The 50,793-nt window shown below is 70.3% G+C and carries 44 protein-coding genes; 14 read left to right on the forward strand and 30 right to left on the reverse strand.

The annotated features are described in order from the left end of the window. Window positions 1–131: 131 nt before the first annotated feature. The 3 genes from ACFYVR_RS02660 to ACFYVR_RS02670 all read right to left on the reverse strand — a co-directional run bounded on the left by ACFYVR_RS02660 (window position 132) and on the right by ACFYVR_RS02670 (window position 3,713). Window positions 132–1,310, reverse strand: a complete 1,179-nt coding sequence (locus ACFYVR_RS02660; protein WP_387469308.1) for an acetyl-CoA C-acyltransferase — start codon at window positions 1,308–1,310, stop codon at window positions 132–134. Window positions 1,311–1,396: 86 nt separating this feature from the next. After that, window positions 1,397–2,626 (reverse strand): acyl-CoA dehydrogenase family protein, encoded by a 1,230-nt coding sequence (locus ACFYVR_RS02665; protein ID WP_387469310.1) that lies wholly within the window; start codon window positions 2,624–2,626, stop codon window positions 1,397–1,399. A 25-nt stretch (window positions 2,627–2,651) separates the two neighbouring features. Next, window positions 2,652–3,713 carry a phosphotransferase family protein gene (locus tag ACFYVR_RS02670; RefSeq protein WP_387469312.1) on the reverse strand — a complete coding sequence of 354 codons (1,062 nt, stop codon included), beginning with the start codon at window positions 3,711–3,713 and terminating at the stop codon, window positions 2,652–2,654. A gap of 236 nt (window positions 3,714–3,949) precedes the next feature. On the opposite strand from ACFYVR_RS02670, the gene ACFYVR_RS02675 reads away from it, so the two are divergent. Next, window positions 3,950–5,275, forward strand: a complete 1,326-nt coding sequence (locus ACFYVR_RS02675) for an MFS transporter (RefSeq protein ID WP_387469314.1) — start codon at window positions 3,950–3,952, stop codon at window positions 5,273–5,275. Between the two features lie 16 nt (window positions 5,276–5,291). Here ACFYVR_RS02675 and ACFYVR_RS02680 read toward each other — a convergent pair whose 3' ends face one another. Further along, window positions 5,292–5,879, reverse strand: a complete 588-nt coding sequence (locus ACFYVR_RS02680) for a TetR/AcrR family transcriptional regulator (protein ID WP_387469316.1) — start codon at window positions 5,877–5,879, stop codon at window positions 5,292–5,294. After that, entirely contained in the window at window positions 5,876–6,817 is a 942-nt protein-coding gene (locus ACFYVR_RS02685) for a LysR substrate-binding domain-containing protein (protein ID WP_387469318.1), read from the reverse strand. The genes ACFYVR_RS02680 and ACFYVR_RS02685 overlap by 4 nt, the downstream gene beginning before the upstream one ends. A gap of 86 nt (window positions 6,818–6,903) precedes the next feature. On the opposite strand from ACFYVR_RS02685, the gene ACFYVR_RS02690 reads away from it, so the two are divergent. Next, window positions 6,904–7,578 carry a PhzF family phenazine biosynthesis protein gene (locus ACFYVR_RS02690; RefSeq protein WP_387469320.1) on the forward strand — a complete coding sequence of 225 codons (675 nt, stop codon included), beginning with the start codon at window positions 6,904–6,906 and terminating at the stop codon, window positions 7,576–7,578. A gap of 49 nt (window positions 7,579–7,627) precedes the next feature. Here ACFYVR_RS02690 and ACFYVR_RS02695 read toward each other — a convergent pair whose 3' ends face one another. Both ACFYVR_RS02695 and ACFYVR_RS02700 read right to left on the reverse strand, forming a co-directional pair. After that, a complete protein-coding gene (locus ACFYVR_RS02695) occupies window positions 7,628–8,194 on the reverse strand; it encodes a transglycosylase family protein (RefSeq protein WP_387469322.1) in 567 nt (188 codons plus the stop codon). A 386-nt stretch (window positions 8,195–8,580) separates the two neighbouring features. Beyond that, a complete protein-coding gene (locus ACFYVR_RS02700) occupies window positions 8,581–9,267 on the reverse strand; it encodes a hypothetical protein (protein ID WP_387469324.1) in 687 nt (228 codons plus the stop codon). Between the two features lie 17 nt (window positions 9,268–9,284). Here ACFYVR_RS02700 and ACFYVR_RS02705 point away from each other — a divergent pair, with 17 nt between their 5' ends. Further along, complete coding sequence (locus ACFYVR_RS02705; protein WP_387469326.1) at window positions 9,285–9,524, forward strand: hypothetical protein; 240 nt, start codon at window positions 9,285–9,287, stop codon at window positions 9,522–9,524. 5 nt (window positions 9,525–9,529) lie between these two features. Here the strand turns inward: ACFYVR_RS02705 and ACFYVR_RS02710 are convergent, their stop codons facing one another. Together ACFYVR_RS02710 and ACFYVR_RS02715 are read right to left on the reverse strand one after the other, a co-directional pair. Next, window positions 9,530–10,723 carry an aspartate aminotransferase family protein gene (locus ACFYVR_RS02710; RefSeq protein WP_387470302.1) on the reverse strand — a complete coding sequence of 398 codons (1,194 nt, stop codon included), beginning with the start codon at window positions 10,721–10,723 and terminating at the stop codon, window positions 9,530–9,532. A gap of 29 nt (window positions 10,724–10,752) precedes the next feature. Continuing rightward, window positions 10,753–11,445, reverse strand: a complete 693-nt coding sequence (locus ACFYVR_RS02715) for a Pr6Pr family membrane protein (protein WP_387469328.1) — start codon at window positions 11,443–11,445, stop codon at window positions 10,753–10,755. A 108-nt stretch (window positions 11,446–11,553) separates the two neighbouring features. Here ACFYVR_RS02715 and hrpA point away from each other — a divergent pair, with 108 nt between their 5' ends. Then, window positions 11,554–15,462, forward strand: coding sequence for an ATP-dependent RNA helicase HrpA (hrpA, locus tag ACFYVR_RS02720; RefSeq protein ID WP_387469330.1), 3,909 nt, complete (start codon window positions 11,554–11,556; stop codon window positions 15,460–15,462). A gap of 21 nt (window positions 15,463–15,483) precedes the next feature. Here hrpA and nrdR read toward each other — a convergent pair whose 3' ends face one another. Then, window positions 15,484–15,960 carry a transcriptional regulator NrdR gene (nrdR, locus tag ACFYVR_RS02725; RefSeq protein ID WP_387469332.1) on the reverse strand — a complete coding sequence of 159 codons (477 nt, stop codon included), beginning with the start codon at window positions 15,958–15,960 and terminating at the stop codon, window positions 15,484–15,486. Between the two features lie 134 nt (window positions 15,961–16,094). Beyond that, window positions 16,095–16,568 (reverse strand): LysM peptidoglycan-binding domain-containing protein, encoded by a 474-nt coding sequence (locus tag ACFYVR_RS02730; protein ID WP_387469334.1) that lies wholly within the window; start codon window positions 16,566–16,568, stop codon window positions 16,095–16,097. Between the two features lie 267 nt (window positions 16,569–16,835). On the opposite strand from ACFYVR_RS02730, the gene lexA reads away from it, so the two are divergent. After that, window positions 16,836–17,564, forward strand: coding sequence for a transcriptional repressor LexA (gene lexA / locus ACFYVR_RS02735; RefSeq protein WP_387469336.1), 729 nt, complete (start codon window positions 16,836–16,838; stop codon window positions 17,562–17,564). Window positions 17,565–17,641: 77 nt separating this feature from the next. Here the strand turns inward: lexA and ACFYVR_RS02740 are convergent, their stop codons facing one another. From ACFYVR_RS02740 to ACFYVR_RS02760, 5 genes are all read right to left on the reverse strand, one after another. Then, window positions 17,642–18,784: an acyl-CoA dehydrogenase family protein gene (locus ACFYVR_RS02740; protein ID WP_387469338.1), complete on the reverse strand. Its 1,143-nt coding sequence runs from the start codon at window positions 18,782–18,784 to the stop codon at window positions 17,642–17,644. A 93-nt stretch (window positions 18,785–18,877) separates the two neighbouring features. After that, window positions 18,878–20,467 carry a flavin-containing monooxygenase gene (locus ACFYVR_RS02745; RefSeq protein WP_387469340.1) on the reverse strand — a complete coding sequence of 530 codons (1,590 nt, stop codon included), beginning with the start codon at window positions 20,465–20,467 and terminating at the stop codon, window positions 18,878–18,880. Window positions 20,468–20,470: 3 nt separating this feature from the next. Then, on the reverse strand, window positions 20,471–21,436 hold the full coding sequence (locus ACFYVR_RS02750; RefSeq protein WP_387469342.1) for an alpha/beta hydrolase: 966 nt from the start codon (window positions 21,434–21,436) through the stop codon (window positions 20,471–20,473). A gap of 87 nt (window positions 21,437–21,523) precedes the next feature. After that, window positions 21,524–22,933, reverse strand: coding sequence for an aldehyde dehydrogenase family protein (locus ACFYVR_RS02755; protein ID WP_387469344.1), 1,410 nt, complete (start codon window positions 22,931–22,933; stop codon window positions 21,524–21,526). A 41-nt stretch (window positions 22,934–22,974) separates the two neighbouring features. Further along, entirely contained in the window at window positions 22,975–24,102 is a 1,128-nt protein-coding gene (locus tag ACFYVR_RS02760) for an NDMA-dependent alcohol dehydrogenase (RefSeq protein WP_387469346.1), read from the reverse strand. 187 nt (window positions 24,103–24,289) lie between these two features. On the opposite strand from ACFYVR_RS02760, the gene ACFYVR_RS02765 reads away from it, so the two are divergent. After that, window positions 24,290–25,366: an AraC family transcriptional regulator ligand-binding domain-containing protein gene (locus tag ACFYVR_RS02765; RefSeq protein WP_387469348.1), complete on the forward strand. Its 1,077-nt coding sequence runs from the start codon at window positions 24,290–24,292 to the stop codon at window positions 25,364–25,366. A gap of 3 nt (window positions 25,367–25,369) precedes the next feature. On the opposite strand, the gene ACFYVR_RS02770 is transcribed toward ACFYVR_RS02765, so the two are convergent. After that, window positions 25,370–26,656: a uracil-xanthine permease family protein gene (locus ACFYVR_RS02770; protein WP_387469351.1), complete on the reverse strand. Its 1,287-nt coding sequence runs from the start codon at window positions 26,654–26,656 to the stop codon at window positions 25,370–25,372. Window positions 26,657–26,807: 151 nt separating this feature from the next. On the opposite strand from ACFYVR_RS02770, the gene ACFYVR_RS02775 reads away from it, so the two are divergent. After that, the gene (locus tag ACFYVR_RS02775) at window positions 26,808–27,446 is read left to right on the forward strand and encodes a pyridoxamine 5'-phosphate oxidase family protein (RefSeq protein WP_387469353.1); all 639 of its coding nucleotides are present in this window, start codon (window positions 26,808–26,810) and stop codon (window positions 27,444–27,446) included. A gap of 24 nt (window positions 27,447–27,470) precedes the next feature. Here the strand turns inward: ACFYVR_RS02775 and ACFYVR_RS02780 are convergent, their stop codons facing one another. The 3 genes from ACFYVR_RS02780 to ACFYVR_RS02790 all read right to left on the reverse strand — a co-directional run bounded on the left by ACFYVR_RS02780 (window position 27,471) and on the right by ACFYVR_RS02790 (window position 31,502). Then, entirely contained in the window at window positions 27,471–28,676 is a 1,206-nt protein-coding gene (locus ACFYVR_RS02780; protein WP_387469355.1) for a lipase family protein, read from the reverse strand. A gap of 96 nt (window positions 28,677–28,772) precedes the next feature. Beyond that, complete coding sequence (locus ACFYVR_RS02785) at window positions 28,773–29,783, reverse strand: PHP domain-containing protein (protein WP_387470304.1); 1,011 nt, start codon at window positions 29,781–29,783, stop codon at window positions 28,773–28,775. Between the two features lie 48 nt (window positions 29,784–29,831). Further along, entirely contained in the window at window positions 29,832–31,502 is a 1,671-nt protein-coding gene (locus ACFYVR_RS02790) for a phosphoenolpyruvate--protein phosphotransferase (protein ID WP_387469357.1), read from the reverse strand. Between the two features lie 143 nt (window positions 31,503–31,645). Between ACFYVR_RS02790 and ACFYVR_RS02795 the strand changes: the two genes are divergently transcribed. From ACFYVR_RS02795 to ACFYVR_RS02810, 4 genes are read left to right on the forward strand one after another with little or no spacing between them, the layout of a single operon-like run. Continuing rightward, a complete protein-coding gene (locus ACFYVR_RS02795) occupies window positions 31,646–32,407 on the forward strand; it encodes a DeoR/GlpR family DNA-binding transcription regulator (protein ID WP_387469359.1) in 762 nt (253 codons plus the stop codon). Continuing rightward, complete coding sequence (locus ACFYVR_RS02800) at window positions 32,404–33,408, forward strand: 1-phosphofructokinase family hexose kinase (protein ID WP_387469362.1); 1,005 nt, start codon at window positions 32,404–32,406, stop codon at window positions 33,406–33,408. The genes ACFYVR_RS02795 and ACFYVR_RS02800 overlap by 4 nt, the downstream gene beginning before the upstream one ends. 9 nt (window positions 33,409–33,417) lie before the next feature. Continuing rightward, the gene (locus tag ACFYVR_RS02805) at window positions 33,418–35,433 is read left to right on the forward strand and encodes a fructose-specific PTS transporter subunit EIIC (protein ID WP_387469364.1); all 2,016 of its coding nucleotides are present in this window, start codon (window positions 33,418–33,420) and stop codon (window positions 35,431–35,433) included. A 38-nt stretch (window positions 35,434–35,471) separates the two neighbouring features. Then, a complete protein-coding gene (locus ACFYVR_RS02810) occupies window positions 35,472–35,729 on the forward strand; it encodes an HPr family phosphocarrier protein (protein ID WP_387469367.1) in 258 nt (85 codons plus the stop codon). Between the two features lie 14 nt (window positions 35,730–35,743). Here the strand turns inward: ACFYVR_RS02810 and ACFYVR_RS02815 are convergent, their stop codons facing one another. The 7 genes from ACFYVR_RS02815 to ACFYVR_RS02845 all read right to left on the reverse strand — a co-directional run bounded on the left by ACFYVR_RS02815 (window position 35,744) and on the right by ACFYVR_RS02845 (window position 43,179). Next, entirely contained in the window at window positions 35,744–37,066 is a 1,323-nt protein-coding gene (locus tag ACFYVR_RS02815) for an alpha/beta hydrolase (RefSeq protein ID WP_387469369.1), read from the reverse strand. A gap of 75 nt (window positions 37,067–37,141) precedes the next feature. Continuing rightward, window positions 37,142–38,200, reverse strand: coding sequence for a hypothetical protein (locus ACFYVR_RS02820; RefSeq protein WP_387469372.1), 1,059 nt, complete (start codon window positions 38,198–38,200; stop codon window positions 37,142–37,144). Window positions 38,201–38,219: 19 nt separating this feature from the next. After that, a complete protein-coding gene (gene hflX / locus ACFYVR_RS02825) occupies window positions 38,220–39,686 on the reverse strand; it encodes a GTPase HflX (protein ID WP_387469374.1) in 1,467 nt (488 codons plus the stop codon). A gap of 43 nt (window positions 39,687–39,729) precedes the next feature. After that, window positions 39,730–40,602: a diaminopimelate epimerase gene (dapF, locus tag ACFYVR_RS02830; RefSeq protein WP_387470306.1), complete on the reverse strand. Its 873-nt coding sequence runs from the start codon at window positions 40,600–40,602 to the stop codon at window positions 39,730–39,732. Window positions 40,603–40,682: 80 nt separating this feature from the next. Continuing rightward, window positions 40,683–41,534 (reverse strand): TrmH family RNA methyltransferase, encoded by an 852-nt coding sequence (locus ACFYVR_RS02835; protein ID WP_387469376.1) that lies wholly within the window; start codon window positions 41,532–41,534, stop codon window positions 40,683–40,685. Further along, window positions 41,531–42,472 carry a tRNA (adenosine(37)-N6)-dimethylallyltransferase MiaA gene (gene miaA / locus ACFYVR_RS02840; RefSeq protein ID WP_387469378.1) on the reverse strand — a complete coding sequence of 314 codons (942 nt, stop codon included), beginning with the start codon at window positions 42,470–42,472 and terminating at the stop codon, window positions 41,531–41,533. The genes ACFYVR_RS02835 and miaA overlap by 4 nt, the downstream gene beginning before the upstream one ends. Continuing rightward, a complete protein-coding gene (locus tag ACFYVR_RS02845) occupies window positions 42,460–43,179 on the reverse strand; it encodes a hypothetical protein (RefSeq protein ID WP_387469380.1) in 720 nt (239 codons plus the stop codon). Before ACFYVR_RS02845 ends, miaA begins: the two co-directional genes overlap by 13 nt. Before the next feature lie 240 nt (window positions 43,180–43,419). Here ACFYVR_RS02845 and ACFYVR_RS02850 point away from each other — a divergent pair, with 240 nt between their 5' ends. Further along, window positions 43,420–44,793 (forward strand): DUF349 domain-containing protein, encoded by a 1,374-nt coding sequence (locus ACFYVR_RS02850; protein ID WP_387469382.1) that lies wholly within the window; start codon window positions 43,420–43,422, stop codon window positions 44,791–44,793. Between the two features lie 66 nt (window positions 44,794–44,859). Here ACFYVR_RS02850 and ACFYVR_RS02855 read toward each other — a convergent pair whose 3' ends face one another. The 3 genes from ACFYVR_RS02855 to ctaD are packed head-to-tail and all read right to left on the reverse strand — an operon-like array spanning window position 44,860 to window position 48,761. After that, a complete protein-coding gene (locus ACFYVR_RS02855) occupies window positions 44,860–45,438 on the reverse strand; it encodes a hypothetical protein (RefSeq protein ID WP_387469385.1) in 579 nt (192 codons plus the stop codon). Then, window positions 45,435–46,979 (reverse strand): tRNA (N6-isopentenyl adenosine(37)-C2)-methylthiotransferase MiaB, encoded by a 1,545-nt coding sequence (gene miaB / locus ACFYVR_RS02860; protein ID WP_387470308.1) that lies wholly within the window; start codon window positions 46,977–46,979, stop codon window positions 45,435–45,437. Before miaB ends, ACFYVR_RS02855 begins: the two co-directional genes overlap by 4 nt. Before the next feature lie 54 nt (window positions 46,980–47,033). Continuing rightward, window positions 47,034–48,761, reverse strand: coding sequence for a cytochrome c oxidase subunit I (gene ctaD, locus ACFYVR_RS02865; protein WP_387469387.1), 1,728 nt, complete (start codon window positions 48,759–48,761; stop codon window positions 47,034–47,036). A gap of 285 nt (window positions 48,762–49,046) precedes the next feature. Between ctaD and ACFYVR_RS02870 the strand changes: the two genes are divergently transcribed. Together ACFYVR_RS02870 and ACFYVR_RS02875 are read left to right on the forward strand one after the other, a co-directional pair. Further along, complete coding sequence (locus ACFYVR_RS02870) at window positions 49,047–49,775, forward strand: amino acid ABC transporter ATP-binding protein (RefSeq protein ID WP_387470310.1); 729 nt, start codon at window positions 49,047–49,049, stop codon at window positions 49,773–49,775. Between the two features lie 34 nt (window positions 49,776–49,809). After that, entirely contained in the window at window positions 49,810–50,643 is an 834-nt protein-coding gene (locus ACFYVR_RS02875; protein WP_387469390.1) for a glutamate ABC transporter substrate-binding protein, read from the forward strand. Window positions 50,644–50,793 lie beyond the last annotated feature (150 nt).

Raw genomic sequence — 50,793 nt, forward strand, 5'->3', positions numbered from 1 at the left:
GTGTCTCCGACCCCCCCGCGCGCCCCCGCCCCCCCCGCTCTGTTTTTAAAACTACTGCGGGGCGCGGGGGGGGGGGGGGGGGGGGGGGGGGCCGGCCCCCCCCCCCCCCCCCCCACCACTGGCGGAGCCACCTACACGGACAGGATCATGGCGATGCCCTGGCCACCGCCGCCGCACAGTGCGGCCGCGCCCGTGCCGCCGCCGGCTGCCTTCAGCGAATGCGCCAGGGACAGGGCGATTCTCGCGCCCGACATGCCGACCGGGTGTCCGACTGCGATCGCGCCGCCGTGGATGTTGACCTTGTCGGCGTCGACACCGAGCTGACGGATCGACGCCAGCGCGACACCCGCGAACGCCTCGTTGATCTCGAGCAGGTCGAGGTCGGTGACGGTGGTCTCCCCGTCCCGCTTCAGGGCCGCCTCGATCGCGTTGGCGGGCTGGTGCAGCAGCGAGGTGTCCGGTCCGGCGACCAGCGCGTGCGCACGGATCTCGGCGAGCCAGGAGAGGCCACGGGCCTCCGCGACGTCCTTGCGCATCACGACGACGGCGGCGGCGCCGTCGGAGAGCTGCGAGGACGCACCGGCGGTGATGGTGCCGTCCTTCGCGAACGCCGGACGCAGCTTGCCGAGCGATTCGACGGTGGTCTCGGCGCGGATGCCCTCGTCGGCGGCGACGGTGACGGTGCCCTTGCGGGAGCTGATCTCCACCGGTGCGATCTCCGCGGCGAAGGCGCCGGACTCCGTCGCCTCGGCGGCGAGCCGGTGCGAGCGGGCCGCGAACTCGTCCTGCTCGGCGCGGGTGATGTTCTCCGACGCCTGGTAGCGCTCGGTGGAAGCACCCATCGAGATGCCGTCGAACGCACAGGTCAGCGCGTCACGGTCGAGGGCGTCCTCGAATCCGGTGGAGCCGTACTTGAGGCCCTGCCGGGCACCGCGGACGAGGTACGGGGCGTTGGTCATCGACTCCATACCGCCGGCGACGACGACATCCGCGGCGCCGGTCGCGATCAGGCGGTCGGCCTGCATGATCGCCTCGAGCCCGGACAGGCACAGGTTGTTCACGGTGGTGGCGGGCACGGTCATCGGCAGACCGGCCGCGACCGCCGCCTGGCGGGCCGGGTTCGGGCCGACGCCGGCCTGGACCACGGTGCCCATGACGACCGCGTCGACGCCGTCGGTTCCGACACCGGCACGTTCGATGGCGGCGGCGATGGCACGCCCGCCGAGGTCCGCCGCCGTCAGCGACGCCAACGCGCCCGACAGCTTGCCGATCGGGGTCCTCGCCCCCGCCACGATGACACTGGTGCTCACGACTGGTTCTCCTTCGTCCGGGTTCGTCGACTCCCCGGATCCTCCCATCCCCGCTCGCGGCACCAGCGTCCAGGACCAGCTGGGCTCTACCCCCGCACCTCGCGCAGGACCGGGGCGGCGGCGAACTCGGCGCGGGCGAGGGACCTGCGGTGCACCTGGTCGGGGCCGTCGGCGATCTGCAGGAACCTCGCCTGCGAGTACAGCATCGCCAGCGGCGTGTCCTCGGACAGGCCGGCGCCGCCGAAGATCTGGATGGCGTCGTCGACGATCTTCTTGACGGTCAGCGGGACGAGGACCTTCGCGGCGGCGATGTCGTGCCGGGCCGCCTTCGCACCCTCGACGTCCATCCGCCACGCGGCACGCAGCACCGTCAGCCGGGCGGCGTCGACGGCGATGCGGGCGTCCGCGACGGTTGCCTGCACGACACCCTCGTCGGCGAGCGGCCTGCCGAACGCGACGCGGGTGCGGGCGCGCTCCGTCATCAGCGCGATGGCCCGTTCGGCCATCCCGATCAGCCGCATGCAGTGGTGGATGCGGCCCGGCCCGAGCCGGGCCTGCGCGACCGCGAAACCACGACCCCGCGGGCCCAGCAGGTTCACCTTCGGCACCCGCACGCGGTCGTAGACGATCTCGCCGTGACCGCCCTCGTGCCGGTCGTCGAAGCCGAGCACCCGCGTGGAGCGCACGACCGTCAGGCCGGGGGTGTCCATGGGTACCAGCACGATCGAGTGCCGCGACCCGACGGGGGCGTCCGGGTCGGTGACACCCATGACCATCGCGACGCGGTTGTCGTCCCGCAACGCCGCGGTCGACCACCACTTGCGTCCGGTGAGCACCCACTCGTCACCGTCGTCGGCGATCTCCAACCGGATGTTGCTCGCATCCGAGCTCGCGACGTCGGGTTCGGTCATCGAGAAACACGACCGGATCTCGCCCTCCAGCAGGGGTTCGAGCCACCGCTGCTTCTGCTCCTCGGTGCCGTACAGGTGCAGCAACTCCATGTTGCCGGTGTCCGGCGGGTTGCAGTTCACCGCTTCGGGGGCGATGGTCGGGCTCCATCCCGTCAGCTCCGCGAGCGGGGCGTACTCGAGGTTCGTCAACCCCGCACCCTCGCGGGCGGGCAGGAAGAGGTTCCACAGTCCCTGCCGCTTCGCGGACGCCTTGAGATCGGCCATGATCGGTGGGGCGCCCCACCAGTCGGGTTTGCCCGTCAACTGCTCGGCCGCGACCTGCTCCGCGGGCAGCACCCGCTCCTGCATGAACGCGGTCAGGCGGGCCTGCAGCTCCACGACCTTCGGGCTGTACTCGAAATCCATTGTGGCAACTCCTGTTCGGGACGTATCAGCGACGCAGTTCGGGGACCGACGACGCGGCGGCGAGGTCGAGTGCGCGGGTGAGCAGAGGCCCGGCCATGTCGGCGACGCCGTCGAATCCGTCACCGACGGTGTCGCCGTTGGCATGGCGACGGGCGATGCCCTCGAGGATCACGGCGAGTTTGAGGTCGGCGAAGACGACGTACCAGTCGACGTCGGGCAGGTCGATACCGCGGGCGCTCGCGTAGCGGTCGAGCAGCTCGGCCCGGGACGGGAAGCCGTCGAGGGTGGCCAGACCCCGCGTGATCGGGTTCGGCTCCTCGCCGGGGACGTCCCAGAACCCGAGCATGATCCCGACGTCGGCGAGGGTGTCGCCGAGGGTGGCCATCTCCCAGTCCAGCACCGAGATGATGCGACCGCGATCGGACGGGGAGACCAGGACGTTGTCGAGCTTGACGTCACCGTGCACGATCCCGGGAAACCGGGTGTCCGGCAATGCGCGTCGCAGCTTGTCGAGCAGCACCGCCACCTCCGGCCGGTCCACGGTCCGCGAGGCCTCCCACTGCTGACCCCACCGGCGCAGCTGACGCTCCAGATAGCCGTCGGACCGCCCGAATCCCGCCAGTCCCACCGCGTCCGGGTCGATGCCGTGCAGTGCCGCCAGAGTGTCGGCGAAGTCGAACCCCAGACGGCGCCGCTCGTCGGATGTCAGTTCCCCCGCCTGCTCCACGGTGCCGACCGGCACCCCGTCGACCAGCTCCATCAGGTAGAAGCAGGCGCCGAGCACCGCGGTGTCCTCACACAGGTGCACCGCCCGCGGCACCGGCACCGCCGTCGACCCGAGCGCGTCGATCACCGTGTACTCCCGCACCATGTCGTGCGCGCTGGGGAGCACGTGCCCGTACGGGGGACGCCGCAGCACCCACGCCCGTTCCCCGTCGGAGAGCCGGTACGTCGGATTGGACCGCCCACCGCCGATCAACGACGCGGTCAACTCCCCCGCGACGCCACCGGGGAGCGCGCTCCGCAGATAGCCGGCGAGCGCGCCGAGGTCCAGGTCAGTGGCGGTACCCGCCGCGGTCGCGGTCATCGCGCGCGCTCCTTCCAATCGGGAGTGCCGAACGATCGTTCGGCACAACTGATGGTTACCAATCGCCCCCACGCCTGTCAACCACAGCTATCGGACACGGATATTTTGCAGGTCAATACCCCGGTATCGCATCCCTCCGGCGAGTGACGCTTGACAGACCAGCCGATCGTTCGTTCACTATTCACCGAAGATAAAAGGTGATCCACGTCTCATATCGATCGAAAGGATCGAGACCCATGACGGACCAGGTGAACGTCGTCACCACCACCACCACGACCGCGTCGGCATCCGGGTACGACCGAGCCCGCGCCCGGCGTGCCGCCGTCGCCGGCGGCGTCGGAACGCTGATCGAGTACTACGACTTCTCGCTCTACGGCTACCTCGCCGTGGTGATGGCACCACTGTTCTTCCCGGCCAGCACACCGGGCGTCGCGCTGTTGTCCGCCCTCGCGGTGTTCGGCACGGCCTACCTGATGCGCCCTCTCGGCGGAATCGTCTTCGGCCACATCGGCGATCGCTACAGCCGCAAGACCGCCCTGCTCGCCACCCTCGGCTGCATGGGCGTCGGCAGCGTCGCGATGGGCCTGCTCCCCACCCACACGCAGGCAGGAATCTGGGCGACGGTTCTGCTGGTCCTCGTGCGTCTGGTCCAGGGATTCTCCGCCGGCGGCGAGGTCGGCGGGTCCGCGACCTTCATCTCCGAGTCCGCACCCGCCCGCCTGAAGGCCACCTACGGTGCCTTCACCCCGCTCGGGTCGACCATGGGCTTCGCGCTCGCCGCCGCCGTCGCAGGCACGATGTCCGCGCTGACCACCGACGAGCAGATGACGAGCTGGGGCTGGCGGGTCCCGTTCCTGCTGGCGCTGCCTCTGACGCTGCTGTGTCTGTGGGCGCGGACCAGGATCGACGACCCCAGCGAGGGCGGCGCCGAGCGGACGTCCGGCGAGTCGAGTCCCGTCGCCGCGGTGTTCCGGCGCAGCCCCCTGGCGATGACCCAGGCGGTGGGAATCTCACTGGCCTGCAACGGAACTGCCTACATCGGTCTGACGTACATGAGCATCCACCTGATGAAGAGCCTCGGCTACGAACGCACCCCCGTGTACTGGATCGCCACCGGTGTCATCGGACTCGTCGCGCTCGCGATGCCCCTCGGCGGACTGATCGCGGACCGGATCGGACGCATTCGCTTCACCCTGATCAGCTTCGCCGGATTCGCAGTCGTGACCTATCCCGCGATGGCGGTGATGGACGTGAACCTGTGGGTCGCGGCCGTCGCCTACCTGCTCATCATGGTGAACACCATCGGCGCCCAGGTCGGGTCGTACACCCTGCTGCCCCTGCTCTTCGACCGGGAGGTGCGGTTCACCGGTGTCGCCATGGGCTGGAACCTCGGCGTCGTCATCGCCGGCGGCACCGCACCGTTCATCGCGGTGTGGCTGGTCGAGCGTACCGGCAACGTCCAGTCGCCCGCCCTGTTCGTCATCGCCGTCGCGATCGTCGGCCTGCTGTCCGTGGCCGGGGTCGCGCGGCGGTCCAGGGTCGCCTCGGGCGCGCAGCACTGACCGGACGCGGCGACGCTCAGGCCACGGGCTCGAGCATCGCCAGCGCGAGCTCCGCGTAGCGGTCGGCGAGCTGGTCGGGTGTCAGCTCGCCGTCCGGGCGCCACCACGTGCACACCGCCTGCCCCATGTGGATGATGGCGCGGGCCGCGTCCTGCGGGAACGCCGTGCCGAAGACACCTTCCTCCGCGCCGCGGGCGACCACGTCCCGGAACACCGATTCCTGCTCGTCACGCAACGCGACGACCAGGCGCCTGCCCTCGTAGTCGAGACTGCGCATCTCGGTCGCGCCGACCAGCGCGGCCGCCTGCTCGGTGGCGTGGAACAGCACCCAGGCCCGCACCACTGCCCGCACCTGGTCGGCCGGCAACCCCCCGGACCGCAGCAGCGCGCCCCGTGTCCGCGCGATCGCGGCATGCAGGGTCGTGGTCATGATGTCCTGCAGGATCTCCTGCTTGGACTTGAAATGGTGGTAGATGGAGGCGACGGTGATGTCGGCGCCCGCAGCGATGTCCCGCATCGACGTCCCGTGATAGCCGCGCTCACGCATGTTGCGCAGTGCGGAGTCGAGGATCACCTGCCGTCCGCCGATCACCTTGTCGCTCACCGCGTCACCGTACCGTCGCTCCGCGCGGCGGCAGGCGCAACCGAGGCGATCAGTTCCGCGAGCCGCCGGTATCCCTCGGCTCGACCACTGGACGCCCGGAACACCAGCCCGATCGCGCGCCCCGGCGCCGGGGCGGCGAACCGCGCGGTGGCCAGATCCCCTCGCGAGGTCTCCACCCCGACCGCCGACTCCGGCACCAGCGTCACCCCGAGACCACCGGCCACACACTGCACGACGGTGGTCAGCGACGTCGCGCGGGTGTCGCCGCCGATCGGGTGCGCGTCCGCGGACCGGCACAGGTCCAGGGTCTGATCACGCAGGCAGTGTCCCTCGTCGAGCAGCAGCAGTGGCAGATCGTCGAGAACGTCGAGTCCGAGGTCCGTGCGTCCGGCGAGTGCGTGGTCGCGAGGCACGACCATCACGAAATCCTCTCTGTACAGAGGCAGTTCGATCATTCCGGACGCCTCGGACGGCAACGCGAGGACCGCGACGTCGAGTGCGCCGCCGCGCAGTGCCTCGAGCAGGCGCGCCGTCTGGTCCTCGACCACCTGGGGGCTGACGGTCGGCAGTTCGTCGCGCAGTGCGGGCAGCAACCCCGGCAGCACGTACGGCGCCACGGTCGGGATGAGGCCGATGCGCAGCGGCCCCGACAGCGCGTGCCCCACTCCCGCCGCGGTGGCGACGAAGCCGTCCGCGGCCTCGAGGATCAGCTTGGCCTGTGTCAGCAGGGTCGAGCCCTCGGACGTCACGAGCACCTTCCGGGTGCTTCGCTCGATCAGCTGGACCCCGAGCCCGTTCTCCAGCGCGGCGAGGCCCTGCGAGAGCGTGGGTTGACTCACCCCGAGCCGCGCTGCCGCGGTGCCGAAGTGGCGGTACTCGGCGACCGCGACGAACGCCCGCAACTGGGCGAGGGTGGGCTGATATCCCTGATCGGACATAGCTATCAGTGTAGACGCATCTATTGCCGGACCCTCTTGACCTCGTCGTCCTCATCCGGCGTCGTGTTCGGCGGTATCGTTTGACGATGAGCATTCAGGTAGATGTCGTCCGGGTGTTCACCGACCCGGATGGACGTCACGGAAATCCACTCGGCATCGTCGACGCGGCGCAGGCACCAGCACCCGACCGGCAACGGATCGCCGCCGCACTGGGGTTCAGCGAGACGATCTTCGTCGACCTGCCCACCGCGACCGCCACATCGGCAACCGCTCAGATCTTCACCCCCGCAGCGGAACTGCCGTTCGCGGGCCACCCGACGGTCGGCCTGGCGTGGTGGCTCCGCGAACGCGGCCTCGGCGTCGACACCCTCGAGGTGGCGGCCGGCCCCGTCGCCACCCGCACCGCCGACGGCGTCACCTGGGTACGCGCACAGCCGGACTGGGCACCGGAGTTCACCCTGCACTGCCAGCCGGACAGCACCGCCGTCCACGCCGTGTCGGCGACCTCGTTCACCGACGGCCACCACTACGTGTGGGCCTGGGCCGGCGAGGGTGCGATCAGCTCGCGAATGTTCGCTCCCGCCTTGGGAGTTCCCGAGGACGAGGCAACCGGCGCTGCCGCCATCCGAATCACCGACCATCTGCGTCGGGACCTGCACATCACCCAGGGGCGCGGGTCGAGGCTGCTCACCCGCTACTCACCCGACGGCTGGATCGAGGTCGGAGGAAGGGTGGAACGCGACCGCCCGGTGACCGTGTGAGACGGCCACCGGGCGGACGAGGTCGCAGACGCGACACCGATCGCAGCGGTCAGAACGAGAGCGCCTGACCGGGGAAGATGAGATCGATGTTCTGGACCTGACCGGCGAGCACCGACAGGTCGACGCCATGATCCCTGGCGATCCGGGAGAGGGTGTCCCCGGCCTGGACGACGTAGGTCGACGCGCCGAGCGTGCGCACGGGTGCGGAGTCCGCAACCTGCTGGACCGGATTCACGGCGGGAGCCGGCGCGGGCGCGGGTGCCGGGGCGGCCTCGGAGACACCGGCGGTCAGGTACTGACCGCACACCGGCCATGCACCGATGCCCTGGCCGGCGAGGACGTTCTCGGCGACCCGGATCTGCTCGGCCTTGCTGGCGTTGTGCGCGGAGCCGGAGCCACCGTATGCCTGCCAGGTGCTCTGCGAGAACTGCAGACCGCCGTAGTAGCCGTTGCCGGTGTTGATCGCCCAGTTGCCGCCGCTCTCGCACTGCGCGACGCCGTCCCAGTTGTGAGTGGCCGCATTCGCGGTGCCGGTGCTCAGGGCCACCGGGACGGCGGCGAGGGCGGCAGTGGCGAGGGCGGCGCCGAGGGCGCGCTTGGGGGTGAAGCTGGTCATACGGGTGAATCCTCTCCTTGCCGCCGGTGGCCGGGCTCGCGCCGCGCTCGACTGCGCGGGGAGCGGCGTGTCCGCCTCACTCCTGTCCCGGGGAATGGTGGGCGTCCGGCTCGCGGGACAGGATCGAGCGGTAGCGGGCCGGCGGTGCCCGGTGGTTTCGGGCTGAGAACGACCGTAGGCGATCGTCACGAGTTGGTCACGACCGGCGTTTCTCGCCGCGACGCAACACAATTGCTGATATAGAACTGCGTCCTCGCAGGGCACAGGCCGGTTTCACACGACAACCAACCGGACGGTTCTTCGCCGAATTGTGAAAACCGTCACAGATGTTTGGTGATCCAGGTCACCGATCGCTGTAAGAATCACAGGTAGGTAACGCCGCCGGGTCAGCTTTTCGGTGCCCGACCCGCCGCCAGATCGGCGTCGTCGAGGATCACCGCGATCTCGGCACCGAGTCGCACGCCGTCCGCCAGCGGCAGCCGGTCGCCGCTCCAGAACTTGCCGGGGTCGTACCAGTTGGTCTTGCGGCGACCGGTCAGCAGGCCCATCGCGTCGTACGTCTGCGCGACCACCTCCGCGCAGTACGCACTCTCGAGTCCCGCCGTCTTCTCCTCGCGCCGCCGACGCATGCCGGGCAACCGTCCCCCGAACCACCGAGACGCGAGCGTGACGGTCGACGGGAACGGTGCGCCGTTGAGCCGAGCGATCGACCGCAGCAGTTCGTCCTCCTGATCGCGGGTCACGGGCGTCTCGAGCTGTCGCAGCCAGCCACGCTGCCCGTACCGCGCACCCCACACCTGCACCGCAGAACGCAGATCGTGCAGCTGCACGCCCCGCTGGAACCGGCCCGTCCACATGTCCTGCAGCGAGTGTCCGAGTTCGGCGTGCCACATCAGCGGGGGCAGGTCGTCGAGGACCACCGACATTCCGACATGGTTGACGGGGCTGTTGGTCAGTGTCTGGATCGCACGGTCGGCACCGGAGTGCCCGCGGAAGATCCAGATGTCCCCGGTGCGGGTCGCGTCCACCGCCACGTCGAGGGTGACCTGCGATTCGTGCATGCGCCGACTCATGCCCCTACGTTAGAGCGATGCGACTCGAACCCAGGCACCTGTGGAAGCTCGTCGGACTCGCGGGTGTCGTCGGTGTCGCCGCGACCGGCGCGCTGACCGTCCGCGCCGAACGCAAACGGCGGGCCTACACCCCGGACGAGGTGCGTTCCCAGCTGCACGCCCGGTACGCGCAGGCCACCGCCGACGCCGAACAGCGTCCCAGGGTCGAGCTCGAGCCGGTCCGCCGGTCACTGCGTCAGCGGCTGCTCAGGCGCTGACGCGCTCAACCGAGCGCGGCGCGGACGCCGGCGGCCATCTCGGCGACCTGCTCGTCCGTCATCACGAAGGGCGGTGAGAACTGCATCGCCCCGACGCCGGCAGCCCGGCCGCAGATTCCGTGCTCACGCATCGTCTTCACGAACGGCAACGCCTCGGCGGGATCTGCGAGCTGCACGGCCGCGACGGCACCGAGCCCGCTGCGCACCTCCTGAACGCGGGGATGCTCGGCGAGCGGCGACAGGTGTTCGTGCAGTGACCGTTCCAGTCGCGCGGACTCCGCGAGGAGGTTCTCCCGCTCGATGATCGCCAGGTTCGCCAGCGCGGCGGCAGCGGCACCGGCATGACCGCCGTAGGTGTAGCCGTGCCGCCACCACACCCCGCCCGCGAAGAACGGTTCGGCGACCCGCGGCGCGATGAACACCGCACCCATCGGGACGTAGCCCGAGGTCAGGCCCTTCGCGGTGGTGACCATGTCGGGCTCGAGGTCGAATCGGGAGGAGGCGAACCAGGATCCGCCGATCCGGCCGAACCCGGTGACGACCTCGTCGACGACGAAGAGGATGTCGTGCTCCCGGCAGATCTCCCGCACCTCCGCGAGATAGCCGTCCGGGGGCAGGTAGACACCGCCCGCGCCGATGATCGGCTCGCAGAAGAACGCGGCGACGGTCTCGGCGCTCTCCCGCTCGATCAGTTCGAGCAGACTCTTGGCGTCGTCCCAGGCGACCGTCCGCGAGTCGGGCATCAGTTCGCCGTAGCCCTCCCGGTTGGGTGGAATGCCGGCGAGGGCGGTGCCGGCGACGTGCATGCCGTGGTAGGCCTTCTGCCTGCCGACGACGATGCGTTTGCCCGGCTTGCCGACCTCGGTCCAGTACCGTCTCGCCAGCTTCGCGGCGGTGTCGACGGAATCCGAACCGCCCGACGTGAAGAAGATCTTGCTGCCCGCAACGGGAGCGATCTCCGCCAGCTTGTCGGCGAGGCCCACCGTCGTCTCCGGGACGAAGTCGCCGAAGTTGGAGAAGTGCGCGACGGTGGACAGCTGCCTGGCGACGGCGTCCGCGATCTCGGTCCGACCGTGCCCGACGTTGGCGAACCACAGCCCCGCCGTCGCGTCCAGGTAGCGGGTGCCCTGCGCGTCCCAGATGTACGCGCCCTCACCACGACTGACCACGAAGGCCCCGTCCCGGCGCACCGCGCCCATGTCCGCGAAACCGTGCCAGAGCGAACCGCTCACAGCTCGACCTTCCTCTCGACACCGACTGATCGTGTGTCCTGCGCGTTCTCACCGTAACGCCACCGACGGGCCGCGCGCCCGGCGGCGTTCACCGCCAATGCCATCAGCACGAACGCCAGCAGCAGCACCACCAGGCCGATCGCCATCTGCAGACAACCCTGCGAGCGCGGGTCGATGAACGGGTACGGATAGAAATCGACGAACGGACCCCGGATCAGGGTGTAGGCACCGTAGACGAGGGGGAACCACAGCCAGCTCACCGACTGCCGGTCACCGATCCGCATCCGGGGTGGGCTGATCAGCCAGTCCAGCAGGATCACCAGCGGCAGGTACCGGTGCAGGGTGTCGTTGATCCACTCGTCGGTGAGTTGCACATCGACATCCGCCAGCAGGACCGCGTAGATGATCCCGGTGATCACCATGTAGAGGGTCGTGGCGCCGCGAAAGAGCTGCCATCGCTGCGACTGCGGGTCGACGACGGCACCGACCAGCAGCACGGTCGCGGCGAGCACGTTGCTCAGAATGGTGAAGTAACTGAAGTAGTTCGCCACCGAGAACGACTCGACACCGATGTTGCGCACCGGGATCCACGCCAGCGCGACGATGCCGAGAACGGCGAACGCGAACCGCAGGATCCGGACGGCGACGGGAGTGTGGGCCGAGTTCGCGGTTTCCGGCAGGTCAGTCACCGGCCGATCGTCGCACGGCACGCGCCCGGCACGGCGGATTCGCCCGTCGGACGCCACCGCGCAGCCGACGACGCTCGCACGCCCTGTGCCCGCTAGTCTGGTCGCAGCATGTCCACCACGCCTTCCGCCGCGCCGTCGGGTCCGAACCGACGCGAGCTCACCCGGCTCCTGCCCGACCTGACCCTGCGCGACGAGCACCGCCTGCGCCGCAAACTCGACCGGGCCCGCTCCCCCGAGGCTCTCGCTGCGCTCGAGCGCGAGATCACCACGGCCCGGGCTCGGATCGCCACCCGCAGGGCCGCCGTCCCGGCCACCACGTATCCCGAGGCCCTGCCGGTCAGCGCCCGACGCGACGACATCGCCGCCGCCATCGAGGCCCACCAGGTGGTGATCGTGGCCGGCGAGACCGGATCGGGCAAGACCACGCAGATCCCCAAGATCTGCCTCGACCTCGGTCGCGGCATCCGCGGACTGATCGGGCACACCCAGCCACGCCGGCTCGCCGCCCGCACCGTAGCGGAGCGGATCGCGGAGGAACTTGGCACCGATCTCGGAGACACCGTCGGCTACACGGTCCGGTTCACCGACCAGGTGTCCGACGGCACCCTGGTCAAGCTGATGACCGACGGCATCCTGCTCGCCGAGATCCAGCGCGACCGGCTGCTGCGCCGCTACGACACACTCATCATCGACGAGGCCCACGAGCGCAGCCTCAACATCGACTTCATCCTCGGCTACCTCAAGCAGCTGCTGCCCCGGCGGCCCGACCTCAAGGTGATCATCACCTCCGCGACGATCGACCCGGAACGGTTCGCCGAGCACTTCGCCGTGGACGGCGTGCCCGCCCCGATCGTCGAGGTCTCCGGCCGCACCTTCCCGGTCGAGATGCGGTACCGGCCGCTGACCGTGCACGTCGGCGAACAGACGATCGACCGCGACCCCGTGGACGCGGTCGGCGAGGCCGTCGAGGAGCTGATGGCCGAGGGCGACGGCGACATCCTGGTGTTCCTGTCCGGTGAGCGGGAGATCCGCGACACCGCGGACGCGTTGCGGGAACGCAGGATCCGCGGCCTCGACATCCTGCCGCTGTACGCCCGGCTGTCCGCAGCGGAGCAGCACCGCGTCTTCGAGAAGCACAGCGGCCGCCGAGTGGTGCTGTCCACCAACGTCGCCGAGACGTCGCTGACCGTGCCGGGCATCCGGTACGTCGTGGACCCCGGTACCGCTCGCATCTCCCGGTACTCGGTGCGCACCAAGGTGCAGCGGCTGCCGATCGAGGAGATCTCGCAGGCATCGGCGCGGCAGCGCGCGGGACGCTGCGGCCGCGTCGCGGACGGCATCTGCATCCGCCTCTACTCGGAGGAGGACTTCGAGTCCCGCCCCGAGTTCACCGAGCCCGAGATCCTGCGCACCAACCTGGCGTCGGTGGTCCTGCAGATGACCGCCCTCGGACTCGGCGACATCGCCGCGTTCCCGTTCGTGGAGAAACCCGACCCGCGGGCGGTGCGCGACGGCGTCGCGCTGCTCGAGGAACTCGGTGCGCTGGTCCCGGCGCGCAAGGACGCGCCCGCGGAACTGACCCCGGTCGGACGCGAACTCGCCCAGATCCCCGTCGACCCCCGGATGGCGCGGATGCTCGCGCAGGCCAACCACACCGGGTGCCTGCGGGAGATGCTCGTCATCGTCTCCGCGCTGTCCATCCAGGACGTGCGCGAGCGTCCCGCCGAGCATCAGCAGGCCGCGGACGAGAAGCATGCGCGGTTCACCGTTCCCGGCTCCGATTTCCTGGCCTACCAGAAGCTGTGGGAGTACCTGCGCGCACAGCGGAGGGAACTGTCGGGTGGCCAGTTCCGCAAGATGTGCAAGGCCGAGTTCCTGCACTGGCTGCGGATCCGGGAGTGGCAGGACCTGCACGGGCAGCTGTCCCAGATCACCCGCTCCCTCGGCTGGTCGGTCGCCGACACGGACGCCTCCCCCGACTCCGTCCACCAGGCCCTCCTCGCGGGACTGCTCTCCCACATCGGACTGCGGGAGGGCGAGAAGAAGGACTTCCTCGGCGCCCGCGGCGCACGGTTCGCGATCTTCCCCGGCTCGTCGCTGTTCAAGAAGCCCCCGCGCTGGGTGATGGCCGCCGAACTCGTCGAGACCACCCGCCTGTGGGGCCGGATGGCCGCGGGCATCGAACCGGAGTGGGCCGAGAAGCTCGCACCGCACCTGGTCAAGCGGACCTACTCGGAGCCGCACTGGTCCTCGAAGCGGGCCTGCGCGATGGCGTACGAGCGAGTCACGCTGTACGGGATCCCGCTGGTCGCCAAGCGGGCCGTCACCTACTCGGCGATCGACCCCGAGGCCTCGCGGGAGCTGTTCATCCGGCACGCACTCGTCGAGGGCGAGTGGCAGACCCAGCACCGGTTCTTCCACGCCAACCGCGCGCTCCTCGACGACGTCGAGGAGATGGAGACCCGGGCCCGGCGGCGCGACATCCTCGTCGACGACGAGGCACTCTTCGAGTTCTACGACCAGCGTGTCGGCGCGGAAGCGGTCTCGGCGCGGCACTTCGACACCTGGTGGAAGAAGGCACGGCGGGAGAACCCGGATCTGCTGACGTTCACCGCGGCGAACGTCGTCAATCCCGAGGCGACCACCGTCCTCGGCGGCGACTACCCGAACACCTGGCGCCAGGGCGACATCTCGTTCCCCCTGACGTACCAGTTCGAACCGGGTACCGAGGACGACGGTGTGACCGCACGCATCCCGGTCGCCCTGCTGGCACAGGTCCGCAACGTCGGGTTCGAGTGGCTGGTTCCGGGCATGCGCGAGGAACTCGTCACGGCCCTGATCAAGACCCTCCCGAAGGCGTTGCGCCGCACGGTCGTTCCCGCCCCCGACTACGCCCGGGCGGCGTTGTCGGTGGTCAAGCCGCGCACCGAGCCGTTGACCGTGGGGGTCGCGCGGGAGCTGACCCGGATGGCGGGCACCCCGATCACGCCGGCGGACTTCGACCTCACGTCGGTCCCCGACCATCTGCGGATGACGTTCGCGGCCGTCGACCCGGCCGGCAAGGTCCTCGGCCGCAGCAAGAGTCTCGACGACCTGCGGTCCGGTCAGTCCCGACGCGTGGCCGCGGCGGTGTCGAAGGCCACCGCGACCACAGAACGGCCGGCCGCGTCCGTGTGGACGTCGGAGACGCTCGGCACGGTGCCGGACACCGTCACCCGGAACCTCGGCGGCCAGAAGGTCGTCGGCTATCCCGCGCTGGTCCCGGAGGACGGCGGGGTCGCCGTTCGGGTACTGGCGACTGCGGCGGAGCAACGCCGGGCGATGCTCGCGGGTACGCGAGCGCTGCTGCTCGAGGCGATCGCGACCCCGACGAAGTCGGCGATCGGTGGTCTCGGCACCCGGGACCGGTTGGCGCTGAGCCAGAATCCGCACGGTAGCGTCGACGCGCTCGTCGAGGACTGCCGCACCTGCGCCGTCGACGCGCTGATCGAACGGCACGGCGGACCGCCGCGCACCCCCGAGGGTTTCACCGCCCTGCAGGGCGCGGTCCGCACGGAGCTGGCCCGCGAGGTCGCCGTGCTGGTGCGGCTGGCCGTTCCGGTCCTGGCCCGTTTCCAGCACCTCCGGGTGCTGCTCGACGGCGCCCGCGGTGATGCCGTCGACGACGTGCGCGAGCAATTGGACGCACTGGTGTACGCCGGTTTCGTGTCCGAGACCGGCGCCACACGTCTTCGCGAGTTGCCGCGATACCTCGACGCGGCGATCGCTCGGCTCGAGGCGCTGCCCGGCTCCGCGGTCCGCGACCGGCAGAGCCTCGCGGTGCTGGACGGCGTCTTCGACGAGTACGGCACGCTGTTGGCGCGCCTGGACCCGCGACGGCACCACGACTCGGACGTCGATGCGATCCGCTGGATGATCGAGGAACTGCGGGTCGGGTTGTTCGCGCAGGCGCTGGGTACGCCGTACCCGGTGTCGGACAAGCGGATCCGCAAGGCGATCGCCGCGATCACGAAGTAGCGTCGCGACTCGGCGCGCCGGTCAGGTGGTCGGGGTCGGCGCGGAGGCCTCGTTGCGGTGCGCCCGCAGGTCCTTGATCTCCCGTTCGAAATCCTCCGCCGAGGAGAAGGATCGGTACACCGACGCGAACCGCAGGTACGCGACCTCGTCGAGATCACGCAGGGGGCCCAGGATGGCCAAGCCGATCTCGTTACTGGGAATCTCGGCGGAACCGTTGGCGCGCACGGTTTCCTCGACCTTCTGGGCCAGCAGGTACAGCGCGTCGTCGGCGACGTCACGCCCCTGGCATGCCCGCCGCACCCCGCGAACGACCTTCTCGCGACTGAACGGCTCGGTCACCCCACTGCGCTTGACCACGGACAACACGGCGGTCTCGACCGTGGTGAACCGCCGGCCACATTCCGGGCAGGAGCGACGACGCCGGATGGCCTGCCCCTCGTCCGCCTCCCGCGAGTCGACGACGCGCGAATCGGGATGCCGGCAGAACGGGCAATGCATGGCGAGTCCTTCGTCTGAACCGTGGCGGCGATCGTGGGCCCCGGCCGAGCCGGGTCCGCGCGATCCACTCGAGGTGGTGGAACCAACAATGTTCGAGGATACCGCCGCGGGTTCGGTCGCCGTGATCTTGCCCATCAGCCCACCGTGGACACCGGCACGATCAGGGACTGCCCCGGATGCAGACCCGAGCCGGACAGCGCGTTCAACTCGACGATTCGCGCCACCACTCGGGACGCGGGCGCATCCGGGACGACGCGGCCCGCGATGTCGGTGAGCGATTCACCCTCACGCACCTGGACGACGTCGGTCCGGGCCGGCACCGTGCCACCCGACCGCAACTGGGCGATGCCGAACAGCCCGGCCACGACCAGCGCCGTCGCGATCATGCCGACCACCACCGTCGACCAGCCGACGTCCTCGACCCCGCGCTCGTGCGGCGCCCGTGAGACCCGAATGCGTGCCGTTTCGTACGACAGTGGCCGACCGCCGGGCCGCGTCGGGTCCACTTGCCGGCGCGCACCGCCGACGCGGGTCGCCGTGCGCTTCCGGTCGCCACCGGCCGCACCGTCGCCACCCGCCACGCCACTGATATCCATCGCAACGCTCATCAGAACCTCCGCCTGTTCGCCTGGTGGTCAGGAGTCACACACGCCGTTCGATCACCCGTTCGAAAGAACGCATGTTCGATTTTCTACCACGCCGCACCGACAAAGTCTCGCCTCGCGTCGAACAGATGTTTGATCAGCGGGAGTTTTCGGACTAGATTCGACACGAGAAGCCACACTGCGCTCAGGCGCCACTCCAGACCCGCCTGACGCACCCACCAGCAGGCCGCACGTGACCCGGCACGCCGCACGAGAACCCAGGAGGGCTCGATGAAGGACGACAGCTCCAGCGAAGGGTCGGCGGCCGCCCCCGGCCGGACCGACCTCACGGCGGGGCTCACCGACCGGCAGCGCCGCGTCCTCGAGGTGATCCGGGCGTCGGTCAGCGAACGCGGCTATCCGCCCAGCATCCGCGAGATCGGTGATGCGGTCGGGCTGACGTCGACGTCATCGGTGGCCCACCAGCTACGGACGCTCGAGCGCAAGGGCTTCCTGCGCCGCGACGCCAACCGCCCCCGCGCCGTGGACGTGCGCGGGCTCGACGAGCCGGTGCCCGCCACCGATCTGCCCGCGGGCATCGAACAGACCACTGCGACAGGCGATTCCGCCGAAGCCGGCGGCCCCAGGGCCGCGCTGGTGCCGGTCCTCGGCCGAATCGCGGCCGGCGGTCCGATTCTCGCGGAGGAAGCGGTCGAGGACGTGTTCCCGCTGCCGCGCGAACTGGTCGGGCAGGGTTCGCTGTTCCTGCTCAAGGTGGTCGGCGAGTCGATGATCGAGGCCGCGATCTGCGACGGCGACTGGGTGGTCGTCCGTCAGCAGTCCGTCGCCGACAACGGCGACATCGTCGCCGCGATGATCGACGGCGAAGCGACGGTCAAGACGTTCAAGCGTACGAAGGGCGAGGTGTGGCTGATGCCGCACAACCCGCTGTTCGAGCCGATCCCCGGCAACGACGCGCAGATCCTCGGCAAGGTCGTCACGGTGATGCGCAAGATCTGACCGGCAGCCGACACGACACGGCCGGCCCCGGGAGAAACTCTCCCGGCGCCGGCCGTGTCGCCGCCCCTGCGCGCCGATCAGAGATTCAGGCTGCGCCCGATGATCTCCTTCATGATCTCGCTGGTGCCGCCGTAGATCTTCTGCACCCGAGAATCCAGGTATGCCTTCGCGATCGGGTATTCCCGCATGTAGCCGTAGCCGCCGTGCAACTGGAGACAGCGGTCGATCAGCTCGACCTGCCGGTCCGTGGTCCAGTACTTGGCCATCGCGGCCTCCTGGACGGTGAGCTTGCCGGCGTTGAGCAGTTCGATCGACTTGTCGACGAACACGCGGGCGATCTGGGTCTGGGTCGCGAGGTCGGCGAGTTCGAAACGGGTGTTCTGGAAGCTGCCGATCGACTTGCCGAACGCCTTGCGGTCGCGGACGTACCGGATCGTCATCTCCAGCGCCGACTCCATCGCGGCCGCAGCGACCACCGCGATCGAGAGTCGTTCCTGCGGCAGGTTCTTCATCAGGTACAGGAAGCCCATCCCCTCCTCGCCGAGGAGGTTCGCGGCGGGCACCCGGACGTCGGTGAAGCTCAGCTCGGCGGTGTCCTGCGCCTTGAGTCCGATCTTGTCGAGGTTGCGTCCCCGCTCGAAGCCCTCCATGCCGCGTTCGACGACGAGCAGCGAGAAGCCCTGCGCGCCCTTGTCGGGGTCCGTCTGCGCGACGACGATGACGAGGTCGGCGTTGATGCCGTTGGTGATGAACGTCTTGGAGCCGTTGAGGATCCAGTGGTCGCCGTCGCGGACGGCACGGGTCTTGATGCCCTGCAGGTCGGATCCGGTGCCGGGTTCCGTCATCGCGATCGCGGTGATGAGCTCGCCGGAACAGAAGCCGGGCAGCCACCGCTGCTTCTGCTCCTCGTCGGCCAGCTCGACCAGGTACGGCGCCACGACGTCGTTGTGCAGCATGAAACCGATCCCGCTGAACCCGCGGCGGGTGGTCTCCTCGGTGACGATCGCGTTGTAGCGGAAGTCCTCGACGCCTCCCCCGCCGTACTCCTCCGGCACCGCCATACCGAGGAAGCCCTGTTCACCGGCGTTGCGCCAGACCTCGCGGTCGACGATGTTCTGCTCTTCCCACTTGTCGTGGTTCGGAGCCACCTCCTGGTCGAGGAACTTGCGGTAGGACTCACGGAAGAGTTCGTGCTCGGGCTCGAAGAGAGTGCGTTCCATTGCCCCAGGCTAGGTCGCGGGCCGACGCCGGTCGATGACCCGACCGAGCGGAAACCGTGACCGACGGCGAGTCGGTCACGGTCTCCCGCGCCCTCACACGAGTTCGAAGCCGTGGTACCCGGCGATCGCGATGCCGTCACCGATCTGCTTGTAGGCACCGACGCCGGCCGCGAAGGGCAGGAACACCCGCCGCTTGCCCGGCACGTTCGCTCCCATGTACCAGGACGCCGCCTTCGGGAACAGCGTGAGGTCGGCGATGTCGTTGGTGGTGTTGACCCAGTTCTCCTCCGCCTCGATCTCCGGTTCGATGCGGCTCATCCCGTGGTCGCGCATGTGCACGAGGACATCGCTGATCCACTCGACGTGGTACTCGATGGAGGTGAGCATGTTCGACAGCACCGACGGGCTCTGCGGCCCGGTCACCGTGAACAGGTTCGGGAACCCCGCGGACATCAGCCCCAGGTAGGTGCGGGGACCGTCGGCCCACTTGGCCCGGAGGGTCTGCCCGTCGTGCCGGATGTCGATCGCATCGAGAGCACCGGTCATCGCGTCGTAGCCGGTGGCCAGCACGATGACGTCGAATTCGTGTTCCGTCTCGCCCGCCACGATCCCCCGTTCGGTGATCCGCACGAGTGGTTCCTCGTTCAGGTCCACGAGCGTGACGTTGTCCTGGTTGTAGACCTCGAAGTAGCCGGTGTCCACGCACATCCGCTTCGCGGCGATCGGATAGGAGCGGGGCGTCAACTTCTCCGCGACGTCCGGATCCTTCACCTTCTCCCGGATGCGGGCGCGGACGTACTCCGCGGCGACCTCGTTGGCCTCGGGGTCCTGCAGCAGGTCGAAGAACGACTGCTGGTAGCACAGTCCCCCGTTCTCCCAGCGTCTCCCGAGTTCGGCCTGTGTGGCCTCGTCGTCGAGGTCGACGAAGAACGGTGGCAGGGCGGCGCCCTCGCCGCACTGGGCACCGCCCCGGGTCAGGCGACTGACCTCCCGGAACTCCGGGTACCGCTGCTTGACCGCGGTGAGCACGTCGGCGATGGGCTGGTTGTGCGCGGGCACCGCGTACGACGGAGTGCGCTGGAAGACCGTGAGCGCACCGACGACGGGCGCGACGGCCGTGATCGTCTGCAGCCCGGACGACCCGGTACCGACGACCGCGACCCGTTTGCCGGTCAGGTCGACACCGCCCTCCGGCCAGTCCCACGTCCAGTACACGTCGCCCGCGAAGTCGCCCTGGCCGTCGAACTGCGGCGTCAGGGGTACCGAGAGGCATCCGGTCGCGGCGATCACGAACCGGGCGGTGCGTGAACCGCGGTCGGTGGTGACGATCCACTCGTTCGTGTCGTCGTCGAACTCCAGTGCGGTGACCCGGGTTTCGAAGTCGATGTCCCGACGCAGCTGGTGCCGATCGGCGACGAACCGGATGTACTCGAGGATCTCGGGCTGGGAGGCGTAGCGCTCGGTCCAGTTCCAATCCTGTTGCAACTCCGGATCGAACGAGTAGGAGTACTCGATCGACTCGATGTCGCAGCGGGCGCCCGGGTAGCGGTTCCAGTACCAGGTACCACCGACCTCGGGTCCGGCTTCGACGACCCTCGCGTCGAATCCGAGCTCCCGCAGCTTGTAGAGCTGGTAGAGGCCCGCGAACCCGGCACCGATGACGATCACGTCGTGGTCGGCCATCGTTCACGCCTCCTTTCCGAGTGCGCCGGGCGCGGACCCGGCGAGGAACTTGCCGATGTGATCGGCGACGAGCTCGATGCCCGCCTGGTATCCGGGCAGGATGTTCGGCATCTGGAAGAAGATGTGCATCTGCCCGGCGGCCTCCTCGACGGCAACCGGGACGCCCGCGGCGGCGAGCGCCGTGGCGTACGCGACACCCTCGTCGTGCAGGGGATCGCACTCCGCGACGTACACCAGCGCAGGCGGCAGGCCGGTGAGATCGGGCTGCCTCAGCGGTGAGGCGTCGGGACTCTTCCTGGCCTCCTCGTCCGGCAGGTAGTGCCCCCAGAACCAGATCATGGTGTCGCGGCTCAGGAGCAGCTGGTTCTCGGGTGCGACGTAGGACGGGCGGTCGAAGTCGCAGTCGGTGACCGGATAGACCAGCACCTGGTAGTCGATCGTCGGACCCCGACGGTCCCGCGCCCACTGCGTCATCACCGCGGCGATGTTGCCGCCCGCACTGTCGCCGGCCACGATCAGCGGGACACCGGCCGGAGCGAACTCGGCCGAATGTTCGGCCGCCCAGCACAACCCGAGGTAGCTGTCCTCGATCGCGGCCGGATACGGGTGCTCGGGGGCCTTGCGGTAGTTGACCAGGACGACGGTGGACCGGGTGAGGTTGGCGAGGTGCCTGCCGACGTGGTCGTACTGCAGGTCGATGTCGCCGAGCACCCAGCCGCCGCCGTGGAAGTAGACGATCACCGCCTGCGGCTCCCCGTCCGGCACGAGCACCCGGACGCGGAATCTCCCGCCGTCCGCCGTCTCGAGCTTGCGGTTGTGCACCGCCGCGACGTCCGGTCCGCGGCCGCTCAGGCCCGCGAAGATCGGCCCCGACATCCGAGCCAGGGCCGGTGTTCCCTCGTGGATCGGGGGGTCACGTTGCTCGGCGAGCGCCGCCAGCAGCGCCTGCGACACCGGTTCGAGTGGCATCCGGTCACTCCCTTCCGTCGTGGCTTCGCCAGTGGTGCACTTACGGACGCCGGGACCTCCGAAAGTGCACCACTGCGCGAAGCGCACCTATCGCTGGATCGACTTGACCTCGAGGAATTCCTCGAGCCCGTACTCGCCGGCCTCGCGTCCGAGACCGGACTGCTTGTAGCCGCCGAACGGCGCGTTCGGGTTGAAGGCGCCCGCGTTGACCTGGACCTGCCCGGCCCGGATCTGCCGGGCGACCTTCTCGGCTCGGTCCGGGGAGCCCCAGACCGCACCCGCAAGCCCGTAGTCGGTGTCGTTGGCGATGGCGATCGCCTCCGCCTCGGAGTCGTACGCCACGATCGAGAGGACCGGCCCGAAGATCTCCTCGCGGTGAATCGTCATGTCCGGGGTGACATCCGAGAACACCGTCGGGCGCACGAACGCGCCGGGGGCGTCGGTGTCGACCTCGCCGCCGGTGACCACGCGGGCCCCCTCCTCGATCCCGGTGCGGATGAATCCGAGCACCCGCCTCTGCTGGGCCCGCGAGGACAGCGGCCCGACGGCCGTCCCGTCGTCGGTCGGATCGCCGACCGGCAGTGCGTCGGCGGTCGCCTTGGCGAGCGCTTCGACCTCGGCGACCCTGTCACGCGGAACGATCATGCGGGTCAGTGCGGTGCACGTCTGGCCGGAGTTCATCATCATCGCCTGGACCGACGCCGGGACGACCGCGGAGAGGTCCGCGTCGTCGAGGATGACGTTGGGGCTCTTGCCGCCGAGTTCGAGCGACACCTTCTTGACAGTCGCCGCCGCGACCTGCGACACCCGCTTGCCCGCCCGGGTCGATCCGGTGAAGCTGACGACGTCGACGTCGTGGTGCCCGGCGATCGCCTCGCCGACCTCCGCGCCGGTGCCGAAGACGATGTTGAACACACCCGGCGGCAGGCCGACCTCGTCGATGATCTCCGTCAGGGTGATCGCGTTCAGCGGTGTGACCTCGCTGGGTTTGACGACGACGGTGTTGCCCGCGGCGAGCCCGTAGGCCACCTTGAGTGCGATCTGGTGCAGCGGGTAGTTCCACGGCGTGATCGCCCCGAGCACGCCGAACGGCTCGCGCACGACCGTCGACCCCCGGTGCTCGCTCTCGAACTCGTACTCCCGCACGATGTTCGCGGCCTCGGCGAAGCTGTTGATCGGCAGCGGCGTCTGGACGGCGCGCGCGACGGAGATCGGGCAACCCATCTCCGAGGAGATGGTGCGGGCGAGCTCCTCGGAGCGTTCGACGAGCTTGCCCGCGATCGCGCTCAGGTAGTCGGCGCGCTGCGCCACCGGCGTCGCCGACCAGGCCGGGAACGCCGCGCGGGCGGCGGCGACCGCGGCGTCGACGTCGGCGGCGGTGCCTGCGACCACCTCGGCGATGACCTCGTCGGTGGCGGGGTTCGTGACGGGAATCCGCGTGCCACCGCTGGACGGGATCCACTTGCCGTCGATGTAGTTCTTGTCGTGGTTGCGCATCGATGCACTCTCCGGTTCGTTCGGGGTCGGGTGGTGTCTACTCAGCGGTCCTCGTCGGAGTAGACGACGACTCCGCGCAGGTTCTTGCCGTCGAACATGTCCTGGTAGCCCTGGTTGATCTCCTCGAGCCGGTAGCGGGTGGTGACCAACTCGTCGAGCTCGAGGTGGCCGGACCGGTAGAGGTCGAGGAGCTTGGGGATCTGCGTGCGGGGGCCGACACCGCCGAAGATCGCGCCCTGGACCCGCTTCTGCAGCAGGGTCAGTTCGAACAGGTTGAGGTCCACGGTCGCCTGGGCGAAGTTGCCCATGCCGGTGACGGTCACCTGGCCGCCCTTCGCGGTCAGGCTCAGTGCCTGCTGGATGTGCGCGCCCTCGATCTCGCCGACCGTGATGATCACGACCTGCGCCATCTTGCCCCAGGTCAGGTCGGGGAGTTCGGCAGCGGCTTCCGCGACGGACGCGTAGGTGTGGGTGGCACCGAATTCCAACGCCTTCTTGCGCTTGAAGTCCACCGGATCGATCGCGACCACGTAGCGGGCTCCGGCGAACTTCGCGCCCTGCACGGCGTTGATGCCGACGCCGCCGATGCCCATCACGACGACGGTGTCGCCGGGGCGGGTGTCGCCGATCTCCGTCGCCGACCCCCAGCCGGTGGAGACGCCACATCCGAGCAGAGCCGCGACCTCGAGCGGCACGTCCTTCTCGATCTTGACGACCGATGCCTGACTGACGGTGACGTAGGGGGCGAAGGTGCCGAGCAGGCACATCTGGATGACCGGCCGACCGTCGCGGGTGACGCGGAACGTCTTGTCCGCGATGGCCTGGCCGGTGAGCAGACCGGCACCCTCGTCGCACAGGTTCTGCAGGCCCGTCGCGCACGACGGGCACGTGCCGCACGCGGGGATGAAGGCGAGGACGACGTGGTCGCCTTCCTCGAGTCCGGTCACACCGGGGCCGACCTTCGTGATCACACCGGCTCCCTCGTGGCCGCCGAGAACCGGCATGAACGGCACCGGACTGCTGCCCGCCACCACGTGGGCGTCCGAGTGACACAGTCCCGACGCGGCGAGCCGCACCTGGACCTCACCGGCCACCGGGTCGCCGAGCTCGACTTCGGTGATCTTCCAGGGCGCTCCGACCTCTTCGACGACCGCAGCCTTGACCTTCATGCAACGCCTCCTCGTACTGTGTGGACAGGCACAATCCCCATCGATTGTGATTCACATCACGCAGCATCACCGTAGGGCGCGGCGCTCGGATCGACCAGGACCGGCGCGGCCACAACCCGACAGTTCCGGCCACACCGGTCCGCCGAACTCGTTGACGACATCACGGAGGTCGGCGAAACTGGCCGGTGTGACGACCAGCGCCGGTGTTCGCCCTGACCTCGCGGAATGCTCCCCGACGCCGGCCACGGAGGCGTCCAAGCGCGTGATCGCGGCGATCACCGACCCGTGGGATCACCCGCGCACCACGGTGTCCGTGGCGATCATGTGCGAGTGGGCGGCCCAGCACGGACTCTCCCCCGACGCGCTCCTGCGGGGCTCGCACATCGATCCCGCGTCCGTCGGCGACGCCGAAGCCCTGGTCGAGGCCCGCCAGGAGATGGCGGTGATCCGGAACCTGGTGTCCGCTGCGGGCGCCCGCCCGGGACTCGGAGTCGAACTGGGCAGGCTGTACCACCTGACGGCGTACGGCTACCTCGGGTACCTCCTCACCGCGTCCGCCACGGTCCGTGACACCGTCGAACGCGGTCTGCACTACGCGATGCTGACCTTCGCGTTCACGACGATGACGGCCCGCATCGACCCGGGCGACCGATACGTGCTCGCACTCCACGCCGACGACGTGCCCGAGGACATCCGGCGCTTCGTCGTCGAACGCGACCTCACCGCTGTGGTCCAGATCCAGCGCGAACTCTTCCCCGGTCCCGAGCAGGTCCCCCTGCTGGAGATTCGACTCGCCGGCAGCGACGACGACGACGTGTACCGCGACCATTTCGGGGTGCCGGTCGCGTTCGGCTGCACACGCAGCGAACTCGTCTACGACGCAAGCTATCTCGACCAGAAACCGCCGATGGCGAATGCGCACACGACCCAGCTCATGGTGGCGCAGTGCGAACGGATCCGCGTCGAACGGCTGCACCACACCGGCGTCGCCGCCCGGGTGCGCACCCACCTGCTCGACCAGTCGTCACTGGACCTCACCCTCGAGGAGGTCGCGGCGAGCCTGCACTACGCACCGCGGACCCTGCGCCGGCACCTCGAGCACGAGGGCACGACCTTCCGCGAACTCCTCGAGGAGGTACGCCGCAGCGTCGCCGAGAACCTGCTCCGGGAACGGGGGATCCCGCGGTCCGAGATCGCCCGGCGACTGGGCTACCAGGACTGGTCGAGCGTCGAGCGCGCACGCCGGCGGTGGCGCCGCAGGTGACGCTCAGCGCCGCCAGCGCGCCAGCCATCGCATCAGGGGGTAGCCGACGAGGATGCCGACCGAGCCCCACGCGATGCCCCCGAGTTCGACGGAGCCGACGGTCAGCGTCAGATCTCCGATGCCCGCGACAAGTGCCGCCGCGACGACCGTCAGGTTCACCGGGTCGGTGAAGTCGACCCTCGCCTCCGCCCAGATGCGGACACCCAGGATTCCGATCAGCCCGTAGAGCACGAGCGTCGCGCCGCCGATGACTCCGTCGGGCACGGTGAACACCAGTGCGCCGAACTTCGGCGAGAACGCCAGCACGATCGCGGTCGCGGCGGCGACCCAGTAGGCGGCGGTGGAGTACACCCGGGTCGCGGCCATCACGCCGATGTTCTCCGCATAGGTGGTGGTGCCCGAACCGCCGCCCGCACCGGCGAGGGTGGTTGCGAGGCCGTCCGCGAACAGCGCGTCGCCGGCGACCGCGTCGAGGTTGCGGCCGGTCATGGCGGACACGGCCTTGACGTGTCCGACGTTCTCGGCGATCAGCACGATGACGACGGGAAGCGCCAACGCGATGACCGACCACCGGAACTCGGGACCGCGCAGGTGCGGCAGGCCGACCCACGCCGCGTCCCGCAACGCGTCCACCCGCTCGTCGGAGAGTCCGCCGGTGAGCGCGGCGAACACCCAGCCGACCGCCACACCGACCAGGATCCCGAGCCTGCCGAGCAGACCCGGCCCGACGGCGGTGACCACGAGGACGGCGACGAGGGTGACGGTGGCGATGAGCGGCTGCGCCTCGAACGAGCCGACCGCGGCAGGAGCCAGGTTCAACCCGATGAGCATCACCACGGCGCCGGTGACGATCGGCGGCATCACCGCGTCGAGTACGCGGGCGCCGGCGAGTTTGACGATCAGTCCGACGAGCATCAGCACCACGCCCACGGTCAGCACCGCACCGAGCTGTGCGGCCGGCCCTTCCGCCGCGGACGCGGTGAGCGGGGCGATGAACGCGAAGGACGATCCCAGATAGCTGGGTACGCGTCCGCGGGTGATCAGCAGGAACAGCGCGGTGCCGATGCCGGAGAACAGCAGTGTGGTGGTGACGGGGAATCCGGTGATGGTCGGAACCAGCAGGGTGGCCCCGAACATCGCGATGACATGCTGCATCCCGATGCCGACGGTGCGCGGCCAGCTGAGACGTTCGTCGGGCGCGACCACCGCGCCGTCGGCGATCGCCCGACCGTCGCCGTGCAGGGTCCACGCGAGTCCGGCGGGCCACGCTGCGATCTCTCGCTTCGTCACGAACGAGAATCCTAGAGCGTTCCGCGACCCGGGGCGCGTCCGGCGATTCCGCGGGGAGCTCCGACGTCGGACCTGTCCGTCCGGCTAGCGTTACGCACTGCACCTCGACCATGCCCGGTACGCGAGCCGGTCGCCGACGCCCAGGAGATCCATGACCATTCGTGACACCGCGGGGAGTGTCGGTGAACGTGAACTGCAGCGTGAGCACGGCACCACCGAGCGCGCGGCACGGTTCTACTCCGATCAGGTGCTCACCCACCTGAACCCGGCGATGATCGAGTTCACCGCGAGGCAGGAGATGGCGTTCATCGCGACGGCCGACGCGCGGGGCGAATGCGACTCGACCTTCCGCGCCGGGCCGCCCGGGTTCGTGCACGTCATCGACCCGTGCACGGTGGCCTACCCGGAGTACCGCGGCAACGGGGTGATGGCGAGTCTCGGCAACATCCGGGAGAACCCGCACGTGGGCATCCTGATGATCGATTTCGTGCACGACCTCATCGGCCTGCACGTCAACGGCAGCGCCCGCGTCCTCGAGGACCCCGAGTTGCGCGCGCAGGTCCCCGACCTGCCCGTCGACCATGCCGGTGGACGCACCCCGGAGCGCTGGGTGGTGGTCGACGTCGAGGAGGCATACATCCACTGCCGCAAGCACATTCCGCAGATGCAGCCCGTTGCGCGGAAGCGGGACTGGGGCACCGACGACGTCCGACGCAAGGGTGGCGACTACTTCGGCGCGAAGTCGACACCCCGCATCCGGGATCGGGGGGACGTCGCGGCCGAGCTCTGACCGCGACGTCCCGCCGAGTTCGGGTCAGCTACCGAAGGACCGCCCGGGGGTCTGCCCGTCGAACAGGGCCCGCACGAACGGCACCGTGTCGGGCAACGACGCGGCCATGGTGCCGCTGTGGTCGGTCGGGTAGGTCTTGAAGGTCACGGGCTCGCCGTTGCGGGCGAGGGTGCTCCCCAGCAGCAGCGTCGACGGCATGATGATGTCGGTGTCCTTCAGGCCCTGACCCATGAAGAACGGCTTGTCGTAACCGGTTTCGGGGACGCCCATGTAGTCGGTGAGGACGCCGCCGATGTTCGGGATCGTCGACAGCGGCTTGTCGAACAGCGAGCCGATGACCAGGCCGCCGACCGACGCCTTGAACGGTGCGTAGCACTCGGTCTCGGCCGTGGCGAGCCAGCCGCGGCCCTCGTCGTTCAGCAGACCGGGGATGTCGAGTTCGGGGTGGGCGGCGTTCAGGCCGGCGAGGATGTACAGCGCGTACGCGGTGAGACCGGACGGCAGCGCGAGCGGCGGGAAGTCCGGGCCGGCCAGGGCGACGATGTTCTCGATGTAGGCGGGTACGCCGGTGCCGACGGCGCCGCGGTAGTCGAGTTCGCGGCCACCGAATTCGGTGGCGTAGCGGGCGGTGGTGATGGCGGCACCGCCGCCCTGGGACTGGCCGATCGCGACCCAGGTGTTCGACAGGCTGGGTTCGGCGTTGCGACCTGCCTTGACCATGTCGACGACGTTGTGGGCCTCCGCCTTGCCGTCCAGGTAGGGCATCGTGCCGGGGGTGCCGAGGCCGGCGTAGTCGCTGGCGACGACGGCGTAGCCCTGCGACAGCCAGGTCCCGAGGTAGGCGAAATCCCGGTCGCGGGAACCGGGTCCGACCAGGGAGGGCGCGCAGTCGTCACCGAGTCCGACGGTGCCGTGTGCCCAGGAGATCACCGGCCAGCCGCCTTCGGGCGCCTCGCCCTCGGGGACGAAGACCGCCCCGGTGCTCAGCGCGGGCTCACCGTTGGAGCCGGTGGTCCAGTAGGTCAGACGCTGCGCGTCCGCCGTACCCGGGTACCAGAGGTCCTGCGGCAGCGGCGCCGATGCCGTGACGGTGCCGGGGGCGCCGGCGTCCGGCGCGGCGACGGCGGGTGCGGCACCGAGCAGCGCGCCTGCGACGGCGAGAGCGAGACCGGCGACGGCGGCCCGGGAACGCGCGGGCGTGCTGCGGGTGGGCGTGGGGCAGGCGGGCACGAGCGGCTCCTCGATCGGGAAGGGCCGTTCACTTCGGCGACGGCCGGCACCGCGACACTAAAGGTTGCCTGACCAACTGGTCAAGCAATCGCCACCTCACGCACCGGCCCAGGAGAGCAGCTCCTCGACCGGCCACGTGTTGACGATCCGCTCGGCGGGCACGGCACACGCCTGCGCACGGTCGCAGCCGTACCCCTGGAAGTCGAGCTGGCCCGGCGCGTGCGCGTCGGTGTCGATCGAGAACAGGCATCCGCGGTCGAGGGCGAGCCGGATCAACCGCGACGGCGGGTCGCGGCGTTCCGGTCGACTGTTGATCTCGACGGCCGTGTCGAACCGACGGCACGCCTCGAACACCACCTCCGCGTTGAACGTCGACTCGCGACGAGTGCCGCGACCGCCCTCGACCAGCCTGCCGGTGCAGTGCCCGAGCACGTCGACGAGTGGGTTGGCCACCGCCCGCACCATCCGGCGCGTCATCGCGTCGGGTTCCATCGCGAGCTTCGAATGCACGCTCGCGACGACGACGTCGAGTTCCGCGAGCAGGTCGGGATCCTGGTCCAGGCTGCCGTCGTCGAGGATGTCGACCTCGATCCCGGTCAGGATCCGGAAGGGCGCGAGTTCGGCGTTGAGTTCGGCGATCACCTCGAGCTGCCTGCGCAGCCGCTCGGCGCTCAGCCCGTTCGCCACCGTCAGCCGCGGCGAATGGTCCGTCAGTGCGCAGTACTCGTGCCCGATCAGGGCGGCCCGGCGCATCATCTCCTCGATCGGGCTGCCGCCGTCGGACCAGTCGGAGTGGGTGTGCAGGTCGCCGCGCAGCGCGGCGAGGAGTTCGCGTCCGCCCTCGCCGATCCGCTGTGCCGCGGCCTTGACCTCGGCCAGGTACGAGGGCTCCCGGCCGGCCCAGGCCTGCGCGATCACTGCCGCCGTCTTGGGGCCGATCCCGCTGAGCGCGGTCCAGGTGTCGGTGCGTCCGTACCGGTCCCGCTGCTCGGGGGTGAGGGCCTCCACGACGTCGGCGGCCCGGCGGTAGGCCTTGACGCGGTGCGTCTCGGCGCGGGCCCGCTCGAGCCAGAACGCGATCTCCCGCAGCGCCGCAACCGGGTCCATCTCCTCATCCTGGGCCATGCCGGGGACCCCGGCCACCCCCGAAGCCGTCTACCCCTGCAGGATGTCCGCCGCACGCCGGCGCGCCGACTGCGGATCCGGCGCATCCAGCGTCGCCTCGGCCGCGCGACGGCAGCGGTCGAGGTCGACGTCGGCCAGCGCCGATCCGGTGGCGGCGACCGCCGTGGCGGCCATCGACAGCGAGGTCACACCGAAGCCGGTGAGGACGCAGGCGAGCAGCGGGTCCGCGGCCGCCTCGCCGCAGACGCCGACGGCCTTGCCCGCCCGCTGCCCGTCGGTGGCGGTGCGCGCCACCAATGCCAGCACCGCGGGCTGCCAGGGGTCGCTCAGCGCCGCGAGCGGAGCCGACAACCGGTCCGCCGCCATCGTGTACTGGGTCAGGTCGTTGGTGCCGAGGGACAGGAAGTCGACGTGCTCGAGCAGCCGGTCCGCCAGCAGGGCCGCGGCCGGAACCTCGACCATCACACCGGGCACCAGCCCCCGGGCCCGGGCCGCGGCCGCGAACTGCGCAGCCTCGGCGACGGTGGCGATCATCGGGGCCATCACCCGCACCGACGCCTCCGACTCGCGAGCGGCCCGTGCGATCGCGTCGAGTTGCCGCTCGAGCATTCCGGGATGTTCGGCGGCGAGCCGGTAGCCGCGGACGCCGAGCGCGGGGTTCGGTTCGTCGGCGAAGCCCGCGAAGCGCAGCGGCTTGTCCGATCCGGCGTCGAGTGTGCGGACCACGACCTTGCGTCCGGGAAACGCGTCGAACACCTCGCGGTAGATCCGGGCCTGTTCGTCGACGGACGGCTCGACGTCGCGGTCGAGGAACGCCAGTTCGGTGCGGAACAGGCCGACACCCTCGGCCGCGGTCGTCGCGGCCGCGCGTGCACCGGCACCGTCCTGCACGTTGGCGAGCACGGCCACCCGGTGGCCGTCCCGGGTGCGGCCGGGTCCGGCCCAGGACTCGGTGCGCCGCCGCAGTTCCGCGGCGCCGGCAACCGCGGCCTCGGCCTGCTCGACCGCCGGTTCGACCTCGACACGTCCCGCCGCGCCGTCGACGAGAACCCTGGTACCGGTGTCGATCTCGTCGAGTCCCGCGACACCGACCACACAGGGGATGCCCAACTGCCGGGCGATGATCGCGGTGTGACTCGTGGGACCGCCGAGGGTCGTCGCGATACCGAGCACCAGGTCCGGGTCGAGGCCGGCGGTGTCCGCGGGGGCGAGGTCGTGGGCGAGCAGGACGGACGGCGCCGTCGGCGTCGGGATGCCCGGCTCCGGGAGCCCGAGCAGTTCGGCGACGACGCGGTCGCAGATGTCGAGCAGGTCGGTGACGCGCTCGGCCATCAGGCCGCCCATCTTCGTGAAGACCGCCACGAACTGGTCGGTCGCCGACGCGGCGGCGGACTCGGCCCCCGAACCGGCACCGATCAGACCCGTCGCGGCGCCGAGCCAGCCCCGGTCCGCGGCCAGCGCGGCGGTGGCCCGGAGCACCTCGGCGCCGGCGCCCTGCGCAGCAGCGGCGCGGCCCGACAACCGATCGGACACCGCCTCCGCGGCGGCCCGGAAGCGCGCCTTCTCCGCCTCACGATCCGCCTCCGGCAGGTCGGCGCCACGCGTCGACGCGACCGGACGGGCACCGGGCCGGATCACCGGACCGTACCCCGCGCCGGGCACGACGGGCGTCCCGACCAGCACAGACGCAGTCCCGTTCATGCTCACTCCTCGGCTCGAATACATCTCGTCTCCCACGTCACTCAACAGAATCACTGTGACCAGGGTTACTCCAACCCATTGACATGTCAACACATTCAGGCGTAAAACAACATAAAACAACATTTATTCGGGCAGGAGGTCACATGTACGCCGAGGAGCGTCAGCAGGCGATCGCGGGGCTGATCAGCCAGCGCGGTCGGGTCTCGGTCACCGACCTCGCCGACACCTACGAGGTGACCACCGAGACCGTCCGCCGCGACCTCGCCGCCCTCGATCGGCTGGGCCTGATCCGCCGCGTGCACGGCGGCGCCGTGTCCGCCTCCGCGATCACCCTCGGCGAGACCGGTCTCAGCGAGCGCGAGCACAGCAACGCCCAGGCCAAGGACCGGATCGCGGCGGCCGCGCTGGCGTACCTTCCGGCCCGCGGCGGCAGCATCGCCCTCGACGCGGGAACGACGACGTCGCGGATCGCGCCCCTGCTCCCGACCGACCGCGACCTGACGGTGATCACCAACTCGATTCCCGTGGCGGCTCGGTGCGCAAGCCAGCACACCCTGCAGGTGCTCGGCGGCCGCGTCCGCGGGGTCACCCAGGCCGTCGTCGGCGACCAGGCCCTGGGCACGCTCGCGGGCCTGCGCGTCGACGTCGCGTTCGTCGGCACCAACGGCCTGACGGTCGACCACGGACTGTCCACGCCCGACCTCGACGAGGCCGCCGTCAAACGCGGCCTCGTGCGCTGCGCCAACCTGGTCGTGGTCGTGACCGACTCGAGCAAGATCGGCCGGGAGGAACTGGTGAGCTTCGCCGCCGCCGACGCAGTCGACGTACTGGTGACCGACACCGATCTCGACGACCGGGCCCGCACCGACCTCGAGGCGCACGGAATCGAGGTCGTGACCGCATGATCGTCACCCTGACCGCCAACCCGAGCCTCGACAGCACGATCGAGCTCGCCACCCCACTCGAGCGGGGCACCGTGCATCGCGCCCTCGCCACCAGCAGCGATCCGGGCGGCAAGGGCGTCAACGTCGCCCGGGTCGTCGCCGCAGCGAACGGGAGCACACTGGCGATCCTGCCCGCCCGCGCCGACGACACCCTCGTCGCCGCACTCACCGACCGGGGCATCGACCATCGCCTGGTTCCGACGACGGGACCGGTTCGGAGCAATCTCACCGTCACCGAGCCGGACGGCACCACCACCAAACTCAACGACCCGGGCCATCCGCTCGACGACACGCAACTCGACGCCCTCGCCCACCTGCTCACCGAGCAGGCGGCGGACGCCGACTGGGTCGCCCTGTGCGGTTCGCTGCCGCCGGGCGCCCCGGACGACTGGTACGGCCGGTTGGTGCGGACGCTGCGCCCACTGCCCTGCGCGGTCGCCGTCGACACGTCGGACATGCCGCTGCGCGCCCTGGCCGCGACGTTTCCCGACACCGCACCGGATCTGCTGAAGCCGAACTCCGAGGAGCTGGGCCAGCTGACCGGATGCAACGGCGCCGATCTCGAGGCCGGCGCCGCCGCCGGCGACCCGAGCGCGACCGTCCGCGCCGCTCGGCAACTGCTGGACCGGGGTGTCGGCACCGTCCTGGTCACCCTCGGGGCCGCGGGCGCCGTCCTCGTCACCGACACCGGGGCCTGGTTCGCCCGTGCCCCGCGCATCAGCCCCCGCAGCACCGTCGGCGCCGGCGACGCCTCGCTGGCCGGCTACTTGATCGCCCATGTCGCCGGGGAGGACCCGGCACGTGCACTGCAACTGGCGGTCGCCTACGGCACCGCGGCCGCGGCCCTGCCCGGCACCACCCTCCCCCGACCCGACCAGGTGAACCGCGACGCGGTCACCGTCACCGCACTCGACGACACCGCCGTATCCACCGCGACGGCCCGCCCGGCCGCCGAACACTGAGGACCCGTCATGTCCACTCCCACCGCCGATTCGCCGGCGATCATCACCACCGACCTGATCTCCCTCGACTCCGACCTCGGCGCCGACTCCGGCTCGGTGATCGAGACGCTCGCGCACCGGCTCGCCGACGCCGGTCGCGCCACCGACCCGGACGCCCTGCGCGACGCCGCGCTGGCCCGCGAGGCGCAGTCCGCGACCGGGCTGCCCGGCGGGATCGCGATCCCGCACTGCCGCAGCGCCGCCGTCACCGCCGCATCCCTCGGCTTCGCACGGCTGGCACCGAAGGTCGACTTCGGGGCGCCGGACGGGCCGGCCGATCTGGTCTTCCTGATCGCCGCGCCCGAGGGCGCCGGTGCCGAGCACATGAAGCTCCTATCGGGTCTGGCCCGCTCGCTGGTCAAGCCGGACTTCGTCGCTGCGCTGCGGGCGGCGCCGGACGCGGATGCCGTGGTGGTGCTCGTGCACGAGGCGCTGGGCCTCGCGGCCCCGAAACCCGAAGCGGCGGTGACGGACACGCCGACCGATACCGCGCAGCCGGGCGACCGCTACATCGTCGCGGTCACGGCCTGCCCGACCGGCATCGCCCACACGTACATGGCCGCCGACTCCCTGGTCGCGGCCGGTGAGCGGGCGTCGGTACCGGTGCGCGTCGAGACGCAGGGATCGAGTGGCGGGACGTCACTGAGCCCCGACGTCATCGCCGGCGCGGCGGCCGTCATCTTCGCCACCGACGTCGGGGTCAAGGGCCGGGAACGGTTCGCGGGCAAGCCCGTCGTCGCGTCCGGCGTCAAACGTGCGATCAACGAACCCGACACCATGCTCGCCGAGGCGATCCGGGCGGCCGACAACCCGTCGGCGGCAAGGGTTTCCGGAGCAGTGGACACCACCGAACCCGCGTCCGCGTCCGCGGACGTCGGCTGGGGCACCCGGCTGCGACAGATCCTGCTGACCGGCGTCAGCTACATGATCCCGTTCGTCGCGGCGGGCGGCCTGCTCATCGCGCTCGGATTCCTGTTCGGCGGCTACGAGATCGGCAACAGCGCCAAGGACATCGTGCTCGACAATTCGCTGTGGAACCTGCCCGACGGCGGGCTCGGCACCTACCTGGGCGCGGTCCTCTTCCAGATCGGGTCGCTGGCCTTCAGCTTCCTGGTTCCGGCACTGGCCGGGTACATCGCGTTCGCCATCGCCGACCGGCCCGGCCTGGCACCGGGATTCACGGCGGGCGCGGTCGCGGTGTTCGTCGGCGCCGGCTTCATCGGCGGCCTCGTCGGCGGCATCATCGCCGGCTTCGCGGCCCTGTGGATCGGGCGACTCCCGGTGCCGCAGGTCCTGCGCGGCCTGATGCCGGTCGTGGTCATCCCGCTGTTCGCGACGCTCGCCGTCGGCGCGCTGATGTTCATGGTCCTCGGCCGGCCGCTGGCGACGGTCACCACCGCGCTGACCGACTGGCTCGGCGGGCTGTCCGGCAGCTCGGCGGTGGTCCTCGGCATCATCCTCGGCCTGATGATGTGCTTCGACCTCGGCGGCCCGGTCAACAAGGCCGCGTACGCGTTCGCGGTCGCCGGACTGAATGTCAACGATCCGGCGACGCTGCGGATCATGGCCGCCGTGATGGCCGCTGGTATGGTCCCGCCGCTCGCGATGGCACTCGCATCGACGGTCCGTCCGGGCCTGTTCAGCGAGGTCGAGCGGGAGAACGGCAAGGCGGCCTGGTTCCTCGGGGCCGCGTTCATCTCCGAGGGTGCCATTCCCTTCGCCGCCGCCGACCCCCTGCGGGTGATCCCCTCGATGATGGCGGGCGGCGCCGTCACCGGGGCGCTGATCATGGCCACCGGCGTCACGCTCAGCGCCCCGCACGGCGGCATCTTCGTTCTCTTCGCGATCGGCGGCATCGGCTGGTTCCTGGTCTCCCTCGCCGCGGGAACCGTCGTCGCCGCGGTCTCGGTCGTCTTCGCGAAGCAGTTCGTCCATCGTCGCGGTGAATCCCCGGCCACCGACGGACTCGTCGCCGCCGCCGCCTGAATCGGCTCCCCACCACCCCCTCGAAGAAAGGTCACATCATGCCCAGCACCACCGTCGCCGTCGGCTCGTCCATCGGCCTGCACGCCCGCCCCGCCGCCCTGATCGCCGAGGCGGTCACCACCGGCAACCTGTCCGTCACCCTCGCCGTGGCCGGCGGCGATCCCGTCGACGCGGGGTCGGCGCTGATGATCATGACCCTCGGCGCCACGCAGGGCGTCGAAGTGACCGTCACCGGCGACGATCAGGCTGCGGTCGACACCGTTGCCCAACTCGTCGCCACCGACCTCGACGCCTGAGCCGGCCGAAACTCCTAGCGCGCGAGCAGGCCGGTCCGGGTGGCCAGCCAGTCCAGCTCACCCTCGAACGCCGGGCCCCACACGATTCCGCTGTGCGGGCCCGGCAGTTCGTAGTACCGCACATCGAGGCCCGCGGCGACAGCGGCGTCGTACATCCGCTGCTGCTGCGGGCGGTACTCGTCGTCGGCGCTGCCCGCCACGAACACTCCTGCCACATCGGGCCGGGCACCCGCGCCGAGTTCGTCGCGCGCGCTGACCGCGGCGAACGCTCCCTCGTCGCCGCCGAAGGTCGCCGCGACCGTCTCGGTGTGATCACCGAGGGACGGCTCGTCCTGGCCGGAGATGTCGAGGAACGTGGGATAGACGTCGGGCCGGTTGACGGCCAGCTGCACCGCGCAGGTGCCGCCGTACGAGTAGCCACCGATCGCCCGCGCCCTCGCGTCGGGGTTCACCTGCAGGTTCCCCGCCACCCATTCCGGGACGTCCTCGGCGAGATAGGTTTCCACGTTTCCGAGACGCGAGTTCAGGCACAGCGGTACCGCGTCGTCGGCACCGAGCGCGTCGGGAACCACGACCACCGGGGCCAGTCCGTCGTGCGCGGCGGCGAACGCGGACACCGTGTCGGCGAGTCCGATGCGGAGCCAGTCGTCGGGCCTGCCGGGATTGCCCGCGATCAGGACCACCACCGGGAGCAGCGGCCGCGGGGTGTCGAGGTACGCGGGCGGAAGGTACACCAGCGCCGGTCTGGCCACGAAACCCGAACGCACACCGGGTATCTCCGCGTGGGTGAGGATCCCGTCCCGTGCGGACCGCAGCGGCGACCGCCACACGCCCGACACCGGTGTCCCGGCCTGCACGCGGGACTGTGGTCCGGGCACGTCCGCGAAGTCGACGGTCCGGACGCCCGGCGGGGGCCGGTGTCCCAGCAGTGACCCGGCCGTCGGGTAGCGCTCGGCGTACCGGTTGACCACGGCAATCGCCGTCACCGACAGCGCCGCGGCCGCGGCGACCGCCAGCAGTGTCCGCGCGGCGCCTCGCGCGGTGGTCGCAGCCGCCGCACACCACCCGGTGACGGCCACCGCCACCGCCAGCGCGCCCGCACCGGTCAACTGTGGTGGCAACGGGCGCAGCGCAACCCAGACCACCAGGAGAACTCCCGCGCTCGCAGTCACGGCGGAAACACCGGCGAACGCCCGAGCGCGACCCGGCGAACGCGCTGCCAGCACCACGAGGACGATCGACGCGCATACACCGGCGATCGCGATCCCGGTCGTCGCGACGGGTCCGACGAGCGACAGCCTCGACAGGGATCTCAGCAGGTCGTCGGCGTCGGACATCGCGCCAGTATCTGCCGGATCACCTCCCGAAATCGAATCGGACACCGGACCGAGCTGGGTCGTCGGCGTCGACGATCAGCCTCGTCGGGTGCGGTACAGCAGCGCACCGCCGAGGGCGGCCGCGCCGACCCCGACCGCCGCGGCGGTGACGGCCGTCCGGTTCACGCCGCCGTCGACGGTCGCGGCGACCACCTGTCGCTCCTCGGCAGGCAGCGGCACCAGCGCGGTGGCGTCCCACAGGACCTGAATCGGTTGCAGCGGGCCACCGTTCGCCTCGGAGGCGCTGAGCAGGTCGCCGTCCGGGGTGAACGCGACGGCCTCACCCTGCGGCTGGTTCGGCATCGGCACGCGGATCGGCTCCGCTCCCGTCAGAGCCGCCACGATGTCGCGGTCCGGTGCCGGGAACAGGTAGATGTCGGTGTAGGTTCGCAGCGCGACGATCCGCCCGTCGGCGCTGACCGCCCCGCCGGTGACCAGCGTGGACCCGACCGCAGGCACCGGGCCTCCCGGCGTGTCGGTCGGTCCGAGCCGGACCTGTCCCGCTCGGCGCAGCGTGGTCGGGCCGTCGGGCAGGTCGTCCAGGGACTGATCAGCGGTGTAGATTCCGGCCGCGCCGAGCAGCTCCTTCGTCACGATGACCGGACGCCCGTCCGCCCCGACGAGCAACGCCTCCGCGTCGTGCGCGGTGTCGGGGTAGACCAGCGCGTGCGAAGACCCCGTCCCGGTGTCGGGGTCGATCCCCGTCAGGGCGACGGACGCGCGGACGCGGTTGTTGTCGCCGGTGTCGGACAGCCAGATCCGGCTGTCGACGAGGGCCAGGTCCTCCACGTCGACCGGGACGCCGGGGACGGTCAGCGACCCCGTGACCCGGCAGTAGTCGCCGAGAACCCACACCTCGCGATCGGTTCCGCTGTCGCCGATCGCGAACATCCTCGCCCCGTCGGACGCCAGGCCGGATATCTCCTCGAGCTCCGGTTCGGTTGGCGTGCACAGTGTTTCGAATGTCGCATCGACGGCGTCCGAGCCGGTGGACGATCCCGCGGGCCCCTGCGCGAAGGCGGGTGGCGCCGCGAGAACCACGAGGCCTGCCGCCGCCACAGTCACCAGCCGCCTGCGCAGCACAGCACCCGTCATCCTCGCGGCCCCCTCGACGTCAGCGGATGGCGCTGTGGTGGAACCGATCGAGAGCGGAGGCCAGCGCCGGCGGCACCTTCGCCCGGACCAGTGTGCCCTCCGGTTCGTGCGAGGAGTCGAGAATGCGCCCATCCGAGTGGATCCGGGCGACCAGATCACCACGGGTGTAGGGGACGAGCACCTCGACCTCGACCTCGGGCGGGCTGACCATGTCCGCGAGCGTGGCCCGCAGCTCCGCGATGCCCTCCCCCGTCCGCGCGGAGACGAACACCGCCCCGGGCAGCAGGCCCCGCAACTGCGTGAGCGTGACCGGATCGGCCGCGTCGATCTTGTTGACGACGAGCAGCTCGGGCGGTGGCGGCGCATCCGATTCCCGCAGGACGTCGGTCACGACCTCCCGCACCGCCTTGATCTGGTCGGTGGGCAGCGGGTCGGACCCGTCGACCACGTGCAGCAGGAGGTCCGCGTCGGCGACCTCCTCGAGTGTCGACCGGAACGCCTCGACCAGCTGCGTCGGCAGGTGCCGCACGAACCCGACGGTGTCGGTGAGCACGTACTGCCTGCCGTCGTCGAACTCGGCCTTGCGGGTGGTCGGGTCGAGGGTCGCGAACAACGCGTCCTGGACCAGGACCCCGGCACCGGTGAGAGCGTTGAGGAGGCTGGACTTGCCGGCGTTGGTGTAGCCGACGATCGCGACCGACGGGGTCTCGCTGCGCAGCCTGCGGGTGCGCTTGGTGTCCCGGGCGGCCTTCATCGCCTTGATCTCGCGGCGCAGCTTCGCCATGCGTTCACGGATCCGACGCCGGTCGGTCTCGATCTTGGTCTCACCGGGACCACGCAGACCCACACCGCCGTTGCTGCCGGCACGACCACCGGCCTGCCGGGACATCGACTCACCCCAGCCGCGCAGTCGCGGCAGCATGTACTCCATCTGCGCGAGGGCGACCTGCGCCTTGCCCTCGCTGGAGGTGGCGTGCTGGGCGAAGATGTCGAGGATCAGCGCCGTCCGGTCGATCACCTTGACCTTGACGACCTTCTCCAGCGCCGTCAGCTGCGCCGGGGTGAGCTCACCGTCGCAGATCACCGTGTCCGCGCCGGTGGCGAGGACCACCTCGCGCAGGTCGTCGGCCTTGCCGGACCCGATGTACGTGGCGGCGTCCGGCTTGTCGCGGCGCTGCACGAGGCCCTCGAGCACCTCGGATCCGGCGGTTTCGGCGAGCGCGGCGAGCTCGGCCATGCTGGCCTCCGCCTGCACCGCGGTCCCGGACGTCCACACCCCGACGAGCACGACCCGTTCGAGTCGCAGCTGCCGGTACTCGACCTCGGTGACGTCGGTGAGCTCGGTGGACAGACCCGCGACACGACGCAGCGCGCTGCGTTCGTCGAGCTGCATCTCGCCGACGGACGGGTCGTGGCCCGGCCGGTCGGATTCGAAGTCCCGGTTGTCGGTGTGGGACGTGTCGTTCACATCATCTGATTTCGTCATACACCGCCATCGTCCCACGCCGGGCGGTCGCGGTGCACCCGGATTACCGGCCGAGGCCGGACCACCAGGTTTCGTCGAGGCTCCCGGACGCGACGAGCACCGACGGTCCACGCAGTGTCGCCTTGCCGTCCTTCACGGTCACGACGACCCGGCCGCCGGGAACCCGCACGGTGACCTCGCCGTTCTTCCGGCCGGCGGCCTGCAACGCGGCGGCCGCGGCCGCGACGGTACCGGTCCCGCACGACCGGGTCTCCCCCACGCCCCGCTCGAAGACACGCATGTCCACGGCACCGTCGGTGATCGCGGTGAGGATCTCGATGTTCACGCCGTGCTCGAAGAACTCGGTGTCGAATTCGGGAGCGACGGTCAGGTCGAGAGCGGCGAGTGTCTCGGCCGTCAGGGTGTCCGACACACAGGCCAGGTGCGGATTGCCGACGTCGATGCCGAGGCCGCGGTACTGCGTGCCGTCGACGGTCGCGGTCGAGGTCCCCAGCTCGGTGACCTTCCCCATGTCGACGGTCACCTCGGCGGTCGCCCCCGTGCAGCTGTTCACCGTCACGGGGCGGGCACCGGCCCGCGAACCGACCACGAACTCGTCGGCGAGCTCGAGACCCGACGCACGCAGGAAGTGCGCGAACACCCGGACCCCGTTGCCGCACATCTCGGCGATCGAGCCGTCGGCGTTGCGGTAGTCCATGAACCAGTCGTCGGCGCCGACCCCCTTGGGCAGGACGTCCAGGACGCCGGCCTCCTTCAGGACCCCGGCGCGGGCCACCCGCAGGACGCCGTCGGCGCCGATGCCGCTGCGGCGGTCGCACAGGGTCGACACCCGCGCCTCGGTCAGGTCGATCGTGGCGTCCAGGTCCGGAAGCAGCACGAAGTCGTTCTCGGTTCCGTGTCCCTTGCCGAACTGCATGGCCGTCATGCTACCGACGGTGGACATCGTGGCCGCGGCGCCGAACAGGCTCATCCGCGCCGCCATGTGATCGACGTAACTCATCGGGCCCCCTCCATCCGCTGCCGGGTGATCTCGTACAGGCACACCGCGCCCGCGGACGGCGCACCGAGGGAACTGGCGGCGCCGCCGATCGGGATGCTGACGGTCGTGTCGCACGCACCGCGCCAGGCGGCGCTCATGCCGTGGGCCTCGTTTCCGATCACCAGGATCGTTCCACCTCTCAGGTCGTGGTCGGCGATCGTGACGGTACCGTCCTCGTCGGTGCCGACGATCTGCATGCGGGTCTGCGCGCGGTCACGGAACGCGACCACCTCACCCGCGTCGGACGCCGTGTACACCGGCATCGCGAACAGCGATCCGGTCGACGCGCGCACGCACTGCGGGTCGAACGGGTCGGCGGCGTGTCCGGTGACGATCACCGCGTCGGCTCCGAACGCGTCGGCGCTGCGGACTAGGGTGCCGAGGTTGCCCGGTGACGCCGGGCGGTCGAACACCACCACCAGCGGCGCCGGTCCCCGCACCGCCAGCGTCGACAACGGGCGGGTCCTGGTCTTCGCTACGGCGATCAGCTCCGGCGCGGCCGCCGAGCGCTCCCCCAACTCGGCCATCAATTCGCTTGCCACACCGACCTTCTCGCCGCCCCATCCGTCGAGAACGTCACGCGCCCACCCCGACAGCGCGGGCCCGTCGACGCGGTGCAGCAACGACTCGATCGGCCAGTCGTGCTCGAGCGCGAGCGTCAGTGGGCGCACCCCCTGGATCAGGAACCGTCCGGCCTTCGTCCGCTTGGCGCGGGTGGTCAGGTACGACTGCCACTGCTGGAATCGCGCGTTGCGCACGGTCACCAACCGCTCACCCGCCGGGCTCCCGTGCCCCGTCTTCTTCGTCACTGCGTCTCCACTGCTGACTGCGTTGTCACTACTGCCATGGCTGCATCGATCAGGTCGGGGCGGGAGGCGTCGAGCCAGTGCACCCGCCCGTCCCGACGGAACCAGGATCGCTGCCGGCGAACGTACCGCCGGGTGCCGATCAGGGTTCGCTCGCGTGCCTCGTCGAGGTCGTAGACGCCGTCGAGCGCGGCCAGGACCTGCGCGTACCCGATCGCACGAGGCGCGGTGACGCCGTCGCGCAGGCCCACCGCGACCAGCCCCTCGACCTCGTCGACCAGACCGTGGTCGAACATCAGCCGGGTACGCAGTTCGATCCGCTCGTCGAGTTCGGCGGTGTCCCGGTCGACACCGAGGATCACCGTCCCCCAGCGCGGCTCGCCGATGGTCGGCGCGGATGCCGCGAACGGTCGCCCGGTCAGCTCGACCACCTCGAGCGCCCGCACCATCCGGCGACCGTCGGTGGGCAGGATCGTCGCCGCCGCCTCCGGGTCGGCCCGGCGCAGTTCCTCGTGCACCCCGGCCACCCCGCGCTCGGCGAGGACCGCCTCCCACTTGGCCCGCACCTGCGGGTCGGTGGCCGGGAACTCCCAGTCGTCGAGCAGGGACTGGACGTACATCATCGACCCGCCGACGATCACGGGCACCGCGCCGCGCTCCCGGACCGCGTCGACGTCGGCGCGTGCGGACTGCTGGTAGCGCGCGACGGTCGCGGTCTCGGTGACGTCGAGGACGTCGAGTTGGTGGTGCGGGATCCCGCGACGCTGGTCCACCGGCAGTTTCGCGGTGCCGATGTCCATGCCGCGGTAGAGCTGCATCGCGTCGATGTTGACGATCTCGCCACCGAGGCGCTGCGCGAGGTCGAGACCGAGGTCCGACTTCCCGGTGGCGGTGGGACCGACGACGGCGACGGGACGGGGCGCGTCGGTCACGGCAACCACAGCCCGACGTGGTAGCCGACGCCGTAGGGCGCCCCCTGGTAGTCGGTGCGGCACGTCCCCGGCGAGCCTCCGAACAGGGCGGCCAGCACCTGCCATGCGGGGCGGCCCGCGATGCCGAGGTCGGCGCAGGCGACGGGGTCGAGTTGGGCGAGGTGCTCGACGTCGCCGGTGTCGAGGGCCCGGTCCAGTTCCGCCTGGACCTCCGGGGCGCGGTCGTCGAATGCGCCCGGCGCCTTCGGGGTGAGGGTGGTGGCGCCGTCCGCGACCACCAGCACGCCGTGCGGTTCCGGATCGTCGTCGAGGCGCCGGCGCAGACGGGCGCCGAGCTCGGCGCAGTGGACCGGCGAGGTGTCGGCGGCGAGGATCAGCGTCTCGATCTCCACGCGCGGGGCCGCCGCCCCTCGCAGCCAACCCGCCACGAGGGCGGCCAGCGGCAGCGTCGGGTCCGCCACGCCGTGCTCCCCGCCGGCGCCGAGCGCGACCCGGACGTCGACGCCGTAGCCGCGGAAGGTGCCTCGGGAAGCGGCGGGAACCTCGACCTCGGTGGCCCCGACGCCGATCGCCGTCCACGAGGCCGCCAGTTCGGCGAGTTCGGCGGCGACGGCGAGTGCTGCCGAACGCATGTCGGCGGTCTCGGTCGCCGCCGCACCCGCGAGTTCGGGGATCAGCAGGGGTGGGGAGGAAACCAGGGCCGCGGCGGTGAACACATCGCGCAACGGTAGTCGTCGTCGATCACGGCGGCGCCACCAGATCCACCCGGCGCCGCCGCGGGATCCGTCCGCCGCCTGCGCGCCGTGCGCCGTGCAATCCCGTGTCCCGGGGTCCGAACTGTTTCAATGGTCCTCACACCTCGTTCCGGGTTGAATGGAGCCAGCGCGCGCGGCAGTACTGCCGCGGGCGCCGACCGAGGCAGCGGCAGCCGTGACGCGCGGCAGAGATGAGGAGTCATGACCGACAGCAGCGCACCCAAGCCTGGCATCCCGAAGCCGGGCGCTCCCAGGCCCGGCGCACCGAAGCCCGGGGCCGTCAAACCCGGTGCCGTCAGGCCCTCTGCTCCGAAACCGTCCGCTCCCGCGGCCGTCCATCCACCTGCGGTGACGCCGCCGAGCGACCCGAGCCGTTTCGGGCGCGTCGACGAGGACGGCACCGCCTGGGTGATCACCGCCGAGGGCGAACGCCAAATCGGCTCGTGGCAGGCCGGGGACGCGGCCGAGGGCCTGGCGCACTTCGGTCGCCGTTACGACGACCTGGCCACCGAGGTGAGCCTGCTCGAGGCACGGCTGACCTCGGGTTCCGGCGATGCCCGCAAGACCCGGTCCGCTGCAGTCGCGTTGGCGCAGTCGCTGCCGACGGCGGCGGTGATCGGTGACGTCGACGCCCTCGCCCGCCGACTGGACGCCGTCATCGCGGGTTCGGAGGAGGCCGCGGAGGCGGCGAAGGTCGAACGCGAACACGAACGCGAGGAGCACACCCACCGCAAGGAGGAGCTCGCGGCCGAGGCCGAACGGATCGGAGCCGAGTCCACCCAGTGGAAGGCGGCGGGCGACCGGCTCCGCGGGATCCTCGACGAGTGGAAGACCATCCGCGGTGTCGACCGCAAGCTCGACGACGCCCTGTGGAAGCGGTACTCGAAGGCCCGGGAGGCGTTCAACCGCCGTCGCGGCGCCCACTTCGCCGAACTGGACCGCGAACGTGCCGCCGCGAAGGTCCGCAAGGAAGAGCTGTGCGAGCGCGCCGAGGCGCTGCAGGACTCCACCGACTGGGGTCCGACGGCCGCCGCGTTCCGTGACCTGCTGACCGAGTGGAAGGCGGCGGGCCGGGCTCCCCGCGAGGCCGACGACGCCCTGTGGAAGCGATTCAAGGCCGCGCAGGACGTCTTCTTCGGCGCCCGCAACGCCGCCGCGTCCGAGCGTGACGCCGAGTTCGAGGACAACGCCGTCGCGAAGGAGCACCTGCTCGAGGGCGCCACCCACATCGACCCCTCCAAGGATCTCGACGGGGCGCGGGCCGCGCTGCGCGATCTCCAGGAGAAGTGGGACGAGATCGGCAAGGTGCCGCGCGAGAAGATGCACGATCTCGAGGGCCGGCTGCACTCGATCGAGAAGAAGGTCCGGGAAGCCGCCGATTCGCAGTGGCGCCGCACCGACCCCGAGGCGATGGCGCGCGCGGCCCAGTTCCGTGAGCGGGTCGCTCAGTTCGAGGAGCAGGCCGCGAAGGCCACCGCCGCAGGCAAGGCGAAGGACGCCGAGAAGGCACTGGCGCAGGCGCAGCAGTGGCGCGAGTGGGCCGAGGCCGCCGAGGGTGCCGTCAACGACCGCTGACAGCCGCCACAGCACCGCGCCCCGCCGATCGACGATCGGCGGGGCGCGGTGCTGTCCGGTATCGCGTCAGCGATCACCCCAGAGGAGTTGATCGCCGGATTCGGCGGTCCGCCGGCGTCGTTCCTCCTCGGCCGCCAGCTGGAGTGCGGTGCGCTGCCACACCACGTGCACCCAGTGGAACGTCAGGACCATGATCAGGATCCAGCCGAAGACGAGGCCGATGCCCGGTCCTGCGCCGGACGAGCCGGGATCGAGGGTCTGACGCGACCAGATCGCGAGCATGCCGAACACGCTCGCGACCGCCGAACCTGCGACCGCGATCCACGCGAGCACCCAGCGTCGGGTGGCCAGCGCGAGCATTCCGAACACGACTCCGAAGACCAGCGTCAGCCAGACGAACACCCGCGACGGCAGCGCGATGTCCTCGGACAGCGCGACGTCGTTGCCGGCGAGTACGTCCCAGCCCTTCGCGGCACCGGTGTGCGGGAGGGCGAACGTCCCGGCGAGCAGCAGGACGCCGATCGCGACGACCAGTGCGCGCATGCCCGGATCAATCTCCCGGGCCACTTTCTTCTCGGCCGCGTCGATGTCCTCGCGGAACTCGTCGAAGGCCGAGTCCTTGTTGCTGTCGTTCTGCTTGCTCATGATCCACATCCGGTGACGGTCGGCAGCGGCGCAGGTACGCCGATCTGCGGGAGACCCAGGCCGACACCGATCGGCGGGGTCTTGGGGGTGATGCCACGCTCGTGCGAGTCGCCGGCCCGGGTACGCCGGTGGGTGAGCACCGCACCGTCGGCGATCAGGTGGTGGGGCGCGGCGCCGGTGACGACGGTGGTGATCACGTCTCCCGGGCGAACCCGCCCGTCGAGCGCCCCCTCGGGCCGGAAGTGCACCAGCCGGCCGTCGCGGGCGCGGCCGCTCATGCGCAGCGTCTCGGCGTTCTTGCGCCCCTCGCCCGCGGCGACGAGCAGCTCCACCTCGGCGCCGACCAGCTTCCGGTTCTCCTCGAGCGTGATCTGCTCCTGCAGCGCGATGAGCCGGTCGTAGCGCTCCTGCACGACCTCCTTGGGGAGCTGTCCGTCCATCTCCGCGGCGGGGGTGCCGGGACGCTTGGAGTACTGGAACGTGAACGCGCTGGTGAACCGCGCCTGTCGGACGACGTCGAGGGTGGCCTGGAAGTCCTCCTCGGTCTCGCCGGGGAACCCGACGATGATGTCGGTGGTGATGGCAGCGTGCGGCATCGCGGCGCGCACCTTGTCGATGATGCCGAGGAACTTGGCGCTGCGGTACGAGCGACGCATGGCCTTGAGGACGCGGTCCGAGCCGGACTGCAGCGGCATGTGCAGCTGCGGGCACACGTTGGAGGTCTGCGCCATCGCCTCGATGACGTCGTCGGTGAACTCGGCCGGGTGGGGGGACGTGAAGCGAACCCGCTCCAGCCCCTCGATGTCACCGCAGGCACGCAGCAGCTTCGCGAACGCACCGCGATCCCGCGGCGCGTCGGGGTCGGCGAAGGAGACGCCGTAGGCGTTGACGTTCTGACCGAGCAGCGTGACCTCGAGGACGCCCTCGTCGACGAGGGCCTGCACCTCGGCGAGGATGTCGCCGGGCCGGCGGTCGACCTCCTTGCCGCGCAGGGCGGGCACGATGCAGAACGTGCAGGTGTTGTTGCAACCGACGGAGATCGACACCCACCCCGCGTACGCGGACTCCCGCTTGGCCGGCAGCGTCGACGGGAAGGCCTCGAGCGAGTCGAGGATCTCGACCTGCGCCTCCTCGTTGTGCCGGGCGCGCTCCAGCAGCACCGGCAGCGATCCGATGTTGTGGGTGCCGAACACGACGTCGACCCACGGCGCCTTCTTGACCACGGTGTCGCGGTCCTTCTGTGCGAGGCACCCGCCGACGGCGATCTGCATGCCGGGCCGGGCGTCCTTGGTCGGCCGCAGATGCCCGAGCGTCCCGTAGAGCTTGTTGTCGGCGTTCTCCCGGACCGCGCACGTGTTGAAGACGAGAAGGTCGGGGTCGGTGCCGGGCGCGGCCTTGGTGTAGCCGGCGTCCTCGAGCAGACCCGACAGTCGCTCCGAGTCGTGCACGTTCATCTGGCAGCCGAAGGTGCGCACCTCGTAGCTGCGCTGGATCGTCACGGGCTGCCCCGTCACGGGCGTCGGGAGGGTGTCGGGGTCCATCGTGTCCACCCCCTCAGGGTACGGGCCCACCGGGAACTGCCTGCACGGCGTCCGTCACCCCGTGCTGCGATCGGCGACGTCGGCGGGCAGATGCCGCCCTGGTCCGACGTGCGCCTCGGCGCGCATCCGGTCGACCATGTGCGGGTAGTGCAGCTCGAACGCGGGCCGCTCCGACCGGATCCGGGGCAGCTCGGTGAAGTTGTGCCGCGGCGGCGGGCAGCTGGTCGCCCACTCCAGGGAGTTGCCGAACCCCCACGGGTCGTCGACGGTCACCGGTTCGCCGTAGCGGTAGCTGGTGAAGACGTTCCACAGGAACGGCAACGTCGAGGCACCGAGGATGAACGCGCCGATCGTGGAGATCGTGTTCAGCGTGGTGAACCCGTCGGAGGGCAGGTAGTCGGCGTAGCGCCGCGGCATGCCCTCGTTGCCGAGCCAGTGCTGCACCAGGAACGTGGTGTGGAACCCGATGAACGTGGTCCAGAAGTGCCACTTCGCGAGCCGCTCGTTCATCATCCGGCCGGTCATCTTCGGGAACCAGAAGTAGATGCCGGCGTAGGTGGCGAACACGATGGTGCCGAAGAGCACGTAGTGGAAGTGCGCGACGACGAAGTACGAGTCGGTGACGTGGAAGTCGAGCGGCGGGCTGGCGAGCACCACCCCGGACAGGCCACCGAACAGGAACGTCACGACGAAGCCGACCGCGAACAGCATCGGCGACTCGAACGTCAGCTGGCCCTTCCACATGGTGCCGATCCAGTTGAAGAACTTCACACCGGTCGGGATCGCGATGAGGAAGGTCATGAACGAGAAGAACGGCAGCAGCACGGCGCCGGTGGCGTACATGTGGTGCGCCCACACCGCCATCGACAGCGCCGCGATCGACATCGTCGCGTACACCATGCCGGTGTAGCCGAACAGGGGTTTGCGGCTGAACACCGGGATCACCTCGGTGATGATGCCGAAGAACGGTAGGGCGACGATGTACACCTCGGGGTGGCCGAAGAACCAGAACAGGTGCTGCCACAACAGGTTTCCACCGTTGCCGGGGTCGAAGACGTGGGCACCGAGGCGCCGGTCGGCGTACAGCCCCATCAACGCCGCCGTCAGGACCGGGAACGCGAGCAGCACCAGGATCATCGTGACGAGGATGTTCCAGGTGAAGATCGGCAACCGGAACATCGTCATCCCGGGGGCGCGCAGACAGATCACGGTGGTGATCATGTTGACGCCACCGAGGATGGTCCCGACACCGGCGATCGCCAGGCCCATGATCCACAGGTCCGCGCCGACACCCGGCGTGTGCACGGCGTCGGTCAGCGGGCTGTACGCGGTCCACCCGAAGTCGGCCGCGCCGCCGGGGGTGACGAAACCGGCCATCACGATCAGCGCCCCGAACAGGTACAGCCAGTAACTCAGCGCGTTCAGCCGCGGGAACGCCACGTCGGGGGCACCGATCTGCAGCGGCAGGATGTAGTTCGCGAAACCGAAGACGATCGGCGTCGCGTAGAGCAGCAGCATGACCGTGCCGTGCATCGTGAACAGCTGGTTGAACTGCTCGTTCGACAGGAACTGCAGACCGGGGACGGCGAGCTCGGCCCGCATCAGCAACGCCATCAACCCACCGGCGAGGAAGAACGCGAACGACGTCACCAGATACAGCACCCCGAGCACCTTGGGGTCGGTCGTGGTGACCATCTTGTAGATGTACGAGCCCTTGGGGCCGAGGCGCGCAGGGAAGGGTCGGGTGGCCTCGGGGTTCGGGGCCGGAGACGTCGCGGTCATCGCGGCCACCCCGGTCGGCGGTGGTCGGACAGAGCGGATGGGTACGACATCGAGCCCCCTCGACAGGCTGGTTCGTACGTCCATCCAGTAAACACCGATCGCCGGGCCGCGGACAGGGGGCGTCCGCCGCGCACCGGAACCGTTCGGTTCGGTAAATGTTCCATTACGTCGACTGGCCGAACACCCGTAAAGATTGGGGTTCGCCTTTCCCAACCCCTAGTGTCGTCGACTATGACGAACGCGGGCGATCCCGTTGCCGGCGCGCCGGACGGCGCTTCCCCCACGATGATCTCGATGTCCGGTGTGCAGAAGCACTTCGGCGACCTGCACGTGCTGCGCGACATCACCCTCGACGTCCCCACCGGTCAGGTGGTGATCGTCGTCGGCCCGTCCGGCTCCGGGAAGTCGACGTTGTGCCGCACGATCAATCGCCTCGAACCCGTCGACGAGGGCACGATTCTCGTCGACGGACGGGAACTGCCCGCGGAGGGCAAGGCACTGGCCGCCCTGCGCGCCGACGTCGGCATGGTGTTCCAGTCGTTCAACCTGTTCGCGCACAAGACGATTCTCGACAACGTGATGCTCGCGCCGGTCAAGGTCCGCAAGACGAGCAAGGCCGACGCGAAGGCCCGCGCCGTCGAACTGCTCGACCGGGTCGGCATCGGCAACCAGGCCGACAAGTATCCGGCGCAGCTGTCCGGCGGACAGCAGCAGCGGGTCGCGATCGCCCGGGCCCTCGCGATGAACCCGAAGGTGATGTTGTTCGACGAGCCCACCTCCGCCCTCGATCCGGAGATGGTCAGCGAGGTCCTCGACGTGATGACCGCCCTCGCCAGGGAGGGCATGACGATGCTCGTGGTAACCCACGAGATGGGATTCGCCCGCAAGGCCGGCGACCGTGTCCTGTTCATGGCCGACGGTCAGATCGTCGAGGACACCGACCCCGACACGTTCTTCACCGCGCCGAAGTCCGACCGCGCCAAGGATTTCCTCGGAAAGATCCTCGGCCACTGACCACGTCCGCCACCCGCAGAAGGAAAGGAACACCATGAGGATCACCCGCGCGCTCCGCGCAGGCATCGGCGTGCTCGCAGTCGCCGTCGTCGCCACCGCCTGTGGCGGCGACGAGGAGAAGAGCGCCAGCCAGAGCGCCGAGTCCGGCACCCTGACCGTCGGAATCAAGTTCGACCAGCCGGGACTCGGCCTGCGCAATCCGGACGGCACCTTCAGCGGTTTCGACGTCGACGTCGCGACCTACGTCGCCGACAAGCTCGGGGTTCCGGCATCCGGCATCACGTTCAAGGAATCGCCGTCCGCGCAGCGCGAGACGCTGATCCAGAACGGCGAGGTCGACTACGTCGTCGCCACCTACTCGATCACCGACGCCCGCAAGGAGAAGGTCGACTTCGCCGGCCCGTACCTGGTGACCGGGCAGTCGCTGCTGGTGCGCTCGGACAACACCGACATCACCGGCCCGGAGTCGCTGAACGGCGGCAAGAAGTTGTGCTCGGTGACCGGCTCCACCCCGGCACAGAAGGTCAAGGACACCTACGCCAACGACGTGCAGTTGCAGGAGTTCGACACGTATTCCGCGTGCGTCGAGGCGCTGCGCAACGGCGCGGTGGACGCGGTGACCACCGACGCGGTGATCCTGGCCGGCTACGCCGCACAGTACCCGGGTCAGCTGAAGGTGGTCGGTGACACCTTCAGCACCGAGAAGTACGGCATCGGACTCGCCAAGGGCGACACCGAGACCCGCAACAAGATCAACGACGCGATCGAGGCGATGATCGCGGACGGTTCGTGGCAGGCCGCGCTGGAGAAGAACGTCGGCCCCTCCGGGTACCCGATCCCGGCACCCCCGACGGTCGACCGCTACTAACAGGCGCTCCGCGCCAGTGGTGGGGGGTGGGGGGGCCCCGCGGCCCCCCCCCCCGCCGCCGCCCCCCCCCCCCCCGGGGGGGGCCGGGGGGGCGGCGGAGCGCGGCCCGGGGGGGGGGGGGAGGGAGCGGCGGGGCCGCGGGCCCCCGGC

Origin of the sequence: Rhodococcus sp. NPDC003318 (assembly GCF_042879035.1) — a bacterium.
In the GTDB taxonomy this organism is placed as follows: domain Bacteria; phylum Actinomycetota; class Actinomycetes; order Mycobacteriales; family Mycobacteriaceae; genus Rhodococcus_G.

Excerpts from the sequence above, each read along its gene's own strand:
- ACFYVR_RS02665 (WP_387469310.1), bottom strand. The coding sequence starts at position 2,626 with ATGGATTTCGAGTACAGCCCGAAGGTCGTGGAGCTGCAGGCCCGCCTG.
- ACFYVR_RS02670 (WP_387469312.1), bottom strand. The coding sequence starts at position 3,713 with ATGACCGCGACCGCGGCGGGTACCGCCACTGACCTGGACCTCGGCGCG.
- ACFYVR_RS02675 (WP_387469314.1), top strand. The coding sequence starts at position 3,950 with ATGACGGACCAGGTGAACGTCGTCACCACCACCACCACGACCGCGTCG.
- ACFYVR_RS02685 (WP_387469318.1), bottom strand. The coding sequence starts at position 6,817 with ATGTCCGATCAGGGATATCAGCCCACCCTCGCCCAGTTGCGGGCGTTC.
- ACFYVR_RS02690 (WP_387469320.1), top strand. The coding sequence starts at position 6,904 with ATGAGCATTCAGGTAGATGTCGTCCGGGTGTTCACCGACCCGGATGGA.
- ACFYVR_RS02695 (WP_387469322.1), bottom strand. The coding sequence starts at position 8,194 with ATGACCAGCTTCACCCCCAAGCGCGCCCTCGGCGCCGCCCTCGCCACT.
- ACFYVR_RS02700 (WP_387469324.1), bottom strand. The coding sequence starts at position 9,267 with ATGAGTCGGCGCATGCACGAATCGCAGGTCACCCTCGACGTGGCGGTG.
- ACFYVR_RS02705 (WP_387469326.1), top strand. The coding sequence starts at position 9,285 with ATGCGACTCGAACCCAGGCACCTGTGGAAGCTCGTCGGACTCGCGGGT.
- ACFYVR_RS02710 (WP_387470302.1), bottom strand. The coding sequence starts at position 10,723 with ATGGGCGCGGTGCGCCGGGACGGGGCCTTCGTGGTCAGTCGTGGTGAG.
- hrpA (WP_387469330.1), top strand. The coding sequence starts at position 11,554 with ATGTCCACCACGCCTTCCGCCGCGCCGTCGGGTCCGAACCGACGCGAG.
- nrdR (WP_387469332.1), bottom strand. The coding sequence starts at position 15,960 with ATGCATTGCCCGTTCTGCCGGCATCCCGATTCGCGCGTCGTCGACTCG.
- ACFYVR_RS02730 (WP_387469334.1), bottom strand. The coding sequence starts at position 16,568 with ATGAGCGTTGCGATGGATATCAGTGGCGTGGCGGGTGGCGACGGTGCG.
- lexA (WP_387469336.1), top strand. The coding sequence starts at position 16,836 with ATGAAGGACGACAGCTCCAGCGAAGGGTCGGCGGCCGCCCCCGGCCGG.
- ACFYVR_RS02740 (WP_387469338.1), bottom strand. The coding sequence starts at position 18,784 with ATGGAACGCACTCTCTTCGAGCCCGAGCACGAACTCTTCCGTGAGTCC.
- ACFYVR_RS02745 (WP_387469340.1), bottom strand. The coding sequence starts at position 20,467 with ATGGCCGACCACGACGTGATCGTCATCGGTGCCGGGTTCGCGGGCCTC.
- ACFYVR_RS02750 (WP_387469342.1), bottom strand. The coding sequence starts at position 21,436 with ATGCCACTCGAACCGGTGTCGCAGGCGCTGCTGGCGGCGCTCGCCGAG.
- ACFYVR_RS02755 (WP_387469344.1), bottom strand. The coding sequence starts at position 22,933 with ATGCGCAACCACGACAAGAACTACATCGACGGCAAGTGGATCCCGTCC.
- ACFYVR_RS02760 (WP_387469346.1), bottom strand. The coding sequence starts at position 24,102 with ATGAAGGTCAAGGCTGCGGTCGTCGAAGAGGTCGGAGCGCCCTGGAAG.
- ACFYVR_RS02775 (WP_387469353.1), top strand. The coding sequence starts at position 26,808 with ATGACCATTCGTGACACCGCGGGGAGTGTCGGTGAACGTGAACTGCAG.
- ACFYVR_RS02785 (WP_387470304.1), bottom strand. The coding sequence starts at position 29,783 with ATGGACCCGGTTGCGGCGCTGCGGGAGATCGCGTTCTGGCTCGAGCGG.
- ACFYVR_RS02790 (WP_387469357.1), bottom strand. The coding sequence starts at position 31,502 with ATGAACGGGACTGCGTCTGTGCTGGTCGGGACGCCCGTCGTGCCCGGC.
- ACFYVR_RS02795 (WP_387469359.1), top strand. The coding sequence starts at position 31,646 with ATGTACGCCGAGGAGCGTCAGCAGGCGATCGCGGGGCTGATCAGCCAG.
- ACFYVR_RS02800 (WP_387469362.1), top strand. The coding sequence starts at position 32,404 with ATGATCGTCACCCTGACCGCCAACCCGAGCCTCGACAGCACGATCGAG.
- ACFYVR_RS02805 (WP_387469364.1), top strand. The coding sequence starts at position 33,418 with ATGTCCACTCCCACCGCCGATTCGCCGGCGATCATCACCACCGACCTG.
- ACFYVR_RS02810 (WP_387469367.1), top strand. The coding sequence starts at position 35,472 with ATGCCCAGCACCACCGTCGCCGTCGGCTCGTCCATCGGCCTGCACGCC.
- ACFYVR_RS02815 (WP_387469369.1), bottom strand. The coding sequence starts at position 37,066 with ATGTCCGACGCCGACGACCTGCTGAGATCCCTGTCGAGGCTGTCGCTC.
- ACFYVR_RS02820 (WP_387469372.1), bottom strand. The coding sequence starts at position 38,200 with ATGACGGGTGCTGTGCTGCGCAGGCGGCTGGTGACTGTGGCGGCGGCA.
- hflX (WP_387469374.1), bottom strand. The coding sequence starts at position 39,686 with ATGACGAAATCAGATGATGTGAACGACACGTCCCACACCGACAACCGG.
- dapF (WP_387470306.1), bottom strand. The coding sequence starts at position 40,602 with ATGCAGTTCGGCAAGGGACACGGAACCGAGAACGACTTCGTGCTGCTT.
- ACFYVR_RS02850 (WP_387469382.1), top strand. The coding sequence starts at position 43,420 with ATGACCGACAGCAGCGCACCCAAGCCTGGCATCCCGAAGCCGGGCGCT.
- ACFYVR_RS02855 (WP_387469385.1), bottom strand. The coding sequence starts at position 45,438 with ATGAGCAAGCAGAACGACAGCAACAAGGACTCGGCCTTCGACGAGTTC.
- miaB (WP_387470308.1), bottom strand. The coding sequence starts at position 46,979 with ATGGACCCCGACACCCTCCCGACGCCCGTGACGGGGCAGCCCGTGACG.
- ctaD (WP_387469387.1), bottom strand. The coding sequence starts at position 48,761 with ATGACCGCGACGTCTCCGGCCCCGAACCCCGAGGCCACCCGACCCTTC.
- ACFYVR_RS02870 (WP_387470310.1), top strand. The coding sequence starts at position 49,047 with ATGATCTCGATGTCCGGTGTGCAGAAGCACTTCGGCGACCTGCACGTG.
- ACFYVR_RS02875 (WP_387469390.1), top strand. The coding sequence starts at position 49,810 with ATGAGGATCACCCGCGCGCTCCGCGCAGGCATCGGCGTGCTCGCAGTC.